Origin of the sequence: Halopseudomonas sp., from assembly GCF_036960865.1 — a bacterium.
Taxonomy (GTDB): domain Bacteria; phylum Pseudomonadota; class Gammaproteobacteria; order Pseudomonadales; family Pseudomonadaceae; genus Halopseudomonas.
In genome coordinates this window covers 114,687-170,966 of record NZ_JBALWE010000008.1, presented here as the reverse complement: position 1 = coordinate 170,966, position 56,280 = coordinate 114,687, and the positions used below count along the sequence as shown (strand labels likewise).

The window sequence follows — 56,280 nt, the reverse complement described above, 5'->3', positions numbered from 1 at the left end:
AGCCATACCAGCAGAAAGCCGCCACCCAGACCGCACAGTGCGCCGATGCCGAACTGTTCAATCAGCAGCAGGGCGAAGTTCCAGCTAAAGCTGGTTTGCCCGCTTGAGAGCATCTCGACCAAGGTGATGGTCAGGAAAATGGCCATGGGATCGTTCGAGCCGGACTCGATTTCCAGCGTCGCGCCAACCCGCTGCTTGAGGTTCAGCCCCTTGCCCTGCAGCAGCGAAAAGACCGCGGCGGCATCGGTAGATCCCACAATAGCCCCAAGCAACAGGCCCTGCAGCCAGTGCAGATCAAGCAGCCAGGCGGTCAACCCGCCGGTCAGCGCGGCGCTGATCAATACACCGCCACTGGCCAGCGACATGGCCGGCCAGAGGCCGACCCGAAAATTCTCCACCCGGGTGCGCATGCCACCATCCAGCAGAATGATCGCCAAGGCCAGGCTGCCGATTAGAAAGGCGCTGCTGGTGTCTTCAAAGGCGATACCGCCCAGGCCGTCTTCGCCCGCGAGCATGCCGATGACCAGGAAGATCAGCAACAGCGGGATGCCCAGCCGCGAAGAGAGAGAGCTGGCAAGCACGCTGAAGCAAAGCAGCAGCGCGCCGATCATGAACAGGGTATTGATGTAATCCATTAAGCGCTGGCCTGAGAACCGGGTGGTAGACAGGTCTACTATATCTTCTCCGACCCGGCTGGGTGAAAAAATTACTGTATAGTCAAGCGATTGCACTAGCGGAGGTGGAGATGGACGCAGCATTTTGGCAAGCCCGCTGGCAGCGAGGTGAAACCGGTTTTCACAAGGCGGCGGTAAATCCGCTATTGAGCCGCTGGTGGCCGCGCCTGCAGGTGCCGGTCGGCGCGGTGGTCTGGGTGCCGCTGTGCGGCAAAAGCCTGGATATGCTGTGGCTGCGCGAGCAGGGTCAGCGGGTGCAGGGCGTTGAGCTGGCACGCAGTGCACTCGAGGCCTTTGTCAGTGAACACCAGCTGGCGCTCGACTGGCAGCAGCAGGGCGAGTTCAGTACGGCTACAGGTGATGGTTTTGAACTGTTTTGCGGTGATTTTTTTGCGCTGACGCCGGCCATGCTGCAGGGAGTCTGCGCCGTTTATGACCGCGCGGCCCTGATAGCCCTACCGGAGCCCATGCGCGTGGCTTACGTGGCGCATACGCGCCAGCTGCTGCCGGCCGGCTGGAAAATGCTGCTGGTAACCCTGGACTATCCGCAGGAACAGCGCCCCGGCCCGCCTTTCAGTGTTCCCGATGCAGAGGTCAAACGCCTCTACGCCGGTTGCCAAATAGAAGTGTTGGACGAGCAGGATGTACTGGCCGATCATGCGGTATTTGCAGCCCAGGGTATGCGCGAGCTGACCGAGCGGGTCTATCTGATTTCCGATGGGGATGCTGCAGCCTAACGCTGCGGCCTTTGCTGTGAGATAAGCCATGCTGGCGTCCCTTGCCTTGTTGTACAAGCTGTTGCCGCTTTACGTCACGGTAGGCCTTGGCTGGGTGGCAGGGCGCTATTTGGATGCCAGCGGGCGTCATATTGCCGGCATCATGATGTACATAGTGACTCCTTCGGTGGTGTTTGCCGGGGTGATGAACGCGCCGCTGTCGCCTGAGGTGGTGTTGCTGCCGTTTCTGACGTTCAGTCTCTGCTCGCTGCTGGGCTTGCTCCATCTGTGGCTGGCCAGGCGCTGGGTGCACGATGGCAGTGCCAACATGATCCCGCTGTCGGTGGGCACCGGTAATACCGGTTACTTTGGGATCCCGGTCGCCCTGCTGCTGTTCGGTGAACAGGGTCTGAGCATCTACATCGTCTGCATGTTGGGTACGACGCTGTTCGAGAACTCGGTGGGTTTCTATCTGGCGGCACGCGGTCGCTTTGGTGTGCGTGACTGCCTGCGTAAGGTACTGCGCTTGCCGTCGCTGTATGCCTTCTTCCTGGCCGTACTGCTGAACTACAGTGGGCTGAGCATCCCTGACGCTTTCGTGCCGCTGTTCGACAACCTGCGCGGTGCCTACAGTATTCTGGGCATGATGATTATCGGCATGAGCATCCTCAGTTTTCAGGGCCTTGCCGGCAACCTGCGCTTTACCGGCTTGGCGTTCTTCGGCAAGTTTATCAGTTGGCCGCTGGCCGCCTTGCTGTTCTGGTGGCTGGACAGCCAGTTTCTGCATATCTACGACGTGGCGGTGTATCGCGCCATTTTGCTTATCTCCATCACCCCCATCGCAGCCAACACGGTAGTGATCGCAACGCTGCTCGATACCAGCCCGCAACAGGTGGCAGGCACAGCCCTGCTGAGTACTCTGGTAGCGCTGGTCTATATCCCTCTGATGATCGCCTGGTTGCTGCCAGTGGTTGGCTAGCGGCCAAGCGCCATTATTTTGTAACAATGGATTTTCATTGGGCCTGAATGCCTTAAATCCGTTAATGCTTTGCCAGATTTGGTCGATACTGTGGTTAGGAGTCAATAGCGCTGAGAAGTGCTATTGCGCCACTGCGGGGCTGCCTGGTGATCTTGCTCCCGTTGAGGTCGTCATAACTATCTGGGCAGGGAGTCCGGGGTCGACGGACAAATGGACTGCATGTCAAAGGACTTGAAACGCCGCGTGCTACGGCGTTTGCCAACGTCGCCGACAACTATAGCCAACGCCGCTAATTAAAAAGAGTGCAGACAATGATCAGCCTATTTCGTGATATGAGCTTCCGTTGGAAGCTGACACTGCCAATATTGGTCCTCGCCATCTTGTTTGGCATCCTTGGGTTTTCAGCTTTCTGGGCTGTCAATAAGGTTGAAAGTCGGTTGGAGCGGGTTTCTCAAGAATTGCTGCCGCAAAGCTCAATTATCCTTGAAGCCGACCGCGACATGTACCAGGCGTTACAGGCCGAGCGGGCCTTGCTGGCCGGTGTTCCGGCATCTGAGGTAGGGGATGAGCAAACCGCTAACATGCAGCAGGCGCGTGATCGGATTGCGAAATACGGTGCGTCTACGGTTTCTGCGCAGGGCAAGGCGCTGGCGGCGGATTTTGCACGGGCCTTTGAAGTCTGGCAGCGCACCTCGCTGGACAACGTGCGGATGGCGGCGGGCGGCAATGCCGATCAGGCCAACGACATCAGTTATGGTCGCGGCTATGAGGAATTCAGCAAGGCGCGTGATCTTATTGATCAAATGACTGAGTTGGTCAACGCCGGAGCGGAGCAGGAAGGTCTCGACGCCGCGGCCGATGCTGACGCCAGTCATTTCCGGGTCGGAGTTGTGCTGGTGATCGGTGCGCTGGTGTGCCTGTTGATGATTGCTTTCTTTCCCGGTCTGATTGTCACCCCCCTGCAGGACTTGCTGCAGCGCATTCGCGACATCGCTGACGGCGAGGGCGACCTGACCAAACGTGTGACGGTACATTCGAAGGATGAGCTGGGCAAACTCAGTGTTGCGGTCAACGACTTTCTTGAGCAGCTGCAGACGCTGATACGCCAGGTCGCAGAGTCGACTCTGCAGGTGGCTTCTGCCGCCGAAGAGATGAGTGCCATCGCCACGGGACAGGAGCGTCTGGTCAACGAGCAATACATGGCAATTGATCAGGTCAGTACTGCGGCTACCGAAATGAGCGCGGCCATTCACGAGGTGGCGGACAACGCGCACAGCACCGCCGATGCTGCCAGCACTGCCGACAAACAGGGGCACCAGGCCTCTGAGGTGGTCGGGCACACCATGAACGATCTGCGCCGCCTGGCTGCTGACGTCGAAGAGGCCGCCGGCGTAATCGACAACCTGGAGCAGGACACCGACAAGATCGGCGGGGTACTCAGCGTGATTGAAGGCATCGCCGAGCAGACCAACCTGCTGGCCCTGAACGCAGCGATTGAAGCAGCGCGTGCGGGTGAGCAGGGCCGCGGCTTTGCGGTGGTCGCAGATGAAGTACGGGCATTGGCGGCGCGTACCCAGGACTCGACCCGCGATATTCAACAGATGATCCAGAAACTGCAGGCCGGTGCCGGCCAGGCGGTATCGGTGATGCAACGCGGCGCCGAGCTGGCCGCGCAGAGCGTCGAGAAGGCCACAACCACTGAAACCTCTCTCTCGGAAACATCGGCCTCGGTGATGCGCATCAACGACATGGCGGCGCAGATCGCTGCTGCTTGCGAAGAACAGAGCCAGACCACCGAAGACATTGCCCGCAATATCAGTGGTATCCGTGACCTGTCCAACCAGGCGGCGCAGTCCTCTCAGGAGAGTCGTGATGCCAGTAACGCCTTGGCGCGTCTGGCCTCGACCCTGCAACAGCAGGTTGGTCGCTTTAAAACCTGATATTCGGGTTGTAACTTGTGGGCAAGCCGTTACAATAGCGCGGCCTGACATCAGCTCAGGCTGCTATGGTGACCCTGCCGGTCCCCTCGCAATGATCAGCCGTGAACCCGGTCAGGCCCGGAAGGGAGCAGCCGCAGCGGTCATATCGTGTGCCGGGGTGTGGCTGGTAGGGTTGCCACCCATATTTATTTTCGTTTCTCTCTCCCCCCCTTTTTTTTAAGTCAGCTCATGCATTCAAACGGATAATCCCATTTACTGGTCGGGAAAGCTTCGCGTGCCTGCGTGATTTTACAACCACGCAGGCCCGTCTTGGTTATACCCGGAAGTGGCTGATCAGTTGTTGCAGCTCGTTGGCTAGTCGCGCCAGTTCTTCGCTGGTGGCAGCGCTTTGCTCTGATGCCGTACTGGTTTGTTGCGCGATGTCGTTGACGTTACTGATGTTGCGGTTGATTTCTTCAGCAACGGACGACTGCTCTTCCGCCGCCGAGGCGATCTGAATGTTGATGTCGTTTATGCGTGTTACCGCGTCAGTGATAGCCATCAGGCGGTTACTCGCCAGCCCAACGGCCTCTACTCCACGCCCTGCCTTTTCTGTGCTGCTTTGCATTACGCTGACAGCTTGCTCAGCGCCCTCTTGCAGGCGGGTAATCATGCTGTGGATTTCGGTAGTGGACTGTTGCGTGCGCGAAGCAAGTGCACGCACCTCATCAGCTACCACAGCAAAGCCACGGCCTTGTTCGCCAGCGCGCGCAGCCTCAATTGCGGCGTTCAACGCCAGTAGATTGGTCTGTTCGGCTATGCCTTGAATGACGGTCAGTACTGATGTGATGTTGCCGCTTTCCTTTTCCAGGCTCTGGATGACTTCGGCAGCGCGTTCAACTTCTTCGGCCAGGGTTTGAATGGCGTCGATTGTCTGGGTAGCCAGTTTGCGCCCTTGCTGAGCCTCAAGTTCTGCTTCGTGTGATGCTTCTGCTGCTTCTGCGGCGTTGCGAGCCACATCCTGAACGGTAGCCGTCATCTCGTGCATGGCAGTGGCTACCTGCGCTACCTCATGGGTTTGCTGGCGCACTCCGCTGCCGGTCTGCACGCTGATAGCGGATGTTTCCTCGGCTGCAGCCGCCAGTTGGCTGCTGGACGCGGCGACTTGATTGATGGTGCGCTGGAAACGTTCGGCCATGCGATCAAAGGCTTGGCTAATGCGACCAAGCTCGTCCCGGCTGGAGTCATTGGTGCGGGCAGTAAGGTTGCCTTCGGCTAGCTGCGTGCTGGCTTTTTCGAGGCGCGCAACAGCTGCGCTGATACCGGCAATAATGCCCCAGGACAGCAGAGCGAGCACAATGATCGCGAGCAGGGTAGTCACCGCAGAAAATACCAGCGTGTGTTGATAAGCCGCCTGAGCCGATTGGAACTCCTGCTCGGCTACCCGTAGCTGCAGGTCGAGCATCTTGTCCAGAGTGCTGTAAAGTGCGTGGTTACCGGGTTGCAATTGGTTGAGCACGATTCGGTTGGCTTCAGCAAAGCGTTGCAGTTGCAGTTGGGAGGCAGTGGGATCAATGCCTCGTGTCAGTACGTCGTTCAGCTGTGGTTTTGCGGTGTCGGAAAGCTGCTTTTCTTCAGGGGTGAGGTAGGTTGCCAGATAAGCTTCCCAATCATCGGTTACGCGCTTTCTGGCAGCAGTAACCGCATTTATGTGTTGATCTATCGCGTGCTTATGGCTAGCACTTTCTGCGTGTGAAGGGTCGTGCTGTAGCGCGTACAAAAGCTCAGCTTCTATATATTGCAGCTCATATTTGATTCGACTGAGTTGCCCTGTAGGCACCAGGCGATCCACATAGACAGTTTCCAGCGAGTCTGCAGAATTGCTGATAGCTCTTACTGCAGCAACGCTCAGTAGAACCAAAAGCAGCACTGCGAAGATAATCAGACCAATCAGTCGTGTTCTGATGGTCAGGTTATTGAGTTTGTTCATTGATATAGCAATCCGAAGGTAGGAGGTCACGGTTTGGCAGGCACTGAGATTTCCTTATACGCTGCGTGGCGTTGTCGCTAATGCCATCGCTCGTTTAAGTAGAAAGTCACTGCCATGTGCCAGACCGGTATAGGCCTCTTTCCCTCGCATTCACGCCCCTGCTTGCGATACATTATCGGCCGGCATCGACAATAATGGAATCAAGCAGACCTAATGAGTTATCAGGTATTAGCCCGCAAGTGGCGTCCTCGTCTATTCCGTGAAATGGTTGGGCAGACGCATGTGCTGCAGGCGCTGATCAACGCGCTGGACAATAACCGGCTGCATCACGCTTACCTGTTTACCGGTACCCGTGGCGTAGGTAAAACCACCATTGCGCGCATCCTCGCCAAATGCCTGAACTGTGAAGTGGGCGTTAACTCCGAACCCTGCGGCGTCTGTTCTGCCTGCCGTGAAATCGATGAAGGCCGCTTTGTTGATCTGATTGAAGTGGACGCGGCCAGCCGTACCAAGGTTGAGGACACCCGCGAGCTGCTCGACAACGTGCAGTACGCGCCGTCACGCGGGCGCTTCAAGGTCTACCTGATCGACGAAGTGCACATGCTTTCCAGTCACAGTTTCAACGCTTTGCTTAAGACGCTGGAAGAGCCGCCGGAGCACGTAAAATTCCTGCTTGCGACGACCGACCCGCAGAAGCTGCCGGTCACCATTCTGTCGCGTTGTTTACAGTTCTCGCTGAAAAACATGCCGCCGGAAAAGGTGGTAGAGCATTTGCGGCATGTGCTGAGCGAAGAATCCATCGCTTATGACGACGAGTCGCTGTGGCTGCTCGGTCGTGCCGCAGATGGTTCGATGCGCGATGCGCTCAGTCTGACCGATCAGGCGATTGCCTTTGGCAATGGCGCACTGCAGGTGGCTGAGGTGCGTAGCATGCTGGGCACCATTGATCATGGCCAGGTATTCGGTTTGCTGGATGCGCTGGTGGCCAACGATGCTCGCGCGCTGATGCAGGCGGTTGCCGAGTTGGCAGAGCAGGGGGCCGATTTTGCCGGCGTGATGGCCGAGCTGATTTCGACCTTGCAGCGCCTGGCCATGGCGCAAGTGGTGCCGGAAGCGGCTGATAACAGCCTGGGTGATCAGGCACGGGTACTGGAGTTGGCCGGGCGCATCAGCGCCGAGGATATACAGCTCTTCTATCAACTGGGTCTGCATGGGCGGCGTGACCTGCCCCTGGCGCCGGAACCCCGCGGTGGCTTTGAAATGGCACTGTTGCGCATGCTGGCGTTCCGGCCGGGCACCCTGGGTGACGGCCCGGTGGTCAGTGCGCCAACGCACCCGCCGGCGGCGCCGGAACCTGAGCCGGAAAAGCCGGCAGGACTCAGCCCGGCCAAGGCTGAGTCTGCAAGCGACCGGCCTGATGACGCGGCGCCGCCGCGTCCGCAAGCGCCGACTGTCGAGCCTGAGCAGACTGCTCCCGTCGTGCCCGCTGTGCAGCCGGCGACCAGTGCCCAGGCTGCGGTGGAGGCTTCGCCGCTTGCCGCGCCGCCGCCAGTCAGCCAGCAGCCAATCAACCCCAACACGCCGGTCAAGCCGCCGCAGCATGAGCCGCCCGCCGAGTGGCTGGAGTCACCGCCACCGCAAGACGACGTGCCGGACCGTGATGATGACGACGAGTCGTTGGACGCTGCGCAGTATCTCGGCGACTGGGCGGACGAAAGCAGCGTCGCTGCGGATAACATCCAGCAAAGCGAAGCTGACGATATCAGTGACCTGCCCCCCGCCACGGGGCTTGCGGCAGAGTGGCTGGAGCTGTTCGAGCAGCTCGGCTTGAGTGGGTTGACGCAGAGCATTGCTGCACACTGTCAGCTGGTGGCCCGTGATGCCAGCGTTTGGTCGCTGCATCTTGATCCGGGCCACAGCGCGTTATACAACGAGAATCATCGGCAACGGCTGCAACAGGCGCTGGTTACTCAGCAGGGCGCTGAGCTGCGGCTTGAGGTAACGGTGCAGGCGCCAACCCAGGAAACGCCGGCGGTGGCGGCTGCGCGACGCAAGGCGGCCCGACAGAAGGCGGCAGAAGCGAGCATTCAGGCGGACCCCATGGTCCAACGGCTGTGCAGCGAGTTTTCCGCTGAAATATGTGAGGGCAGTATCCGTCCACTGGATGCGCCCGCTCCCTAACTACAGAGGATACAAATCATGATGAAAGGTGGCATGGCAGGCCTGATGAAGCAGGCACAGCAGATGCAAGAAAAAATGGCCAAGATGCAAGAAGAGTTGGCCAACGCCGAAGTAACCGGCCAATCCGGCGCCGGTTTGGTGTCGGTGGTGATGACCGGCCGCCATGATGTGCGCCGGGTCAGTATCGATGACAGCCTGATGCAGGAAGACAAGGAAGTGCTGGAAGACCTGATCGCAGCAGCTTTCAACGACGCCGTGCGCAAGCTGGAAAACGAGAGCAAGGAGAAGATGTCCGGCATGACCGCAGGCATGAACCTGCCTGACGGCTTCAAGATGCCGTTCTGAACAGCCCACAGGCGACGCATAAATGAGTTTCAGCCCACTGATTCGGCAGATGATTGATGCCCTGCGCGGCCTGCCCGGCGTGGGGCCCAAAACCGCGCAACGCATGGCCTTGCATCTGCTTGAGCGTGATCGTGCCGCCGCCGCACATTTGTCCAGCGCACTGGACAAGGCGATTGCCGGTGTCGGTTATTGCCGGCGTTGTCGTACCCTGAGTGAAACCGCGCTCTGTGCTATCTGTACCGATTCACGGCGTGACGCCAGTCTGCTGTGTATTTTGCAAAGTCCGGCGGATGTCTGGGCGGTAGAGCAAGCCGGTGGTTTTAACGGCCGCTATTTCGTACTCAAGGGTCACCTGTCGCCGATTGATGGTATGGGGCCCGATGAAATAGGTATTCCTGCCCTGCTCGATTGCCTTGATGGGAGTGAGGTGGCGGAGGTCATTCTCGCCACCAATCCGACGGTAGAGGGGGAGGCGACAGCGCATTACATTGCCGGCATGCTGCGCCCGCGCGGCATTAAGGTATCGCGTATCGCCCACGGTGTACCGCTGGGTGGTGAGCTGGAGTACATTGACGGCGGTACGCTCGCACACGCACTGGCAGGCCGCACCCAGATACTCTGAGTGCGGTGTGTTTGCTAGCCGGCCAATTGGCCCAATTGATAATCGCGCACGGCTTGGTGAATCTCGGCTTCGCTGTTCATCACGAAGGGACCGTATTGCACCACCGGCTCGCCAATAGGCTTACCCGCAATCACCAGTAGGCGTGCGCCTGCTGGCCCGGCCTTAAGCGCCAGTGCGTCCCCATGATCAAACCGGCCAAGTTGGCCCGCTTTCAGCTCTGCGTTGCGCTGCTGCCCCTGCGCCTCAACCCCACCTTCATAGATGTAGCTCAACAACGTATGTGCTGTGGGTACGGGCAGCTCCAGCCGCTCGTTCGGTTGCAGCAGTAGGTCGAGATACAGCGGCTGGGTGGATTTCCCGGTAATCGCGCCGCGCAGCGTGCGATCTTCCAGCGTCAGCTCTCCGGCAATCAGCTTGAGCAAGCCACCACCGGGGAGCCTGTGCTGCGTGACCGCGTCAGCGGGCAAATCCTGATAGTGGGCAGGCTGCATTTTCTCGGTAGCCGGCAAGTTCAGCCAAAGCTGAAAACCGCGCATGGTACCGTGATCCTGCTGTGGCATTTCCGAGTGGATAATGCCGCGTCCAGCGGTCATCCATTGCACGCCACCAGGCTCAAGCAGGCCGCGATTACCTAGGTGGTCTTCATGCAGCATGCGACCTTCAAGCATGTAGGTCACCGTTTCAAAGCCTCGGTGCGGATGCGAGGGGAAGCCGCCGATATAGTCATCGGCGCTGTCGGAGCCAAACTCGTCGAGCATCAGGAAGGGGTCGAAGCGCGCCGCATCACGGCCGCCGAAGACGCGGGTCAGCTTGACGCCGTCGCCATCGGAGGCGGGTTGTCCCACGATGGCTTCAAGCAGATCACGTTTTTTGAACTGGTTCATGACGCACCTCCGTTAGTGGTTATGCGTCATTGTAGTAATTGTAAATTCGATTTAATAACGCAATTTTTGCGCTAAAACTATCGATTTTACTGATCTTTTTTGGCTTGTTCGGCGTCGGCCGCTTTCTGCTGGGTCGCTTCGCCGTCCAGGGCGTCGATCAGGCGCTGATAAGCCTGACAGGCATCAAAGCTGCTGTCTGCCGGATTTTCTTCCTGCAGCTGGTTCATGCGATCACGCAGCTCATCAGCCTTGCCGGGGTTGTTCTTGGTCATGTCGTAGATCAGCTGTGCCACGACCTCTGCCTTGGCGATAGCCGCTTCGGGGGTACATGCCTCTTCGGCTGCTTGGGTTTGAGCAGAGGCGGGCAGGCTGGCCAGGCAGACCAGGCCAGCAAACAACAGCGCTGAATAGTGTTTCATCATTACCTCATGTGTGGGTATGTAGTGGTTCATGTTATCCCGATCACCGCAAAGCTCCAAGCAAGGCCTTTGGCGTTGCCAGCTGCGGCAAACTACCGGACACTCCATACAGGCATAGGGGAGGCCGCGAATGAAGGGCTGTGGAGCTATTGCAAGTATAGTGGCGATGGGCAGCTGCGCGTTTGTGTCGCACCTGCAGGCAGAACCTTTGCTGGTGGGCTTTGGCATCAACAAGCCGCCCTACGTTTTCGAATTTGAGGGACGTGGGCTGGAGTTTGATCTGGTGACCGCCGCGTTTCGTGAGGCTGGTGAAGAGGTGGAGCCCTACTACGCACCCGCGGAGCGTTTGCATCTGATGCTCAAACGCGGTGACCTGGATGCGGTGACGACCACCAACAAGGCCAGCGGCATCAGCGCCTTCTATTCAGACAGTTACATTGAATATCGCAATGTGGCGATTAGCCTGACGCGTAACCAGGTCAGTCTGCATCGCATTGCCGACCTGGATGATTACTCGGTCAGTGCCTTCCAGCGCGCGCGCTACCTGCTGGGCAACGAGTTTGGTGCCATGGCTGGGCGCAATCCGGAGTATCGCGAAGAGCCGCGACAGATTACTCGCAATCTGCTGCTCTACGCGGGGCGTATCGATGTGGTGGTTGCCGACGAGCGTATCTTCAATACCTTCAATCAACTGGTCGCAAAGCAGGTCGATGTGCAGCAGCCGGTCACCTTGCATCGCTTGTTCCCGGCAACGCCTTATAGTCTGGGGTTTGTCGACAAGGCTTCACGTGACCGCTTCAATAGCGGCCTGGCGGCACTGCGTGCCAGCGGCGAGTACGCGCGCATCATGGCGGCCTACGCGGACCAATGATGCGCGCGACTTTCAGTTGTGACTCTTCTGCCAATCCTTCTTGAGGCTGGTCCAGAAGGTTTTCAGGCTCAATACCTTGTGATCGACAGCGTCGATAAACTCGTCGAGATGTTCGATCAAATCGTGCTGGCTGGCGTCATCCCGGCGGTGCGTCGCCAATTGGCTTTCCAGTTGATTGAGCGATTCGCGCAGTTCCTTGATGCGCTCTTCGGTTTCTTCCCGGCTGTACTGGTTCATTGTGTTGTGCTCCTTGCAGTTAAAGTTGGCTGGCGCCGATCAATACCAATGGCAGCGCAAAGAAGACGCCGCCGATATAACCCGCGACATAAAGCTTGTTCTGTTGGGCGAGCGTTGCCAGCCACTCGGCAATGCGTGGTGGGACCTGCCGCAGGAAGGGCAAACCGTAGATCAGCACTATGCCCAGAATATTGAAGAACAGGTGGACCAAGGCAATCTGCAGCGCCAGCACGGCGTTGTCGCCCACAATGGCGGTGGCCGCCAGCAGCGCGGTGACGCAGGTGCCGATGTTGCTCCCCAGCGTGAACGGATACACCTGGCGCATCGAAAATACACCGGTACCGGCCAGCGGCACGATCAGCGACGTGGTGGTGGACGAGGATTGCACCAGCACGGTGATGAGTGTGCCACTGGCCATGCCCGATAGCGGGCCACGGCCAACGCTGGCGTGCATGATGTCTTTGGCGCGGCCGACCATGACCTTGCGCAGCACGCGGCCAATGGCCGAGACCACAAAGAGAATCATGCCCACCCCGATGAGGATCAGCGCAATCCCCTGCCACATTGATCCTGGCAACCAGGACACCAGAAATTTGAGCAGGTCGGTGGCTGGGGTCAGTAAGGTTTTCATGATGTTGACGCTGCCCATGTCCAGGCTGGCATCGCTGACCAGCAGGCCGGCAATCATTTGCGAGCTGATCTGCAGGGGGTGAAACAGCAGTTCGATCGGTAACAGCAAGAGCACGGCCAGAATATTGAAGGCATCGTGTACGGTGGCGGCGGAAAAGGCGCGGCGGAATTCCTCACCGTTGCGCACGTGACCAAGGCTGACGATGGTGCTGGTCAGTGAGGTGCCAATATTGGCGCCCATGATCAAGGGAATGGCGATCTGCACCGGCAGGCCACCGGCCACCAGGCCAACGATGATCGAGGTAACGGTGCTGGAGCTCTGAATGAGCGCGGTCGCGACCAGGCCAATCATCAAGCCCACAAAGGGGTTGGTGGCGAACGCAAACAGCTCCTTGGCGTTAGCGCCCGCAGCGGCTTTGAAGCCGCCGCCAATCGCACCGACGGCGGCCAGCAACAGATAGACCAGTACCACCACGGTCAGCCAGGCCAGCCATGGGCGGGCGACTGGTTGGGTGGGTTCTTGAGAAAGCGGTTCCTGCGGGACAGATTGGGCGTGGCTGCTCATCCCTGGCGATCCTGTATGAGTAAGGGTTAGGTACCCTCAGACTCTCTATGGCGACTGTGGCCGACAGGTGACAGCAGGATGAACATCTGATGACGCAGGATGGCTGGTCTTAATGTTGGGCCAGGAAGTCGCGCAGCATCTCCGGCGGTACGTCGCGTCGATGGCTCAGGCTGGCATCCCCGGTATCGGGGTGAAAGACGATCAATAACTCCTTGCGCTCAAGCAGCCTGCGCACCTGGGCAACGCGCTCGGCGAGGCTGTCGTCATAACCGTTGTCGGTACCGTCGCGGGTGACGAAGTCTTCCAGCAGGCGTTGTAGAGTCTCGGCTTCCAGCAGTTCGTAGGGTATGAGCATGGGTCTACTTCTCGGATGACAGGGTGAGCAGTGCTACACTCGCAGGCCCTCGAAATACACTTGGCCTGTAATGATTACTGACCCGCTATTCTACCTGTGCGCGATTCCTGCCGTCCTGCTTTACGGTATTGCCAAGGGCGGCTTTGGCGGCAACATCGCCATTTTGTCTGTGCCGCTGATGGCCATGGTAGTGGTGCCACAACAGGCGGCGGCGATTCTGCTACCGATTCTCTGTGCCATGGATCTGGTAGCCCTGCGTACCTTTCGCGGGCGCTGGGACAAAACCAATCTGCGCATTATTCTGCCCGCTGCCCTGGTGGGCATCGCCCTCGGCGCTCTGACCTTTCGCTATCTGAACGACGCGCACATCAAGCTGCTGATTGGCGGAATCGCGCTGGCGTTCACGCTGAATATGGCCCTGCGCCGCGGCAATCCGGAGCCGCGTCCGGCGAGCCTGTGGCGCGGGCGTTTCTGGGGTATGGTCTCGGGCTTTACCAGTTTCGGTATTCACGCTGGTGGGCCGCCAATCAACGTCTACATGCTGCCTCAGCGGCTGGAAAAGACGCTGCTGATGGGCACCATCGCGGTGTTCTTTACCGTGGTCAATTGGGTCAAGGTGCCTGCTTACGTTTACTTGGGACAGTTTTCCAGTGAGAACCTGCTTACCTCGCTAGTGCTACTGCCCTTGGCCCCGATTGGCGTGAAGCTGGGTTTCTGGATGTTGCAGCGCAGCAACGAAAAACTGATCTACCGGTTGTGCTACCTGTTTCTGTTCGTGACCGGCAGCAAACTCTTTGTTGAGGGTGTCATGGGGCTGGTTTCGGCCTGATCAGGCGCTTCAGGCTGCTGTATAGAGTAGCGCTCTGTACCGGTTTGGCCAGGTAGTCATCCATGCCGGCTGTCATGCCTTCCAGCCGATGGCTGTCAAGAATGTGCGCCGTCAGCGCTACTATGGGGGTGCGGGGCAGGTGTTCGCGCTGCTCGTGCGCGCGAATGCGGCGCGTGGCCTCGAAGCCATCCATGACTGGCATTTCGCAGTCCATCAAGATCAGATCATAGCGTTCCGGCGCAGCGCGATAGGCGGCGAGCGCTTCAACGCCGTTGGCCGTCATATCCAGACTGTACCCGGCTTTTTCCAGCAAGGTTTTCACCACCAACTGGTTGACGCTGTTGTCTTCAGCAATCAGCAGATGACCGCTGGCCTGTTCAGCAGCAACGGCAGTGTCTGGCGTGGCCTCGTTGCTGCGGTTGCCCAGCTTCCGCAGCTGCTGCAAGAGCTCGCGAATCTGGCTAGGCAGCAGTGGCGTGTCGTGAATCAGCAGGCCGGGCAGGCCATGGTTGGCGGCAATGCGGTGATCACGCTGGTCGCGTATCAGCAGGGTAGCTGTCCCGTTCTGCTCGGCGCTGCGCAGCAAGTGCTCAAGGGATTCATCGGATAAGCCCTGGGCGGCGATGACCAGCAGATCCGGCTCGGTTGCAGACTGCCGTGGGTCGTCAGTTGCGCCTGATTGGCACGTGACAAGATAGCCCAAGCGCTGCAGTTGCAGGCGATAGGTCAACTGTGCCCTAGGCTGTTGGGCAATCAGCAGAGCGCGTCCGGCGTTTTCTGCTCGGACAGTGTCGGCGGGACTCTCCTGGGGGGCGAGCGGCAGCTCCAAGGTAAAGCGAAAACTTGCGCCCTCGTCTGGCGCACTGGAAACGCTGATTTGCCCGCCCATCATGCTGATCAGCTCTTGGCTGATGGTCAGCCCCAGCCCGCTGCCACCATAACGGCGGGTGGTGCTGCTGTCAGCCTGGGTGAAAGAGCGGAACAGGTTCTGGCGGGCTTCTGGCGCGATGCCAATACCGGTATCGGTGACGCTAAAACTCAGCTGCCAGCGCGGCTGTGTTCCCTTAATAGGCAGGCCGCTGACGTCCAGTGCGATGTAGCCATGTTCGGTAAACTTGAAGGCATTGCCAAGCAGGTTGAGCAGTACCTGTTTGAGGCGTGTCGGATCGCCTATCAGCTGCCGGGGAATGTCGGGTGCAATGCTGCAGTAGAGGTTGAGCCCCTTGTCGAGTGCTTGCGCGGTGAACAGGCTGCCGGTATCGGAGAGCAGCTCCTCCGGATCGAAAGCGATGGCTTCCAGCTCCACACGTCCTGATTCCAGGCGGGCAAAATCCAGAATGTCATTGATGACGGTAAGCAAGGTATTGCCGGACTTGCTGATGGTGTCCAGATAATAGCGTTGGGTCGGGTCCAGGCGGGTGTCTCGCAGCAATTGCAGCATGCCCAGTACACCGTTCAGCGGGGTGCGTATTTCGTGGCTCATGCGGGCCAGAAAGCGGCCCTGCGCGCGCGATTCCAGCCGCGCCTGGCGTGCGTCTTCGTCCGCCCGGTAACGCGCCTCCTGCAACGCGTTGATGCGGTCGGCCAGGCCGAGGGAAAGAATGAACATCTCGACACAGATGCCGAGCTTGACCCAGGTCGTACCGTAGGACGAGCCGAAAAACTCATAGCCCAGCGAGCCCGCAGTCGACAGCATCAGTGAGCACAGCAGCAGCACCCAGGCGCCGGTGTAGTATGAGCCGTAGCGAAAGCCCTGGCGCCACACGCGGAGCCCGCTGAACAGCAGGATCGCCGAGCTGCCGAGCACAAACAGGCTGGCGGCGCGGTTGTATAAGTCATAACTGATCATCGGCAGCACGACCAGGCTGGCCAGCACCACTATGATTTTGCTGCGCAGCAGGCGATCAAGCTTCGGGAAATGCACAGCAGTATGCAAAAAGTGCCGGCTGAACTGGGTAGCAACGGCACAGTGCAGAAACATCAATGTGTACACCGACAGTGATTGTATGGTGTTGCCGGGCGCCAGCCATTTCCACAACACGCCGTCGAATACGAGCATGAACAACATCATGTTGAAGGCGTAGATCAGGTACCAGAAGTAGGTGACCTCGCGCAGCGAAACCAGCAAGAACAGGTTGTAGGCAAACAGCCCCAGCATGATGCCGTAGAACAGGCCGGCCGCGAGGCTGCTGTTTTCCTGTGCCACGGCATTGGCTGGCCAGGTAGAGGCATAGAGCGGCACGAATACGGTACTGGTCGTTTCCACCCGCAGATAAAACAGGTTGTCGCCGGGCGCCAGCGTAACCGGCAGCCAATGGTTGCGCACTTCGATGGGCCGCTGGGTGGCTTCGATATGGTCGCCGCTCTGCTGGTGGCTGATGTCGTCGCCGGCGATCCGATACAGGTCCAGTTGGTCGAGCAGGTTGTAATTGACTTCGATCACCGCGTCCTGCCGCTGCTGATCTGGGTTGCGCAGGGTGAACCGTAGCCACCAGACCGAGTGGTTCTTGCCTTGATTGACGTGACGGCTGCGGGGGATGTGCCACTCATCGGGCGTGGTCTTTGAGCGCACCTCAGCCAGCGTCTGGTGAGCGCTGGGATCCTCGTAAATCTGCAGATGGGAAACCAGATTGATCCTGGGGTTGCGCTCATCAAGTGTTACGGCGGCTGGCGCTGCACTCGCGCGGATAAATTCTTCTGGCGTGTTGGCGGCATGCGTGGCGGCTTGCCAGAGCATGAGTGACATCAGCAACAGGACTAGGCGGCACGCGTGCATTCAGTTTCTTACCCGATCGACCCATCAACTGATTGTAGTGTTATTGAGCGTGATGGTATTGGCCAAAGGCTAGCACAGAGGTTTCATTCGGGTGGTGTCGCCGAGGGTGCTTTCGGACGGTCGGCGCGGTTGCCGCGAATCAGCGTGCGCAGCAGGAAACGATTGGGATGCACCGCCTCGCTCAGATCACGCGGCAACGGCAGTGGCTCCCCGGTAATCCAGGCGGCCACCAGCTCGGCGCCCAACGGGCAACTGATCAGTCCGCGTGAGCCATGCGCAGTGTTGATAAACAGATCGCTATGCCAGGGCGCGGGCGCTGTCGGTTGCTGCGAAGCGTCCTTGTTAAGTACCGCGTAGCGCTCTGCAAAGCTGCTGGCCTCCGCCAGAGGGCCGATCAGTGGCAGGTAGTCTGGCGAGGTGCAGCGCAGAGCGGCACGCGCCTCAAGCTCGGTGGCCCGCTCACGGCAAGCGGCAAAGCTGTCTTGAAGCTGCTTTGATAACGCGGGCAGCAGGTCTAGGTTGCTCAAGTTCTCTTCGTTGCTGGGGTGGTTATCAAGCCGGTCAAAACGGAAGCTGGCGCCCAGATGATGTTGGCCCTGGCGAGCCGGCGAGATATAGCCATCTGCGCACAATACGGTACGCAAGCCCTGGCTCTGTGCGGTGACCGGTAAATGGGTGATCTGGCCGCGGATGGCCTTCAGTGGCAAGTGGGCGCTTTGCTGGAAGCGAGCGCTTTCATGTGCACAGCAGATGACCGCAACCGGTGCGGCAGCGATGATCTCGCCACTGGCTGAACGCACCTGCCAGACGCCTCCTGTGCGCTCCAGTTGCTCGGCCTGAGCCAGCGGCTGAATGCGGATCAAGGGGTGCTCTGCCAGACGACGGCAGAGCGTCGGTGGATTCACCCAGCCCGCGCCGGGGAAGAACAGCCCGCTGTGCTCAACGGTAACACCGGCCACGGCGCTGGCCTGGTCTGCGTCAAGCGCTTGCAGAAAGTCGCCGGGGTAACCCTGCGCCGCCAATTGCGCCTGACGCGCCGCGTCCTTGGCGCTGCCGGCCAGTTGCAGTACGCCACAGGGCTGCCAGTTGTCTGCGGTAGGGGGCAGTTCGCGGGCCAGCAGGCGCAGACTGTACTGGTAGCTGCTTTGAATAAAACGGGAGAGTGGCGGATGATGCGGCGACAGTTTGGCGTAGAGAATGCCTTGCGGGTTGCCGGAGGCTTCCTGCGCCAGTTGGTTATGCCGCTCAAGCAGGGTGACGCGCCAGCCGCGCCGAGCCAGGGCGTGGGCCGTGCTGCAGCCAGCGAGGCCGCCGCCGATAACCAGCGCATGGCGTTCCGCACGTGCAGGTTGTTCGGGTCTGGCATACCAGGGGGCGTGCCAGCGGTCAGCGGGCCGGCTGTCCAGGCTACCGCACAGCATCTCCCGTTTACGGCCAAAGCCTTTCACCTTGCGCATGCTGAATCCTGCCGCCTGGAGGCCACGGCGCACGTTGCCCACGCTGGTGAAGGTGGCGACCGTGGCTTGGGCGGTCGAGAGCTCCGCCATGCGCTGAAACAGCGCCGGTTGCCACATATCCGGATTCTTGGCAGGCGCGAAGCCGTCCAGAAACCAGGCGTCCACCTGGGCATCCAAGTGCGGGAGGGTGTCGAACAGATCGCCGATCAACAGGGTGAGGGTTACGCGGCCCTCCGCGAAGCTGAAGTGCTGCCAGCCGGGCGTAAGCCCGCGGTATTGTTGCAGTAGCTGCTGTGTCCAGGTGGCGAGTTCAGGCCACAGGGCGAGCGCTTTGCAGAGGTCCTGGGGGGTAAGCGGGTATTTCTCGGTACTGACGACATGCAGTTGCGCGTCAATGGGCGCGACCTGGTCCCACAGTTGCCAGGCAGCGAGAAAGTTCAGGCCGGTGCCGAAGCCGGTCTCGGCGATACAGAAGCGCGAGCCAGTGGTTAGCTGGGCCCAGCGCTCGGGCAGCCTGTTGTGCTGTAAAAACACATGGCGAGTTTCATCCAGGCCGGCGTCACGGGAAAAGTAGACGTCGGAAAACCGGGTTGAAAAGGGTTGACCACCGTCAATCCAGTCCAACTCTGCAGCAGGAGATTTTGACTCTGACAAGGGGGCTCCGAAATCGGCGATTTCGGGCTATTGTAACGCCGCCTTGAGCGCCTTGCTGCCGTCAAATTACCCAGCGTCTCAACTCATGTTGGGCAATATCAGTAGCAGCCAGGTGGCAAGGAATACCAGGCCGACAGTCGACCATTTGGCTTTGATCAGGTCTTTCATGGCGTACGCCTTTTATTTTTATTGGCTATGGGCTCCTTGTGGGGGCCTTGCGGGCGCCTACCGCGGGTAGCGGCTGGGCGCAGGGCGCGATACTGATACGTACCCCAGAGGGGAACAAGTCTCGCGCCACGGGCTATTTATATCATGGCTTAAGGTTCAGTTTAGTGACTTGAATCGCTTCTCTTAGACCAATTGGCTACAAGATTTCGCCGACATGTTGCCAACGACTATGAAACCGTCATCAAGGTGTCATAAGTGCGCTGTTTGGTGCGGGCAGCTGGCTGCTCAAGTCAACTGATCTGTTCTGGCTGCCATGATTAGGTCGTTGCGATGCAGCCCGCCGAGCGAGTGGCTCCACCAACTGACGGTAACTTGCCCCCATTCCGTCAGCAGCGCCGGGTGGTGGTCTTCCTGTTCTGCCAGTGCGCCTACCTGGTTGGTAAAGGCCAGCGCTTGGCTGAAATCCTTGAACGCATAAACTTTTTCGATGCGGTCCATGCCATCGACTTTTTTCAGTACCCAGCCGGGCAGTCCGCGCAGCAATGCGCTTGCATGCTCGGTGGGTAGCTGGCTGGCAGCGTTTTGACGGGTGTCGAGGGCTTCGCTGGCGAGGTCGGTCATGGTGGACTCCGTTGGTTGTGTGCAGCATGTAAGCCGGGCTACGGCTTCGACGGGCAGATATCCCAAGGGGTATCATGGCGCCATATACATGTTCTGAGTGATATTGCGTGAGTAAGTTTCGGGCGCTATTTCTGAATGCCAGACGCGCGGTGAGACGCGGACTGCGTTTCGTCGGCTGGCGTGCGGACAGCACGAGCCACCGTGAAAAGGCGATCTCCGCATTGGGTACCACGGTGTCGTTGTTGCTGGTGTACTGGACCACGCACCTCGGCTTTGGCGCTGAAGGTGCGCTCTGGGTGACCGGTTCAATGGGCGCGACAGCGATTCTGGTCTTCGCCATGCCGCACGGGGCACTGTCGCAACCCTGGCCGGTGATTGGCGGGCATGTGCTCTCGGCCACCTTCGCCGTGGCCTGCATCCAGTGGTTACCTAGCACCCCGCTGATGGCTGCCCTGGTGGTGGGGGGCAGTGTTCTGGTGATGATGTATGCGCGCTGCCTGCACCCCCCCGGCGGCGCAACGGCGATGATAGTGGTGCTGGGTGGGCCGACAGTGGCCGAAGCCGGTTATGGCTTTGTGCTGTATCCGATCCTGCTCGACTGCGTGATCATCGTCTGCGCCGCCATGTGCTTCAACAGTCTGTTTGAAAGTCGCCGTTATCCGCTGGCGCTGGTCAAGCATGAGGTGACGCGGGCACCCGGCATCGCTCCTGAGGATTTCGAACACGCACTCAAGCAGATGAATTCGTTCATGGATATCCAGTTTGATGACCTGCTGCGTCTGGTTGAGTTGGCCAATGCCAACGCCCAGAGCAAGGGGGTCAGTGTGGAGGACCTGGCCGAGGGCCGTTTCTACAGCAACGGCCTGCCCGGCGATAACTGGTCGGTGCGTGAAGTCATTCAGGTGGTAAATCGTCCGGGCCGGGCGGGACGGGTGCGCTACCGTATCGTCAAGGGCCGAGGAGAGGGGGGCAATGGTATCTGTCGGTCCAGCGAATTTGTGCGCTGGGCGCGCTACCGGGTTGAGGCTGATCCCGACAGCGAGGCCTGGCACCGCGTAATGCCGACCTGAGCCGGCGGGTCGGACCATAACAGTTTGTACCGCAATGCTGACGTAACTGTTTCTGTTTGGCTCGCTTGCGGCGCTCTACAATGTGCTTTCTCCCTTCTGTCCTTTCGAGTTCCCCCTCATGCACGTTGCGTCCGGTCGCTGGTTGTACGGATTCCTGTTGGCGTTGACTACCACCATTCTGTGGGGCGTCTTGCCAATTATGCTCAAGGAAGTGCTCAAGGCCATGGACCCCTACACCGTGACCTGGTATCGCCTGCTCAGCGCAGGACTTGTGCTGTTCTGCTGGCTGGCGGCCAAACGCCGACTGCCATCGATTCGCGCGTTGTCGCTGCGTAACCGTGGCCTGTTGCTGGTGGCCATTCTGGGCCTGGCGTTCAATTACGTGCTGTACCTGATGGCGCTCGACCGGCTGACGCCGGGCACCATGCAGCTGATCATTCAGGTTGCCCCGATCATGCTGATGCTGGGCAGCATGCTGGTATTCCGCGAGCGCTTCGGTATCGGCCAGGTAATCGGGCTGGCAGTACTGATTCCCGGCTTTGCGCTGTTCTTCAATCAGCGGCTGATGGAGCTGCTGACGCAGATGAGCGGTTATACCCTGGGGATTCTGATTGCCATTGCCTCGGCGTTCAGCTGGGCGCTCTATGGTCTGGCGCAAAAGCAGCTGCTGACCATCTGGTCGTCAGTCACCGTGATGATGGTGATCTACCTGGCTTGTGCGCTACTGCTCTGGCCGCTTGCCTCGCCGCTGGAGGTGATGCAGCTAAGTGTGTTGCAGCGCTGGTTATTGCTGGGCTGCTGTCTCAATACACTGGTGGCCTATGGCGCCTTTGCCGAGGCGCTGGCGCACTGGGAGGCCTCAAGGGTAAGCGCCACGGTGGCCACCACGCCGCTGTTTACCTTCTCCATGGTGGCATTGGGCTCGATGCTCTGGCCTGGCCTAATCGAGCCAGAGCTGCTTAATTCGTTGGCCTACCTGGGCGCGCTCATGGTGGTGGGCGGTTCGGCGCTGATCGCGCTGGCGCCTAGCCTCATCCAGAACCTGCGTAACCGTCGGCTGCGCAGGTTGAGCATCACGCCGCCGCCCGCGCCCTGATTAGCTGGTGGGGCTGTGGTCGCCGAGCATTAGCTCGGGCCTGACTGCCGCATCAAAGCCAGCCTCGTCCAGATAGCCCAGCGCCAGCGCCGCCTGTTTCAGTGTGGTGCCTTCGCTGTAGGCTTTCTTGGCGATGTCAGCGGCCTTGTCGTAACCAATTACCGGATTGAGCGCCGTCACTAGCATCAGGCTGTTGTCCAGATGCTCACGCATACGCGTGGCGTCTGGCTGCATACCTTCTACGCAATGTTCACGGAAGCTGTTGCAGGCATCGCTCAACAGGCGGATGGACTGCAGCAGGGTATGAATGATCACTGGTTTGAACACGTTCAACTGCAACTGGCCATTGCTGGCAGCAATGCTCAGCGTGGTGTCGTTGCCGAGTACCTGACAGGCCACCATCGAGAGCGCTTCGCACTGTGTCGGGTTGACCTTGCCAGGCATGATCGAGCTGCCTGGCTCATTGGCTGGCAGCCGCACCTCGGCAAAGCCGGCGCGCGGGCCGCTGCCAAGCAGGCGCAGATCATTGGCCAGTTTCATCAGGGTCACCGCCAGCTGCTTGCAGGCGCCGTGCAATTGCACCAGCGGTTCGTGTCCGGCCAGCGCGGCAAATTTGTTGTCGGCGCTGGTGAAGGGCAGGCCGGTCAACTCGGCCACCTCGCGTGCGAACTCGGTAGCAAAGCGTGGGGGAGTATTCAGTCCGGTGCCGACGGCAGTGCCGCCCTGGGCCAAGGCCAATACGCCGGGCATGGCCTGTTCCACGGCTTGCATGCCCATATCCAGTTGCGCGACAAAGGCTGACAGCTCCTGCCCGAAGGTGACCGGCGTAGCATCCATCATGTGGGTACGGCCTATCTTGATCAGCTCGGCGTGACGCTCGGCCTGCGTGTGCAGCGCGTTACGCAGCGCCTGCACGGCGGGCAGCAGATGGTCGTGGGTCTGCCTGGCGGCGGCGATATGCATGGCACTCGGGAAGGTGTCGTTCGAGCTTTGTGACTGGTTGACCTGATCATTGGGGTGGACTGGTTGCTTGCTGCCCAGTGGCTGGCCGGCCAGTTCGTTGGCGCGGTTGGCGATCACCTCGTTGGCGTTCATGTTGCTTTGTGTGCCGCTGCCGGTTTGCCAGACCGAGAGTGGAAAGTGCTCATCCAGCGCGCCGCTGATGACTTCGTCGGCGGCACGTTCGATCAGGCTGGCCAGCTCCGGCGACAGTTTTTCGAGTTGTCTGTTGGTGCGCGCGGCGGCTTTTTTAATGATGCCCAGAGCGTGTACCACGGGGAGCGGGATGCGCTCCTCGCCAATCGCAAAATGCGCCAGCGAACGCTGGGTTTGCGCGCCCCAATAACGCCCGGAGGCGACGTCGATGGGGCCCATGCTGTCGGTTTCGGTGCGGGTGGTCATAATGGCTCCCAGTTAGTGCGGTGGATGGGCAGCGCTGGCGCTTGGCTGGCGCATGCTGGTAGCGCTGCACAGTATGGCAGGTCAGCGCCGCGCTGCTATGCAGGTTCGACTGCAGTTAGCCACCGTGGTTCGCCTGCCGGCAAGGCAGCTTTGGGCTACAATGGCGACCGCACTTATTCGGAGGTAAGCATGGGCACTATTCAACAGGCACTGGAGCAGGCGTTACAGGCGCTGGCGCCGAGCCATCTGGAACTGGTCAACGAAAGTTACATGCACAGTGTGCCGCCGGGCTCGGAATCGCACTTCAAGGCGGTACTGGTGAGTGAGGAGTTCGCCGGCCTGAACGCAGTCAAGCGACACCAGGCGGTGTATCGCGTACTGGGTCCGCTGATGCAGCAGATCCATGCGCTGGCGCTGCATACCTATACCGCAGAAGAATGGCAGGCACGCCAGCAGGCGCCGGCTTCGCCCAATTGCCTGGGTGGCAGCAAGGCCGACGGCTGAGCCCGGCGACAGACTGCGGTTTTGCACCGCGCGGTGCTTTGTTAGAATGCCGCCTCCCAAGGTACGCCCTTTACGTGGGCGCCAACTGAAGAAGAGGTATGCATGTCTGCAATCGTTGTTGTGGCACTCTACAAGTTCGTCTCGCTGGAAGATTACCAGGCCCTGCGCCAACCCCTGCTTGATACCCTGCTGGCCAATGGCGTCAAGGGTACCTTGCTGCTGGCGCGTGAAGGCATCAACGGCACCGTGGCCGGCCCGCGAGAGGGCATGGATGCGGTACTGACCTGGCTGCGCAGCGACCCGCGCCTGAGCGATCTGGATTACAAGGAATCGCTGTGCGACGAAATGCCGTTCTACCGCACCAAGGTCAAGCTGAAGAAAGAAATCGTCACCCTGGGCGTAGAAGGTGTGTCGCCCACCAAACGCGTCGGTACCTACGTTGAGCCGCAGGATTGGAATGCACTGATCAGCGACCCCGAAGTGCTGTTGATCGATACCCGCAATGACTACGAGGTATCGATCGGCAGCTTTGAGGGTGCTATAGACCCCAAGACCAAGACCTTTCGAGAATTCCCCGACTACGTCAAAGCGCATTACGACCCGGCCAAGCACAAGAAGGTCGCCATGTTCTGCACCGGCGGCATCCGCTGTGAAAAAGCGTCCAGTTATATGCTGGAAGAGGGCTTCGATGAGGTCTTTCACCTCAAGGGTGGCATTCTCAAATATTTTGAAGAGGTGCCAGCCGAGCAGTCGTTGTGGAATGGGGAGTGCTTCGTATTCGATAACCGGGTCACGGTGCGTCACGATCTGGCGCCCGGCTCCTTCGACCAGTGCCACGCCTGCCGTCATCCCGTCTCGGCTGAAGACATGGCCTCGGTACTCTACGAGGAAGGCATCAGTTGCCCGCGCTGTTACGACAGTCTGCCGGAAAAGACTCGCCAACGTGCGATAGAGCGGCAGCGGCAGATTACACTGGCCAAAGTGCGCAATCAGCCGCATCCTATCGGCCAACCACAGCATCTGGCTTCGCCCAACGCCAAGCCGGAGTGACCCGCCGATCTGCGAGGTAAGCGATGAGCCAGCGCCTGATCTACGTGATGGACCCCATGTGTTCCTGGTGCTGGGGCTTCGCCCCGGTGATTGACGCTATTGTTGCGACATACCCGCAACTACCCTTGCATCTAGTCGCCGGCGGCCTGCGCGCCAATCACGGCGCCCCGCTGGATGAACACACTCGCGCGGTTCTGGCTGAGCATTGGCAGGCAGTGGCGCAGGACAGTGGTCAGCCAGTGGGCGATCCGCAGGACCTGCCTGCCACCTTCGTCTACAACACTGAGCCTGTCTGTCGTGCCTTGGTGGTCGCCCGTGAGCTGGACGCCGCCAAAGCCTGGGGTTATGTGCGGTCGGTGCAGCAGGCCTTTTACGTGGAAACCAAAGAGGTCACCCATGCTGCGGTGTTGACGCAGCTGGCTGAGACCGCCGGATATGCGCTCGCGGGGTTCAGTGAGCTGTTCGATCAACCGGCAATGCACGAAGCTACGGTGGCGGATGTGCGCTGGGTCGCGGATCTGGGGATGGCAGGATTGCCCATACTGCTCGCTGAGCGCGAGGGTCAGCTGGCGTTGTTGGCCAACGGCTACCAAAGCTCCGAGCAGGTACTGCCTTTGCTGGCGCGCTGGGTTGCGGCGGGAGAAAAGTTTGCGCAGGTGACGACCTGAGCGCAGGCGCAGCGGGCAAGCCCGGCGCCGCACTCGGAGGGTAGGGCGAGTTACTTGCGGGGCGAGGTCAGCGCGGGTTTCTGTTTCTCTTCCGGCGCGTGAAACAGCAGGAACAGTTGGGTCAGGACCCCCGGAATGTGTTCCATCATGTCTTCTACCATGTCCTGATCTTTGTCGATTTCAGCGAACTCCGGCTCCTCGGCAAACAATCCGGAGCCGACCATGACGGGCAGCAGCAGCTCGCTGACCAGCTCTTCGTCGCTCTCGAACCAGGCCTCCTCGCGCAGGAAGACCCCTTCCATAAAGCCGATGCACCAGCTGCGCAGGTCTGAGTAGTCGGGTTCATCACCCAAGCTCAGCTCGCAGGGCAGCTCCAGATCTTCATCGCTGGCCAGCTCGCGGGCGATGCGTGACTTCAACTCTTTCAGGGTGCCGACGATGTCGGCCTGCTGCTGGTCGTCCGCGTAGTTGGGGGTTTCGGCAAACAATTCAGCCAGCCACTCTTCGCTCGACACCTCTTCCGGACTGACGGACAGTGCCGCGAGATAGCCGCAGGCGGCCATGTAGTCCAGCGCTTCATCGTGCAGGTCATCGGCGTCCAGGAATTGCTCTAGGCGCTGGAGTTGATCATTGAATGACATGGGACACCTCTCATTGGTTATGCCGGCATTTTACGCATGCCCCCGGACAATTGCCAAAGACGTTATACTCGGCGGCCGATAAGGTGGTCCCGCCACTGGCCCAACCTGCAAAGGAGTCCCATGCGCGAGCAAGCCCTGCAACAACTGCGTGACGTTTTTGGCTACGGTGAATTCCGTGGTCAACAGGCCGATATCATCGATCAGGTGGCCACCGGTGGTGATGCGCTGGTACTGATGCCCACTGGCGGCGGTAAGTCGCTGTGCTATCAGGTGCCGGGGTTGCTGCGGGCGGGGCTCACCGTGGTGGTGTCGCCACTGATCGCGCTGATGGAAGATCAGGTCGCGACCCTGACCGAACTGGGCCTGAACGCGGCGGCGCTGAATTCCACCCTGAGCGACGACCAGCAGCGCGAAATTGCCCGCCAGATGCGCAGTGGCGAGTTGGAGTTTCTTTATATGGCGCCCGAGCGGCTGCTCAAGCCGCGCACCCTGAACTTTCTGCAGTCGCTGGATATTGCCCTGTTTGCCATCGATGAGGCGCACTGTGTATCGCAGTGGGGCCATGACTTCCGGCCGGAGTATCTGCAGTTGGGGCAGCTCGCAGAGCTGTTCCCCGGCGTGCCGCGTATGGCGCTGACGGCCACCGCTGATGAGCGTACCCAAAGCGAGATCGTCCAGCGTCTGAAGCTGGAGTCGGCGGCTTGCTTCATCTCCGGCTTTGATCGGCCGAACATTTTCTACCGTATTGTGCCCAAAGATAAACCGCGCCAGCAGTTGCAGCAGTTTCTACGTGGCCACAAGGGTAATGCCGGCATTGTCTATTGCCTGTCGCGCAAGAAAGTCGAAGACACCGCCGCCTGGCTAAGTGACCAAGGCTGGCCGGCGTTGCCGTACCACGCGGGTCTGCCGCCTGAGTTGCGGGCCACGCATCAGCGGCGCTTTCTCAACGAGGAAGGCCTGATCATGGTAGCGACCATCGCCTTCGGCATGGGCATCGACAAATCCAACGTACGTTTTGTCGCCCACCTGGACTTGCCGAAAAGCATCGAGGCCTATTACCAGGAAACCGGGCGGGGCGGCCGTGATGGGCTGCCGGCGGATGCCTGGATGGCCTACGGTCTGCAGGACGTACTGATGCTCAACCAGATCATGGCTAACTCCGAGGGCGACGAGCGTCACAAGCGCATCGAGCGACACAAGCTGGATGCCATGCTGGCGCTCTGTGAGATGACCAGCTGTCGGCGCCAGGCGCTGCTGGGGTATTTCGGTGAGGAGCTGGCCGAGCCCTGCGGCCATTGCGACAACTGCCAGGAACCGGTCGAGACCTGGGATGGCAGCGAGCCGGCGCGGATGGCCTTGTCGACTGTGTACCGTAGCGGTCAGCGTTATGGCGTGGGCCATCTGGTTGATATTCTGCTGGGGCGTGACAACGAGAAGATTCGTACCGCCGGTCATCAGCATCTGTCTACCTACGGCATCGGCAAGTCGCTGGCGGAAAATGAGTGGCGCTCGGTGTTTCGTCAGTTGATTGCCCGCGCCCTGGTCGAGATCGACCTCGACGGCTTCGGCAGCCTGCGACTGTCTGATAGTTGCCGGCCGCTATTGCGCGGCGAAGAAACCCTGTTGCTGCGCAAGGACATTACGCGCAGCAGCGCGCCTATGGGCAAAACCGGTAATAAGGCGGTTATCGCCGATGCCGACCGCGAGCTGTGGGAAGCGCTGCGCGCACGGCGCAAGCAGCTGGCGGATGCGCACGGTGTGCCGCCTTACGTGATTTTCCCCGACAGCACCCTGGTCGACATGCTGCGCCAGCGCCCGGCAAACCTGCAAGATATGGGGCTGGTCAGCGGTATCGGCGCGCACAAGCTGGAACGCTACGGCGCAGACTTCCTGCAGGTGCTGCAGCAGTCTGGCGGCGCCGACGCGGCGGTCGAGCAGGATCAGCAGGCGCAGGCCCACGAGGTCAACGCGCTAGTGCTCTCGGGTATGAGCGCGGAGCAGGTTGCGCTGCAGTTGGGCAAGCCATTGCGCCAGGTCTATGGACAGTTGGCGCAGGCCATCGCCACCGGCAGCCTGACGCTGGAGCAGGCAATTGATATTGGTCCGGCGCAACTGGAACGTATCCAGGATGCCTTTCTCAATCACGACGGTGAGGACCTGCCAGGGGTACGCACCCTGGCGCGTGAACTCGATGAGAACGTGGATGAAGGTATTCTGCACTGCATCCGTGCCGCGCTGGTGGCCGAGATCAGTGGTTGATTCGGCGTTAACGGGCCTGGTGCCTGGCAAAACGCGCGGCTGTAGCGTCCCTCAGAACGTCTGTCCTAGCTTCATATAAAGCGCTTCTTGGCCTTCCTCGTTAGCTCCCAGACCAAAGAATAGCGGGCCAAGGAAAGTGTCCAGCCCGAGCAGCAGACTGCCGGCGGCGAAATAGCCGGTATCAAAGGCATCCTCACCGCGGTTATAGACCCGGCCATATTCCAGACTGGTGCCCAGATACAGCGGCATGCTGAGGATGTCGAAGTAACTGGGGTTCAGGCGGCGGTAGTAAACCAGTCGGCCCAGATCATAGTTCTGCCCGGCCAGACCATCCTGGCGATAACCGGAGAACAGCCCGGGGCCGCCAAGAATAAAGCTGCTTTGCGCTACATTGACGTCGCTGTCGGTGCGCCCCATGAAGGCGCCGACCTGCATGCTGTTGAGGCCGAAACCAAAGGCCTTATTGGCCTTGATTTCCAGTTGCCGGTAGCGCTCGTCGGCGCCCAGGTCGGGCTCGGACTGCCGCCACTTGACCTGCGCTTCGTCGCCGGAGTGTGGAAAGTTGACGTTATCCAGTGTGTCGCGGTTGAACTCGATCCCGTAAAAGGCTTCTTCGAAACTGATGCTCGGTGTCTCGGGGTCACCTACGCGTACCTTGGATTCGCCCCAGTAGCGCGAAACGCCGAAACGCACTTCGCCGGTATTGGCGATCTGGCGGCCCAGGTTTATGCCGGTGCCATAGCGCTGCTGGCGGTAATCCACCACCGGTTCGTTGTCTTGCAGGACCTCGACGTTGACCGCTTCGCCATCAATAAAGGGGGCGATGAAGTAGCGCGAGCCATAGTCCAGCGGCTGGTAGAACTCGGAGTAGAGGATCTGGTGCGAGCCGATCTGCGCGCGGGTCAGCCACTCAGCGCCGAGCGGGTTGAGGCCGTTCACACGGAAGCTGGCGCCAATGTTGTATTGGCTGCCGCCTTCGAAGTCATCGACCAGATTCAGCCCAAGCCGCAGGTAGTCGGTGCCGGTGCGTCGCCCGGCTGTATGGATCAGCAGCGTGTTGCGACCGTCTTCATGCACTACCTCGTAGGTGACGCGGCTGAAGTAGTCGGTACCATAAACGGTGCCCATATCGGTCTGCAGGCGTTCCAGATTCAGTGGTTCGCCGATGGGCTGACGAATCATGCCCAACACCACTTCGTCGGCCACCTTGCCGCTGTTGTCTACCTCGATGGCGTCGATCACCGCCTGGCGTTGCGGGCGGGCAGAGGCGAGGTTGCCGCCGGTTGGTTGCTGCGCTGGATTGACGAAGGACAAGGCCGCATTCGAGGTGCGCAGGGCGGCTGCGCCGGCATCAATGGCTGCGGCAATCTCGTCGAAACTGTTGAAGCCCATGTCGCCCAATTGTGGTTGCAGCAGCAGATCATGCGGCCCCAGAGTGGCCAGCTGCTTCTCGGAGTTAACGCGGGTCAGCAGGGTAGTGGTCTGGTCCATGATGTCGAGAACGGTTTTCAGCTCACCAGTGGATTTCAGTGGTGTACCGATGTCGACCACAATGACGCGATCTACGCCCATGGCGCGGGCTACGTCGATGGGTAGGTTCTTCGACAGCACGCCGTCGACCAGCAGGCGGCCGTCGACCTCGACCGGGGCGAAGAAGCCCGGCAGCGCCAGGCTGGCCCGAATGGCCAGCGGCAGGTGGCCGTGATCGAACACTACGGCCTCGCCGGTGGCGATGTCTGTGGCGACAGCGCGAAACGGAATCGGCAGTTTGTTGAAGTCGTCTATTTCATTGGTGTGTACCAGCAGGCTTTCCAGCTGCAAGCCCAGATTCTGACCTTGCAGCAGGCCTAGTGGGAAGCTGAGTTTGCCATGGTCGAAGCTCAGCCTTTGTTTGACCAGGAAGTCGCGATCATCCTGTTTGCGCCGAAAGGGAATGTCTTCGCGCAGCGGTGCATCGGCCAGGGTGTTTTCCCAATCCAGCTCCCTGGCGATTTTCTCCAGTTCCTCTGCACTGTAGCCGGCGGCATACAAGCCGCCAATCACGGCTCCCATACTGGTACCGGCGATCGCATCAATAGGGATATTCATCTCTTCCAGCTGTTTGAGTACGCCGATGTGCGCCAGCCCGCGGGCGCCGCCGCCGGAAAGCACCAGGCCCGTGCGCAAGGGTTCGGCGCAGGACCAGCCAGAGAGGGTGAGCAACAGCAGCACAAGAGCTCGTTTCAGCATGCGTGGCATCCAGACGACAGAGAGCAATGATCAAAAGCCGACATTGTATACGAACGCCGCCTTGGCTGCGGTGCGCAAACTGGTGGGTGGCTGTCATCTCAGAGACATCTTTTTGCCACATGGGGGTCATGGGGGCCACGTAGCCTGACTGCATCTTCCAGAGGAGACAGGCGTATGAACACAGCAGTGTCGTTGCCAGTGGAAAAAAAGCAGCGGGTCAAAACCCTGTGGATTTCAGACCTGCATCTCGGAACGCGGGGCTGTCAGGCCGATAAACTCGCCACCTTTCTCAAGTCCTACGAGTGCGAGCACCTGTACCTGGTCGGTGACATTATTGACGGCTGGCGCCTGCGCAAAGGCATTTATTGGCCCCAGGCCCATACCAATGTGGTGCGTAGAGTGCTCACCATGAGCAAGCGCGGCACCCGGGTGACCTACGTTACCGGTAACCATGACGAGTTTCTACGGCGCTACTCGACGCTGCAGTTGGGCAATATCGAACTGGTTGACGAGGCGGTACACACCACCGCAGACGGGCGCAAGCTGCTGGTCATTCACGGTGACCAGTTTGATGTGATTACCCGCTGTCACCGCTGGCTGGCCTTTCTGGGCGACCATGCCTACGAGTTCAGCCTGGTGCTCAATCGCTGGTACAACCATTGGCGCAGCCGGTTTGGCTACGGCTACTGGTCGTTGTCGGCTTACCTCAAGCAGCGGGTGAAGAAAGCAGTCAACTTTATCAGCGATTTTGAGGACGGGATTGCCCATGAATGCATCAAGCGTGGTTACGACGGGGTGGTATGCGGGCATATCCATCACGCCGAGATCCGCGATGTGAAGGGCATCGAGTACCACAATTGCGGTGATTGGGTGGAGTCGTGCACGGCGCTGATCGAGCATCAGGACGGCCGCATTGAACTCTATCGCTGGAACGATGCAGCGGTGCCGGACATCGTGGCTGAGGCGGTGGCCATGAAAGGGCAGGCGGCGACAGGGTAAGCGCTGTCTCCGCGTTACACGCCGGCAGTCAGACGATGACCTTGTCTTTCAGGCGGCGTGCAGCCTGCTCCAGGGCTTTGATGATTTCGTCCTTGTCGTAATTGCGAATGGTGTTGGTGTCCAAGTACATCGAGAAGCCCGACAGCTCATGCTCGACAAAAGTCGGTGCGATCCCCAGTTCACGGCGTAGACCCACCACCTGATAGATCTGTACCGGCCGGGCAAAGCCCTTGACGCTGATCTGGCCCTTGTCGCGGCACATGATGATGTCCTTGATCAGCGAGTAGGTTTCGTGGGAGATGAGGATTTCCCCCGCATCAGCCGCGCTTTCCAGCCGGCTGGCCAGGTTTACTTCGCGGCCAATGATGGTGTAATCCATCCGGGTAGCCGCGCCGAAGTTGCCTACGGTGCAATAGCCGGTACTCAGCCCCATGCGAATTTCCAGCGGCTTGGTTATACCGCGGCTACGCCATTGCTGACGCAGAACCTTCATGTGTTTGCGCATGGCGATGGCCATGGAGACCGCCGCTTCAGCATCCTGCTTGGCGCCGCTGCTTTTCGGATCGCCAAAGAACACCATGACGCAATCGCCGATGAACTTGTCGATGGTGCCGCCGTACTGCAGCGCAATGCGCGACATCTCCGTCAGATAACTGTTCAGCAGATCGGTCAGCGCTTCGGCTTCCAGCTCCTCGGCCAGCTCGGTGAATCCGCGAATGTCGGAGAAAAACACGGTCAGCTTCTTGCGGCGGGTTTCTAGCTTGACCGTGCGCTTGCCTGAAAATATCGACTCCCAGACCTGTGGTGAGAGGTACTTGGAGAGATTGGCAGCCAACCTGGCGGTTTTCTCCTGCTCTGCACTGATCAGCGATTGTGCCGCCTCTAGGTTGCGGCCCTGGCGATGAACGAAGGCCGCGGTGATAAGGATACACAGGCCGCCGCTGACCAGGCTCACCACGCTGACCAGTACGGAGCTGTGCAGGCTGACCTCGGGCGTGAAGGCAGCGGCGCCGAGCAAAATGCCTGCAATGGCCAGCAGCCAGCCTGCCATTAGATAGGTGGGGCCGCCGGCGATCAGGCAGGAGAAGCCGAGCAACAGGAGAAAAATCAGGCTGGGCACGTAATTGAAGCCCAGCAGTGCGACAAATACACCGGTATGCACGGCGTCCAGCGCAAGCAGAATCAGGCGGCGGGGAATCTGTTTATGGTTGAGCAGCCACTTGGGCAGGTGCTGCGCCAATTGGGGGTAGGCCAAGGCGTAGAGGATGGTGCCCAGTGCGGTGGCGGTGTGTCCATTTTCAACTAATAAGGCCGCAAAAGTCACCGCCACACACAGGTACGCTATCACCCTGGAGTAGTAGCCTTCCAGTGGCGGTCTGACGGGCTTTATGCGGCTTTTTACGGTCATGATCAGTCAGTTTCCAGAGCCTGGTAAGGCGCCTGGCTGGCGAACGCCAGCCAGATCATCTCGCTGTCTGATCATAATATGAGTATGCATCCGGGGGGAACACCAAGCTTGCCCGAATGCGGGGCGGGCTGATTACTCGGTTTTGTACACCGTGTTGCGCGGCCTGGCGAAAACCCGTCGCAGCATAGGCTCAAAAAATGCCAGTGGTTCGGTCTCATAGTCAGCATCAAAGGCGGGCGCGTCATACTTGGCGCAGAACTCGGCTGTGTACTGATATAGCGGGTGATCCTTGAACTGGTCGCGCAAGTGGCGATCCATGCCCAGGTGATGGAAAAAGTAATAGCCCTGGAAGATACCGTGCTTTTCAACCATCCACAGATTTTCTTCGCTGACAAAGGGCTTGAGGATAGCTGCGGCTACGTCGGGGTGGTTATAGCTGCCCAAGGTGTCACCGATGTCATGCAATAGCGCGCAGACAACGTATTCTTCATCGCGGCCATCGCGGTGCGCGCGCGTCGCGGTTTGCAGCGAATGTTGCAGGCGGTCGATCGGAAAACCGCCAAAATCGCCATCCAGCAGCAACAGGTGGGCGATGATACGATCAGGCAGTTCCTTGGCGAAGGGCCGGTAGTGATCGGCGATGATGCCCCAATCCTCGGCGGTACCTTCTTGCATGGCGCGAAACTGTGCACGTTGCTCACCCATGATTGATCTCCTCTTGTTTTGGTTTTGGGTCAGGCTGTAGGCGCATCATAGTCTTGCGCTGGGCAGCTGACTGTCGCGTTGCTGACAGTCGGCCCGACGCAACTTTTAGAAGCGGATGCGTCCAGTTAGCGCATCGCGCAGCATGACCCAGTCACCGAGCAGGCTATAAAAAGGGTAGGTAAAGGTAGCCGGCTTGTTGTGTTCGAAAAAGAAGTGGCCGACCCAGGCAAAGCCATAACCGGCCAGCGGAACGGCGAGCAGCCACCACCAGGCTTGGTTGAACAACGCGTAGGCCACGATCAGCAGAACCAGCGTGCTGCCGATGTAATGCAGACGGCGGCAACGGTCGTCGCGATGTTCGCTCAGGTAATAGGGATAGAATTCGGCGAAGTTGTTGAAGCGAGGCGCCGCTGTGTCTTGCGAGGGGGTCGGCATGGGGCCTCCTTGGGATTGGGAGTAACGATTCAGCAGGGGAATGGTGCTTTTCGCCCTCTCACTATAGTGAAGGCTGCGCAGTCGGCCATGGCCGTGCGCGCCAGATAGCTATCTGTTGGCGGCGATTTTATCTTGGAGGTCACTTTGTTCTATGATCGGCCTCCGAAACACCCTCTGACCCATAGGTCGAATAGACAAACCTGTTGCGAGAAAACATGGAGCACGCTGAACGGACTACATCTGCTGGCTGGGCCAGAGCCATCGCGCAGGCGCTGGAGGGTCGCGGCGTGAACGCCGCCGCCCTGTTCGATGAACTGGGTATCGATCCGGCTGTGATTGCGGATCCCGATGGTCGTATTCCACAGGATAATATGACCCGGTTGTGGCAACGTGCAGTGGCAGTGTCAAACAACTCGGCGATTGGTTTGAGCATGGCGCAGACCTTGCGTCCTGGCCATTTCAGCGTGGTGGGCTATGCGATGATGTCGAGTCGCACGCTGCTCGAGGGCTTTGGTCGCGTGATTCGCTACCAGCGGATTCTGGCCGAAGCCGCCGATCTGGCGTTGAGCGTGGAGCCGGGGTGCTACCGCATTACCTTTTCTATCCATGGGGACCGGCTACCCGCGCCACCGCAGAGCCATGAGGCCGCTATGGCCTACGCCCTGGCTTTCTGTCGCTGGATGACGGCAGAGCATATCCGACCTCTGCATGCCAGTTTTGCCATCCCCGAGCCGAGCGATATCAGCCCTTATGCCGAGCTGTTTGACTGCCCGCTGAGTTTTGCTGCGCCTACCTACAATCTGGCGTTGTCGCGTGAGGTAATGGAGGCGCCGCTGGCTTCGGCCAATGATATGTTGGCGCAGCTGCATGATCGGTTTGCTGGCGACTACCTGGCTCGTTTCGAATCCGACCCGGTTACCCATCAGGCGCGGCAGGTGCTGTGTCGCTTGCTGCCGCAGGGTGAGCCCAAGCGGCAAGCGGTGGCCAACGCCATGAAAGTCAGCACCCGGACCTTGCAGCGTCGTCTGCAGGAAGAGGGCATCAGCTTTCAACAGTTGCTAGAAAAGACCCGGCGGGAACTGGCGTTGCAGTATCTTGGTCAACCGCAACTCACGCTCTTTGAGATTGCCTGCATGCTCGGCTTTGCCGACCCCAGCAACTTTTTCCGGGCGTTCAAGCGCTGGTTTGGTCTCCCTCCGGGCCAGTATCGTGAGCAGGTGCTGCAGAACGCGCAGCCCGGTGAGCAATCGAGCACAGCGGAGGAATAATGCCAGTAGACGCCATCAGCGTGTTGCATCAACGGGTGTCGGTCCCGCGCCTGACCGGCCCGGCACCCACACTGGAACAACAAGAGACCATTTTCCAGGCGGCGCTACGGGCTCCGGATCATGCCTATCTGCGGCCTTGGCGTTTTCTCGTCATGCAGGGCGAGCAGCTTGAAGCCCTTGGTGAACTCTTCGGCCGGGCGGCATTGGCTGATACGCCGGATCTGTCAGCAGATACCTTGGCACGGTTTCAGGGCTTGCCGCTGCGCGCACCGCTATTGATCGTCGCCATCAGTTGTCATCAGGAGCATCCCAAGGTCCCGACCATTGAGCAGGATCTGGCCTGTGGCGCGGCGGTCAGCAATATGCTGTTGGCCGCTCACGCACTGGGCTTGGGCGCTGTATGGCGCACCGGTGCCTTGGCTTACCATCCCTTGGTCAAGCGCGGGTTGGGTATGGCCGATAACGAGCAGATCATCGCGTTCCTGTATATCGGACACCCCGCCGGTGAGCGCAAGCAGGTGCCGCAGTTGAATGTCGACGATTTTTTTCAGCCTTGGCCGCCGCAAGCCTAAGGCTGAAAGATTAACGGCGCACGTTCCCGCGCTTCAGTCCTGTTTCCTGGGCAGTTGGATGACTGCGCGCAAGCCGCCCTGCGGTGCGCGGCTGAATCGCAGACTACCGTTGTGCCGTGCAATGGCGCGGGCGGCAATGGTCAGCCCCAGTCCGTAGCCACTGTCGGCTGGCTGCCCTGGAACGCGCACGAAGGGCTCGCTCAGTCTGCCGAGCCAAGGCTCCGCTACGCCGGGCCCTTCATCTTCGATGCTGATTTCCCAGTGGGTGCCGGCAGGCTCTACGTTCAGTCGAATGTGCCCCGCTGGCGGGCTGAACCGCTGCGCGTTACGCAGCAGGTTGTCGAAGGCGCTGGCCAGTTGTTCCGGCCATCCGCGCAGCTCCAGATCGCTGGTGCCCTGCAGCTTTATGGTCAGCTCTGGCGTGGCAAACTGCGCGTCTTCGACCACTCGGGCCAATAGCGGGTCGAGGGCAAAGGTCTGCGCCGGGTCGGCCTCGCTGTCCAGACGGCTGAGGGTGAGAATGGCATCAATCAGACGGTCCAGTCGGTCGCACTCACGGTCCAGGCGTTGCCAGAGTGCAGCGTCTGCCGCCATATCACGCTGACTGCCCAGCGCCAGGCCGATGCGTAGTCTGGCCAATGGCGAGCGCAGTTCATGGGAAATGTCGCGCATCAGTTGCTGCTGGCTATCCAGCAGGTTCTGTACCTGCTCGGCCATCAGCCCGAACTGGCGAGAGAGAGCGCCGATTTCGTCACGCCGCTGGTTGATGCGAGCCAGTGCCGCACCTTCAAAGCGGCCGTGCCCCAGCGATTGCGCTGCCAGCCCCAGTTGGCGCAGGGGCGCAGTCAGGTAACGGCTGAGCAGCAGGCTGAGCAAGGCCAGTAATCCCATGCCCAGGGCAATGTTGAGCACCAGGCCGATGGGCGCCTGCTCGGCGTCCCACAAGTTGGGCCGAGCTATATGCAGAGTTATCAGGTAGTCCTGCTGGTCGGTTTGCCAGCTGAGTTGCAACAGGCGCCCGCGCGGTGGTGGGGGCGGATGGCGTGAAGCAGAGTCGGGTGGCGGGCCGAACCGTGGCAATCGCGGCAGTGTGCCGGGTAGCAGGCTGGTTGCGTTGGAGTCGAATAGCCGCGCACGGATGCGGTACTGGCGCCGCTGTTGTTCAAGCCAGGCCTGGGCGGCTGCGGCACCTTCGGTCTCATACCGGCTGGTCAACTGCGCGGCAAAATCACGCAACTGTGGGTTCAGCTGTAGCAGCAGCCAGTCCTGTTGCAATGCGCGACTGACCAGAAAGCCCGAGCCGCCCACCAGCAAGGTGGCAAGCCAGAGTACGGCGAAGACTTTCCAGAACAGACGCATCAATTTATACCCTCAGCGCGTGATTATTTCTTTTCGCAGGGCGGGCCGTCACGATGTTCGCGACGGTCACCCATGCGTTCGCGACGCTCCTCGCGCAGGCTTTCAGCCTTCTCGCGCTGCTCGGCGGTGAGTATGGCGTCCATGCGTGCCTTGCCTTCTTCACGCAATGCTCGCAGTTTAGCGCCTTGTTCTTCGTGGATCTGACGCAGCTGCGCTTGCTGCTCGGTAGTCAGCGACAGCTCTTTGGCCATGCGCTCCATGCCGCGTTCGTGGCGGTCACCCGGGCCGACTTCGGCCAGCAAGGCGCCAGACAGGGTGGTGGCGATAAGCAGGGTAGTCGCGAGTAGGATCTTTTTCATGATGATTCTCCGGTTTCGATCTGGCCGGCTTATCCGGTCATTGGCTACAGAGTTTAGGGAGTGCTGTGTCAGGGGTAGCCGTGGGAGAGTAAAGATTGTGTAAAGACCGAACTGGGCTTTGTCAGGCGGGGGCGTGTGGACTCAAGGGCTGAACAGATAGCCCCTGCCGCGAATTGACTGAATACGCGGATGGCCCTCGGGATGCGGGCCGAGTTTGCGCCGTAGATTACTGATGTGCATGTCCAGGCTGCGATCATAGCTGCCGAGCGCTTTGCCCAGCGCAACGCGCGACAGGGTCTGGCGGTCGACCAGTTGCCCCGGTTGCTCCATCAGGGTACGCAGAATCAGCGCCTCGCTTTGTGTCAGTTGCAATGGCTGGTCGTTGAGCCAAGTCAGTAGGCTGTCGACGTTGAGTCTCAAGCTGCCGGCCTGCAGCTGGTTGCTATCGGGGGCGACAGGCTGACTGCGACGTAGCAAGGCGCGCAGACGCGCGACCAGTTCGCGTGGATCACAAGGTTTTGCGAGGTAATCATCCGCACCCAGTTCCAGCCCCAGAATGCGATCTACCGGCTCGCCGCGGGCGCTGAGCATCAATAGTGGCGTCTGACAGCTCTGGCGCAGTTGGCGCAGGATTTCCAGCCCGTTCATGCCCGGCAGCATGACGTCGAGGATGATGGCCACGAAGTCGCCCTCGGTGGCAGTTTGCAGGCCACTGGGGCCGTCGTGTGCTGCGGTCAGGCTGAAGCCTTCAACCGCCAGCCAGTCGCTCAGGAGCTCGCAGAGTTCCTGATCATCATCGATGATCAGGACCGGGTGCGGCATCAGTTCAGCCATTCGTTACGCTTGCGTCGACCACCCTTGGCCAGCATGAAGCCCAATAGCAGGCTTACCGCGACGGTCAGGCCGCCGATCAGAAACCATTGCTGGCGCTGCTGCACCAGCTTGCTCTGCGCGCTGAGGCGCTCAGCCTGATTGGCATTGCGCAATTGCTGGTTTTCGTCCTGCAGTGCTTGCAGCTCTTCGCTTTGTCCGCTGCCGGCCAACTGGTCGGCAAGGCGCTGGCGTTCGGCTTCAACCTTGGCCAGTTCCGCCTGCAGGGTGCCCAGGTCATGCTGCTGGGTGGCGGTTGCCGGGTCGGCCGCGGGCTGGGCTGTGGCAGGTGTCTCCTGCGCCACGGCAGTGCCGGCAAGCAGGGCCGCGCTGAGCAGCAGGGCAGGGTAGGCGGCATGTCTGAACATGAAAAACATCCTTGATTAGGCCGGAAATACGCGTTTGAAAGGTTTTACCGTGACTTGCTGATACACACCGGCGGCGACGTAGGGGTCTGCGTCAGCCCAGGCCTGCGCCTGCTCCAGGGAGGCAAACTCGGCGACCACCAGGCTCCCGGTAAAGCCAGCACTGCCCGGATCGGCGGCATCGATGGCCGGGTGTGGCCCCGCCAGCAGCAGACGGCCCGCGTCCTGCAGGGTCTGCAGTCGAGCCAAGTGGTCTGGGCGGGCGGCCAGGCGATTGCTCAGGCTGTCGGCTTTATCGGTAGCCATGATGGCGTAGAACATCGCACTTCCTTGGGTCGGTGGTTATGTGTAGGGTGCCGGCATGCCCGAATCAGGTATTCGGGCAGCATCACAGCCGTTTAGGTGCTGGACAGGCTTAGGCGGCATAATAGGCGAAACACGCGCTGTCCCGTCAAGCGCTGCACTGGAAGGAGAGCCATTTGTTAGCCGATCTGCACATGCACAGTACCGCCTCTGACGGCGCGCTGGACCCCGCCGAATTGATGCGTCGCGCCAGTGCCGCCGGGGTAGAGTTGATTGCGCTGACCGACCATGACTGCGTTGACGGCCTGGCAGCGGCGTCGGAGACCGCACGCGACTTGGCTATGCGCTGGGTCAGTGGCGTAGAGATGTCGGCGCAGTGGCACGGCCATACGTTGCATATTCTTGGCTACGGCTTTGATCCGCACCACCAGGTTATGGTCCGGGCGCTGGCCGATGTTCGCGATGGTCGTTGGCGGCGCGCAGAGCAGATCAGTAAACGCCTGGAAGGTAAGCGGATGCCCGGGGCCTACGACGGCGCGGTAGCGGCTCAGCAGGCCGCCGGCGGTGATGTGGGTCAGCCACCGGGGCGGCCGCACTTCGCTGACTGGATGGTCAGTGCCGGTTACGTTGCCGACCGTGGCGAAGCGTTTCGCAAATGGCTGGGTGCAGGCAAGTTGGGTGACATCAAGCAGCATTGGCCTACCTTGCCGGAGGTGGTGCAGCAGATCCGCAGTGCCGGTGGCATGGCGGTGGTGGCGCATCCCTGGCACTACGGTCTGACCCGCAGCAAGCTTCGTGCACTGCTGCGTGAGTTCGCCGCGGCGGGTGGGCGCGGCATTGAAGTGGCCAATGGCAAACAGCCGGTGGATCAGGTGGCCTATCTGGGCAAGTTGTGTGTCGAGTTCGGCTTTCTGGCCAGCTCTGGCAGCGATTTTCATACGCCTGACTCGCCCTGGACCGGGCTCGGTGTGATGACGGCCATGCCGCCCGACTGTCAGCCGGTCTGGGAGGATCGGTTGTTCACCGGCTAGACTGACACTAACTAGCAGCATTTCCCCAAGCACCACGACAGAGGGTAGCGTTTTTCCATGAGCCAGTTTTTTCAAGTACATCCGGCCAATCCCCAGGCGCGTTTGGTGCGTCAGGCCGCCGACATCATTTTGCAGGGCGGCGTGGTTGCCTACCCGACTGACTCGGCCTATGCATTGGGCTGTCGGTTGGGTAACAAGGACGGGTTAGAGCGGATTCGCCGTCTGCGTCAGCTGGACGATAAGCACAACTTTACTCTGGTGTGCCGCGATCTCTCGGAGCTGGCGCTGTATGCCAAAGTCGACAACAGCATGTTCCGCCTGCTCAAGGCTAATACGCCTGGCGCCTATACCTTTATTCTCAATGCCACGACTGAGGTGCCGCGGCTGATGCTGCATCCCAAGCGGCGCACTGTCGGGCTGCGCATTCCCGATCACCAGATCACCCTGGACCTGCTGGAGGCATTGGGTGAGCCGCTGATGAGCGTGACCCTGATGCTGCCCAGCGATAACCTGCCGCTGACCGACCCTGAGCGCATTCGCGATCTGCTCGGCAAGCAGCTTGATCTGATCATCGACGGTGGCGCCTGCACGGTGGAGCCGACCACGGTGATCAGCCTGCTCAATGGCGAGGTGGAGGTGATGCGTGAAGGTCTGGGCGATCCCGAACCTTTTGGCGTCTCGCGCCGCGAGCTGCACGAAGGCTGAGCGCGAACGCTGACGTAGCCGGCAATATCGGTATAATCGCCGACAGATTACACATCACAGCCATATTACTGTTCAGGAGTTCCCCTTGAGTTCTGTTGATTCGCAGCGCCGGGTTTTGTCAGGCATGCGCCCCACCGGGCGTTTGCATCTGGGTCATTATCACGGCGTGCTGAAAAATTGGGTCAAGCTGCAGCACGAGTTCGAATGCTTCTTCTTCGCCGCCGACTGGCACGCGCTGACCACCCACTACGAGAATCCGCAGGACATCGAACAGAGCGTCTGGGACATGTTGATCGACTGGCTGGCCGCCGGCGTCAGTGGTAATTCGTCCACCCTGTTTATCCAGTCGCAGGTGCCCGAGCATGCCGAGTTGCACCTGTTGCTGTCGATGATGACCCCGGTCAGTTGGCTGGAGCGTGTACCCACCTACAAGGATCAGCAGGAAAAGCTCAAGGACAGAGACCTCGCCACTTATGGCTTTCTCGGCTATCCGCTGCTGCAAAGTGCCGACATCCTGATTTACCGTGCCGGCCAGGTACCGGTTGGTGCCGACCAGGTGGCGCACGTCGAAATCACCCGCGAAGTGGCCCGCCGCTTCAACCATCTGTACGGCAAGGAGCCGGGCTTTGAAGAAAAGGCCGAGGCCGCCGTGCACAAGATGGGCAAGAAGGCCGCCAAGCTCTACAACAACCTGCGCAAGGCGTATCAGGAGCAGGGCGACGCCGATGCGCTGGAAACCGCGCGGGCGCTGCTGAAAGAACAACAGAACATTACCCTGGGCGACAAGGAGCGGTTGTTCGGTTATCTGGAAGGCGGCGGCAAGGTGATCCTGCCCGAGCCCCAGGCGCTGCTGACGCCGGACTCCAAGATGCCGGGCCTGGACGGCCAGAAGATGTCCAAGTCTTACGGCAACACCATTACTCTGCGCGACACCACTGATGAAGTGTCGGAGAAGGTTCGCCGCATGCCGACCGACCCGGCCCGCGTACGCCGTACCGATCCCGGCAATCCCGACAAGTGCCCGGTGTATCAGCTGCATCAGGTGTATACCGATAAAGCCACCCACGATTGGGTACAGGAAGGCTGCCGCAGCGCCGGCATTGGTTGTATCGACTGCAAGAAGCCCATTATCGATGCCATCAGCAGCGAGCTGGCGCCCATGCAGCAGCGTGCGCGCGAATATGAAGCCAATCCCGATGCGGTCCGCCTGATTCTCAATGAAGGTACCGAGCGAGCCCGCGAAGCGGCGCGCGACACCCTGATCGAAGTGCGCCAGGCCATGGGCCTGCACTACCGGCAATGATGCATGGCTGACCAGCCGCAGGACGCAGCGGTCGGCCCAGAGGCTGAATCCGCCATTCGCCCCGCCAAACCCCTGGCGCTGGGTGGCGGCGGCCAGCAGGAACTGCCCTTTGCCATGGTCTACGGGCAGAAATACACGGAGATGCCCCAGGACCTTTACATTCCGCCCGAAGCGCTCGAGGTCTTTCTCGAAGCCTTTGAAGGTCCGCTTGACCTGTTGCTTTACCTTATTCGCAAACAGAACATCGATATTCTGGATATCCCGGTCGCGGAAATTACCCGCCAGTACATGGGCTATGTCGAACTGATGAAGGTCGTACGACTCGAGTTGGCGGCGGAGTATCTGGTGATGGCGGCCATGCTGGCAGAGATCAAGTCACGGCTGCTGCTGCCACGCCCAGAACTGGAAGAGGACGAAGAGCACGATCCGCGGGCTGAGTTGATTCGCCGTCTGCAGGAGTACGAACGCTTCAAGAAAGCTGCGGAAGATATCGATGGCCTGCCGCGTGAAGGCAGAGACTTCCAGCAGGCGCAGGTCGAGGTGCCGGAATACCCGTCGCGTAAGCCGCACCCCGAGGTCGACATGCAGGAGATGCTGCTCGCACTGTCTGAGGTGCTGCGCCGGGCCGACATGTTTGAAAGTCATCAGGTAACTCGTGAGGCGCTCTCCACCCGCGAACGCATGGCTGAGGTACTGGATCGCCTCAAGGCCGGCCACTTTGTGCCCTTTGTCAGCCTGTTCAGTGCCAGCGAGGGCAAACTGGGCGTGGTAGTAACCTTCATGGCGGTGCTCGAGCTGATCAAGGAACAACTGGTTGAACTGGTGCAGAGCGAGCCCTTTGCGCCCATTCACGTCAAGGCGAGAGGTGAGGATGAGTCAGCCACCGATTGAACACATTCTGGAAGCGGCCTTGCTGGCGGCCGGGCGTCCCTTGTCGCTCGACAGGCTGCGTGAGCTCTTTGATGAGGACAAGCTGCCGGGCAATGAGGACTTGCGCAAGGCGCTGGCCAAGCTCGAAAAGCACTATGCCAAACGGGCGATTGAGCTGAAGGAGATTGCCAGCGGGTGGCGCCTGCAGGTTCGTGAGGCCTACACGCCCTGGGTCAGCCGTCTGTGGGAGGAGCGCCCGCAGCGCTACTCGCGCGCGTTGCTGGAGACCCTGGCGCTGGTGGCCTACCGGCAGCCGATCACGCGCGGCGAAATCGAGGATATTCGCGGCGTGGCGGTCAGCAGCCAGATTGTGAAAACACTACTTGAGCGCGAGTGGGTACGCATCGTCGGCCACCGTGATGTGCCGGGTCGCCCGGCGATGTACGCCACTACCCGGCAGTTTCTCGACTATTTCAACCTGCGCAGCCTCAATGAGCTGCCGCCGCTGGCCGCTATTCGCGATCTTGATGACCTGGAGCCACAGCTCCAGCTGCACGACGAAGGTGTGGATGCGGCGGAAGACGTGGATACCCCTTGGATGCCTGTTGAACCGCTCAAGCCGCTTGAGGCCGCGCAGGGGGAAGGCGGCTTCCGGCATTTACTGGATGAGCTGAACGCGATGGAAGCCAACCTGAAGAGCGATTTTGATGACCTGCCGGTCTCGGACCTGTCGGTCCGCTCAGTAGGCGATGCTGGTGACGAGACAGACTCTTCGGACGAGTGAACTGGCTGGCGAGCCGCGCTGGTGCTATTCTTCGCGGCCTTGATACATTCCTACACCGGGAGGTGCCCGCATGACAGAGTCAAACGAATCCCCAACCATCCCCGCCGCTGGCGAAAAACTGCAGAAAGTCTTGGCCCGCATGGGCTTGGGTTCGCGCCGCGAGGTCGAAGGCTGGATTTCCGCCGGCCGTGTCAGCGTCAACGGCAATGTTGCAGAACTCGGCTGCCGGGTCGACAGTCTCGACCAGATCAGCGTCGACGGCCGTCCTCTCAAGCGCGACCTGAATACCGAAGTCGTGCGTCGCGTCATGCTCTACAACAAGCCCGAAGGCGAAGTCTGCACCCGCGATGACCCGGAAGGCCGTCCCACCGTCTTTGATCGCCTGCCGCGCCTCAAACAGGGTCGCTGGATCAACGTCGGCCGTCTCGATATCAACACCACCGGGCTGCTGCTGTTCACCACCGACGGTGAGCTGGCCAACCGCCTGATGCATCCTTCCTATCAGATGGACCGCGAATACGCGGTGCGCGTGATGGGCGAGGTTGAGGATGAAATGATCGAGCGCCTGAAAGAAGGCGTCATGCTGGAAGACGGCCCGGCCAAGTTTACCGATGTGGTTGCCTCGGGTGGCGAGGGCATCAATCGCTGGTTCCATGTTTGCCTGCTGGAAGGTCGTAACCGCGAGGTACGCCGCCTGTGGGAATCCCAGGGGCTGCGCGTAAACCGTCTCAAGCGCGTGCGTTTCGGACCGGTGTTCCTTGGTCCCGAGTTGCCGGTTGGCCGCTGGCGCGAACTCAAGCAGAACGAGCTGGACGCCCTGAGTCAGGAAGTTGGCCTTGAACCCATTGCGCTGCCGGCGATGAAAGCCAGCGAGAAGGAAAAGCAGCAGCGTCTGGCGCGCAAGCCGTCGATGCACCAGGCACGTCAGCCGCGCCGAACCAAGGTGCCCAAGGGGCGCTGAGCGATTGCTGCAACAGGTATGAGAAAGGGCCCTGCGGTGTTTAACCGCAGGGCCCTTTTTTCGCTTATTGCGCGGCTTCGATACAAACCCGATTACGGCCCTGGCGCTTGGCATCGTACATAAGCTGGTCGCCGCGGTTAATCAGGCTGCTGGCGTTATCTTCGGCGCGCAGAGTGGCGAGCCCAAGGCTGACGGTGAGGGGGATCGGTTGGCCGTCCAGCTCGAATTGCATATTTTCGACCGACTTGCGAATACGCTCGGCCACCATGCGACCGGCGCCAAGCGATGTACTGTTCAGCAGCACAACAAACTCCTCTCCGCCCAGACGATAAAGCCCGTCCACTGATCGCAGCGACTCCGTAACGCAGTTGGCCACGGCCTTGAGAGCCGCGTCGCCATAGGCATGACCATAGCGATCATTGACCTGCTTGAAATGATCGATGTCCAGTACCAGCAAGGAGAGTGGCTGCTGACTGCGATGGCTTTGCCGGATGTCGCGCTCCAGATTCTGGTTCAGTGCCAAGCGGTTGCTGGTACCGGTCAGGCTGTCGTTCAGTGCGTCGCGCAGCGCCTCGCGGTACATGAGCGCATTGCGCAGCGGAAACAGCAGGGTGCCCAGCAGGGTTTCGATTGCCAGCAGTTCGTTTTCGGCGAAGCGTTGCTGGCGGCTGAATTGCAGCTCTCCCAGATAGTTACCAGCGTGTGAGATGCGATAGCTACAGCGGTGCAGGGCAGGTTGGCCTACCTGAATGGGGCTAGGGTCGGCGTTGTTCTTGTATTCCAGAGCATCAACCTGCAACAGCTCCTGCAGCCCTTTGTGGAACAGGCTCAGTACCTGACCCACTTCAAGCGTGGTTTGCAGATTGTGCAGCAGCTGCCGTTGTACAGTCTCGAACTGACTGCCTTGCTTGGCCAGTTTGCGGCGCGTGCTGGCGCTTTTTGTGCTCTGATCAAGCTTCAGGCGGGCGGTATCGAAGTCGATGGTGTTTCCCTGCACATGCATCATGGCGAATCCTGATATAGGGTCTTATGCAGGATACGAAGCAAGCAATGTGCCAGTATTTAAAATGTATTTATTTCAATGGCTTGTGAAGTTCTTGTGAGAGGTGGTGGCAGCGAGGCGGCAAAAAATTGCCGCCCCGGCAGTAGGTGTTGCCGCTCCTGGGGGCTGAGTGACAAAAAACCGACTATTGCGCGTCCAGCGCCTGGCCGTTGGTGCCTCGGCTGTCAGAACCGAGCAGGTAGAGAAAGGCCGGCATGATGGCGCTGGGTTCCGGGTTGTTCTCTGCGGGCTCGTTGGGATAAGCCTTGGCCCGCATCTTGGTGCGGGTAGCGCCGGGGTTCAAACTGTTGACGCGAATCTCGCTGGTGCCGTCCTGCTCGTCTGCCAGCGTCTGCATCAGACCTTCCACGGCAAACTTGCTGACCGCGTAGGGCCCCCAGTAGGCGCGGCCCTTGCGCCCGACGCTGGATGAGAGCAATACCACCGAGGCATCGGGGGCAGCTCGCAGCAGTGGCATCATGGTCTTGGTCAGCAGAAAGGGGGCGTTTACGTTGACCTGCATGACCTTCAGCCAGGCGTCGGCCTTGACCGTGTCCATCAGCGTGCGTGGGCCGAGTTCCGCCGCGTTGTGGACCAGACCATCCAGCTTGCCGAAGGTGTCAAATAACTGGTCGGCGAGATCCTCGTAGTCTTTCTCGAGTGCTGTTTCCAGGTTCAAGGGGCACAGCGCGGGGCGCGGGTGGCCGGCAGCTTCGATTTCGTCGTAAACCGCTTCCAGCTTGCTCAGGGTGCGGCCGACCAGCACGACGGTCGCGCCGTGGGCGGCACAGCTCAGAGCGCAGGCACGGCCGATGCCATCGCCGGCGCCGGTAATCAAAATGACGCGATCCTTGAGCAGGTTGGCGGGGGCTGTGTAGTCAAACATGTGATCTCTCCTCGGCGCGCCGCGCTTCCAGCCAGGGGCGAAGTGCGGCGGCATTCTTGATGCTGTGGGTGGCGTTCCAAGTGGCGGGATCGTCGCCGGCCGGTATATAGCCATACAACGCGGCGACGGTGGCGGTGCCTGCGGCTTTGCCGGCCTGAATGTCGCGCAGGTGGTCGCCGACAAAGACGCAGCCCCGTGGGTCCACGCCCAGTTCGGCACACGCCTTGAGTACGGGCTCGGCATGCGGTTTGCCGTGGGTGACCTGATCAGGGCAAACCAATGTGCGGCAGCGCTCGCCCAAACCCATGGCGTCAATCAGCGGAATGCTGAAACGACTCATCTTGTTGGTCACCACACCCCAGGGCAGACCTTCGTCGTCCAGCCAGTCGAGCAGCTCGCTGATGCCCGGGAAGGGCCGGGTCTGGCCGCCCAGCTGGCGGGCGTAGCGCTGCAGAAAATCGTCACGCAAGGCGTCAAAACCGTCTTCATCAGGGCGCATGGCAAAGGCGGTGCACAGCATGCCAACGGAGCCGTCGGATACCTGGCTGCGCACCAGACTGGTATCGATCTCCGGGCGGCCGTGCTCGCGCAGCATGGCTTCTATGATGCCCATGAAGTCGTCGACAGTATCCAGCAGAGTGCCGTCCAGATCGAACAGGACACTGTTCAGCATCAGGCATCGGCTCCGCGCTGGCAGTGAATCATGTAGTTGACGTCGACGTTGGCTTCCAGCTTGTAGGTTTTGGTGATCGGGTTGAAGGTCAGGCCGATCATGTCGAGCAGGTTCAAGCCAGCTTCGCGAGACCAGCCCCCCAGCTCGGCGGGACGGATGAACTTGGCGAATTCGTGGGTGCCGCGCGGCAACATGCGCAGCACGTATTCGGCACCAACGATGGCGAACAGGAAGGACTTGGGATTGCGATTGATGGTTGAAAAGAACACATGGCCACCGGGCTTGACCAATTTGGCGCAGGCGCGAATTACTGAGCTTGGGTCGGGTACGTGTTCGAGCATTTCCAGGCAGGTAACGACGTCAAAGCGGCCGGCATGCTGCTCGGCAAACTCCTCTGCGGTGCTTTGCTCGTAGGTTACGGCTACGCCGGATTCCAACTGGTGCAATCGCGCCACAGACAGCGGCGCTTCGCCCATGTCTATGCCGGTGACTGTTGCGCCGCGCTGTGCCATGGCTTCGGCCAGGATGCCGCCGCCACAACCCACATCAAGTACCTCCTTGCCTGCCAGTGACGCACGCTCGTCGATCCAGTTAGTACGCAGCGGATTGATTTCATGCAACGGCTTGAACTCACTGTTGCGATCCCACCAACGGCTGGCGAGTGCTTCGAACTTGGCGATTTCTGCCCGATCGACGTTAAGACTCATGTGTATCCCCTTTGCGAATGCGTGTGGCCAGTTCAGTGGCCTGCTGCAACATCGGACCGGTATCCAGAGAGCAGAGTTTCCCTGCGCGGAGTTTCGGTTTGCCGGCAACCCAGACGTCGGACACCTGGGCTGCATTGCAGGCGTAAAGTAGTTGTGAAACCGGGTGGTAGATCGGTTGTTGAGCCAGACCTGATAGATCGATAGCGGTCAGGTCGGCCGCTTTACCCACTTCCAGGGAGCCGATCTCATCGCTTAACCCCAATGCCTGCGCCCCCCCCAGGGTGGCCATGTGCAGTGCCGCGTGGGCGTCCAGCGCGGTTGGCTCGCCGGCTGTCAGCTTGGCCAGCAGGGCTGCGGTACGCATCTCGCCGAGCATATCCAGATCGTTGTTGCTGGCAGCGCCGTCGGTGCCCAAGGCAACGTTGACTTGCTGATTGAGTAGCTGTTGTACCGGCGTGGCGCCGCTGGCCAGTTTCATGTTGGATTCGGGGCAGTGAATAACCTGCACGCCGTATTCGCTCAGCAGCTTGAGATCGTCGTCGTTTATCTGGGTGACATGCACGGCCTGCAGTCGTGGGCTGAGCAGGCCGAGTTGTTGCAGGCGCTGCAGCGGGCGTTGGCCGGTCAGACGCTCCGCCTCTTCGACTTCAAAGGCGGTTTCATGAATATGCATGTGGATCGGCAGATCGAGTTCATCGGCCAGAGTACGCACCCGGGTCAGGGTTTCATCGCTCACGGTGTAAGGTGCGTGGGGGCCGAAAGCAACGCTGATCAGCGGGTTGTGGCGGGTTTCATCATGCAGTTTCAGACCCTTGGCGATGGCTTCTGCGCTGTCCTTTGCGCCAGGTATCGGGTTATCGATCACCGGGAACGCCAGTTGCGCGCGGATGCCGGCCTCTGTTGCGGCGGTGGCAGCCACTTCCGGGTAGAAATACATGTCGGAAAAACAGGTGGTGCCGCCGCGCAGCATCTCGGCAATCGCCAGCTCTGTTCCCAGGCGCACAAAATCGGCATTGACCCAGCGGCCTTCGGCTGGCCATATATGATCAGTAAGCCAGGTCATCAGTGGCAGATCGTCGGCCAAGCCGCGGAACAGGCTCATCGCGGCATGACCATGGGCGTTGACCAGTCCGGGGATCAGCAGGTGATCCGGCAATTCTCGGCGTTCGCGAACCTTTAGGTCGGCGGTCTGCTCGGCCGGCAGGAGAGCGACAATGCGGCCTTGGTGCACTGCCAGCGCGTGGTGTTCCAGTACCAGCCCGCGCGGCACGACCGGCACTATCCAGCGCGGGACCAGCAGCAGGTCGAGTTCGTCGGGTAGGGTAGTCATATCGAGTTCGCCTTGTTTCATGGTCGCGAGTATAACCTTAGGTGGGAGGGGCGTGCAGGGGATTAAATGCGGCAAACGCGCCGCAGCGCAGCGGCGGGAGAAGGTCCAGGCAGTCAGATCAAAATAAGGAGAGCTCGCTATGTTGCAGTCCAAAACACTGAGTGGTGAGCAAGTTTCGCTTGAATCCATTGAATGGTTGAGTAACCGCCGCCTGCGCCTGCTGGACCAACGCAGGCTGCCGGATCGAATAGCCTACTGCGAATGTAGCTCGGCGCCGGAAGTAGCAGAGGCTATCGCCAGTATGACGGTGCGCGGTGGTCCGGCGATCGGGATTGCTGCAGCCTATGGCATCGTCCTGGCGGCGCAGGCCATAGGGACGAGTGAAGATTGGGGCGCCGCGCTGGCGGCAGATTTCGAGTTGTTGGAGGGCGCGCAGTCAACGGCCATTAGCCTGACTTGGGCGCTGGGCATTATGCGTGAAACCCTGCGTAAGCCGAGCCTGCAACAGGACGTGCCGGCGCGCTTGCTGCAAGCGGCCATTGCAGTGCACGAAAGTGATCGCGAAGGCAATCGCAGTATGGCGCGGCTTGGCGTGCAGGTGATCGGGCGGCGGCACAAGAAGCCGCAACGGATCATGCTGCACTCCAATGATGGTGCTTTGGCCAGTGGTGGCTGCGGCACTGCGCTTGGCGTAGTAATCGCCGCGCATGAGGCGGGCCTGGTGGAACGGGTGTACATCAGCGAAACCCGGCCGTTGTTGCAGGGCTCGCGCTTGACGGCGTGGGAGCTGGCACAGGCCGGCGTGCCGGCACAATTACATATCGACAGCGCCGCCGCGCACCTGATGAAAAGTGAAGACATCAATTGGGTGGTGGTCGCGGCTGATCGCATCGCGGCCAACGGTGATGCGATTTGCAAGATTGGCACCTATGCCTTGGCGGTACTGGCCATGCACCATGGTCTGCGGTTTATGGTGGTGGCTTCCAGCTCCTGCCTCGACGTGGAGCTGGAGGTAGGTGACGATCTGCCGCTGGAGGAGCGCTCCAGTCGTGAGTTGTTGCAGTTGGGTGAGCGCAACATCGATACCGGTACGCCAGTCAGTAATCCGGTGTTTGATGTCACGCCGGCCGACCTGATTGATGTGATCGTCACCGAGAAGGGTGTGGTCGAGCGACCGGACGAGAAAAAATTGGCAGACCTGGTCAGTCGCCGACGACTGCACTGAGATAACCCAAATGCCTCTGCTGGCCCCTGAGCGCCTCTCAGGGGCCTTTTCGCCCTCTGCTTAATGCTCCCTCCCATGTCCTGTCTGTGGTATCCTGTGCGGCTTTGATCGGGCGGATAGCGCGGTGTCGTAGACAAATCGCTGCCGCCTTCGCGGGCGGGCGCTGCCTTCCACCTTGTGCGCTTGAATAATGCTATTGGCATCAATGAGTTGCCGACAATAAAAGGAATGCCGTTTCATGGGTGAACTGGCCAAAGAAATCCTTCCAGTCAGTATTGAAGACGAGTTGAAGCAGTCCTACCTCGATTACGCGATGAGCGTGATTGTCGGGCGGGCACTGCCGGACGTGCGCGATGGCCTCAAGCCGGTACACCGCCGCGTGCTGTTCGCTATGAGCGAACTGAACAACGATTGGAACAAGCCCTACAAGAAGTCGGCGCGTGTCGTTGGTGACGTGATCGGTAAATATCACCCGCACGGTGACTCCGCGGTATATGACACTATCGTTCGCATGGCGCAGCCGTTCTCGCTGCGTTACCTGCTGGTCGATGGTCAGGGCAACTTCGGTTCGGTCGATGGCGACAACGCCGCTGCCATGCGATACACCGAAATCCGGATGACCAAGCTGGCCCACGAGTTGCTGGCTGACCTGGACAAGGAAACCGTCGACTGGGTGCCCAACTACGATGGCACCGAACAGATTCCAGCCGTCTTGCCTACCAAGGTGCCGAACCTGCTGATCAACGGCTCCAGCGGTATTGCCGTGGGTATGGCGACCAACATCCCGCCACACAACCTGACCGAAGTGGTCAACGGCTGTCTGGCGCTGATTGCCAACCCGGATATGACCATCGACGATCTGATGGAGTACATCCCGGGCCCCGATTTCCCCACCGCCGGCATCATCAATGGCCGCGCCGGTATCGTTGAAGCCTACAAGACCGGCCGTGGCCGTATCTACGTGCGGGCACGCTGCGAAATCGAGGACATCGACAAGGTTGGCGGACGTCAGCAGATCATCATTCATGAGTTGCCGTATCAATTGAACAAGGCACGGCTGATCGAGAAAATCGCCGAGCTGGTAAAAGAGAAGAAGATCGAAGGTATTTCCGAGCTGCGCGACGAATCGGACAAGGACGGTATGCGCGTGGTGATTGAGCTGCGTCGCGGCGAAGTTGCCGAAGTCGTGCTCAACAACCTCTATCAGCAAACCCAGATGCAGGGTGTGTTCGGTATCAATATCGTTGGTCTGCTCGACGGTCAGCCGCGCATTCTCAACCTGAAAGAGCTGCTGGATGCCTTTGTGCGTCACCGCCGCGAGGTGGTTACCCGCCGGACTGTATACGAATTGCGCAAGGCACGTGAGCGTGGCCACATTCTGGAAGGTCAGGCGGTTGCGCTATCGAATATCGATCCGGTGATCGAGCTGATCAAGAAGTCGCCGACCCCGGCTGACGCCAAGGTGGCGCTGATCGCCAAGGCCTGGGAGCCGGGCGCAGTGGTCGAGATGGTCGAGCGCGCCGGTGCCGAATCCTGCCGCCCGGATGGTCTGGACGAGCAGTATGGTCTGCGTGAAGGCAAGTACTACCTGTCGCCCGAGCAGGCCCAGGCGATTCTTGAGCTGCGCCTGCACCGCTTGACCGGTCTGGAGCACGAGAAGCTGCTCAGCGAGTATCAGGAAATCCTCAAGCAGATCGGCGAGCTGCTGCGCATCCTCAATAGTGAACAGCGCCTGATGGAAGTGATCGTCGAAGAGCTGGAACAGATTCGCGACAACTACGGCGATGCCCGTCGTACCGAGATCGTGGCTTCGCGCATGGACCTGACCATCGCCGACCTGATCACCGAAGAAGACCGCGTCGTGACTATCTCGCACGGCGGCTACGCCAAGAGCCAGCCGCTGGCCGATTACCAGGCGCAGCGCCGGGGTGGTCGTGGCAAGGCGGCAACGGGCGTGAAAGACGAAGATTACGTCTCGCACCTGCTGGTTGCGCACAGTCATACCACGCTGCTGCTGTTCTCCAGCCGCGGCAAGGTTTACTGGCTCAAGACCTACGAGATACCCGAGGCGTCGCGTACAGCGCGTGGCCGTCCGCTGGTGAATTTGCTGCCGTTGGAAGAGGGTGAGTTTATCTCCACCATGCTGCCGGTGGATGAGTACACCGAAGGCTGGTTCATCTTCATGGCCACCGCTAACGGTACCGTTAAGAAGACACCGCTGGAGCAGTTCAGTCGTCAGCGCAGCGTCGGTTTGATCGCGCTGGATCTCGACGAAGGCGACACCCTGATTTCCGCTGCGCTGACCAATGGCGAACGCGAGATCATGCTGTTCTCCGATGGTGGCAAGGTTACCCGCTTCAAGGAAACCGACGTGCGCGCCATGGGTCGTACCGCCCGTGGTGTTCGCGGTATGCGCCTGGCCGAAGGTCAGCGCCTGGTGTCCATGCTGATCGCCGAAGCCGGCACACAGATCCTGACCGCCTCGGAGCGCGGCTTCGGCAAGCGCACGGCAGTTGAAGACTTCCCGCAGTACAAGCGCGGCGGCCAGGGCGTCATCGCCATGGTCTCCAACGAGCGCAATGGGCCGCTGGTCGGCGCAGTGCAGGTGGTGGACGGCGAAGAGATCATGCTGATTTCTGACCAAGGCACCCTAGTGCGTACCCGGGTCAGTGAAGTCTCATGCCTGTCGCGTAATACCCAGGGCGTGATGCTGATTCGACTCGCGTCAGACGAGAAGTTGGTGGGCCTGGAGCGCGTACAGGAGCCCTCGGAAGAGGAGCTGGAAGCGGCGGTCGAGCTGGATGAAGAGGGCAACCCTCTGCCGGTCGAGCCCGCAGCTAATGACGACGTGCAGGATGATGAAGAGCAGCAACCCTTGGATGATCAGGAGTAATCGTGAGTAAGCGTCTGTTCAATTTCTGCGCGGGCCCGGCGGCGTTGCCGGAAGCAGTACTTCAGCAGGCCCAGGCCGAACTGCTTGATTGGCAGGGCAAGGGACTGTCGGTGATGGAGATGAGCCATCGCAGCGACGAGTTTGTCAGTGTCGCCCAAAGGGCCGAACAGGATCTGCGCGACTTGCTGCTGATCCCTGACAACTACAAAGTGTTGTTTCTGCAAGGTGGTGCCAGTCAGCAGTTCGCCCAGATTCCGCTCAATCTGATGCCTGAGGGTAGTAGCGCTGACTACATCGATACCGGTATCTGGTCGCGCAAGGCCATCGATGAAGCCTCGCGATTCGGCGCCGTGAACGTGGCCGGCAGCGCCAAGGCCTACGATTACTTCGCTATCCCCGGCCAGAACGAATGGCAGCTGTCGGCGGACGCCGCCTACGTGCATTACTGCCCGAACGAAACCATCGGCGGGTTGGAGTTCAACTGGGTGCCGCAGACCGGTGACGTTCCGCTCGTGGCGGATATGTCCTCGACCATTCTGTCGCGCCCGGTCGATGTGTCGCAGTTCGGCATGATCTACGCAGGCGCGCAGAAGAACATCGGCCCTAGCGGTCTGGTTGTGGTGATCGTGCGTGAAGACCTGCTCGGCAAGGCGCGCTCAAGCTGCCCGACCATGCTCGACTATGCCGTGGCTGCGCAGAACGACTCCATGTACAACACCCCGCCGACCTTTGCCTGGTACCTGTCGGGTCTGATTTTCAGCTGGCTGAAAGAGCAGGGCGGTCTGGATGCGATGAAACGCATCAATGACGCCAAGCAGCGCAAGCTGTACGCCGCCATTGATGCCAGCGAACTGTACAGCAACCCGATTAACCTGGCTGACCGCTCGTGGATGAATATCCCGTTCCGTCTTGCGGATGATCGTCTCGACAAGCCTTTCCTGGCCGGCGCCGAAGAGCGCGGTTTGCTGAATCTCAAAGGGCACCGGTCGGTTGGCGGTATGCGCGCGTCCATTTACAACGCGGTGCCTGAGGTCGCGGTGGATGCACTGGTGGCCTACATGGCCGAGTTTGAACAGCAGCACGGTTGATTTCCATGTCAGATGAAGACCAGTTGAAGGCGCTGCGCAAGCGTATCGATACCATCGACGAGAAAATTCTCGTCCTGATCAGCGAGCGCGCCGCCTGTGCGCAGACAGTGGCTCAGGTGAAGCAGAAGTCGTTGCCGGCGGACGCCAAGCCGGTGTTTTACCGCCCGGAGCGCGAAGCCTGGGTGCTCAAGCACATCATGGAGCTGAATCAGGGGCCGCTCGACAACGAAGAAGTGGCACGCCTGTTCCGCGAGATCATGTCGGCCTGTCTGGCGCTGGAAGAACCGCTGCGCGTAGCTTACCTGGGGCCGGAAGGCACCTTTACCCAGGCCGCCGCGCTCAAGCACTTCGGGCATTCAGTCATCAGCGTGCCGATGGCGGCGATTGACGAGATCTTCCGCGAAGTGGCGGCGGGCGCTGTGCAGTTTGGTGTGGTGCCGGTGGAAAACTCGACCGAAGGTGCCATCAACCACACGCTCGACAGTTTTCTTGAGCATGACATGGTCATCTGCGGTGAGGTGGAACTGCGTATTCACCACCACTTGCTGGTGGGCGAGAATACCCGCGCTGACAAGATCTCCCGCGTATATTCGCACTCTCAGTCACTAGCGCAATGTCGCAAATGGTTGGACGCACACTATCCGAATGTGGAGCGGGTTGCTGTGGCCAGTAACGCCGAGGCAGCCAAGCGGGTCAAGGGCGAGTGGAACTCCGCGGCCATTGCCGGTGATATGGCGGCTGAACTTTATGGGCTGACCAAGCTGGCAGAAAAGATCGAGGATCGTCCCGACAACTCCACACGTTTTCTGATTATTGGTAATCAGGCCGTGCCGCCCACCGGCGACGACAAGACCTCGGTCATCGTCTCCATGCGCAACAAGCCGGGTGCGTTGCATCAGTTGCTGCAACCGTTTCACTCCAACGGCATTGATCTGAGCCGGATTGAAACCCGGCCGTCGCGCAGCGGTAAGTGGACATACGTGTTCTTCATCGACTTCTTTGGCCATCAGCATGACCCGCTGATCCGCGATGTGTTGGAGAAGATCAATGATGACTCGGTGGCGCTGAAGGTGCTGGGTTCCTACCCGAAAGCGGTACTTTGAATCGTCAACGACGAGCTGCAAACCGCGCGCTGCGAGTCTCGGCAGACGGGTGTGGTTTCAGCTTGTCGCTCGCAGCTTGAGGCTTGTTTATGACTTGTGACTTCCTCGCTCTGGCTCGCCCAGGCGTACAAAAGCTATCCCCCTACGTTCCCGGCAAGCCGGTAGAAGAGCTGGCCCGCGAGTTCGGCCTGCAGGCCGAACACATCGTCAAGCTGGCCAGCAATGA

Annotated in this window: 53 protein-coding genes, 1 other RNA gene and 1 pseudogene (2 of these 55 running past the window's edge); 29 read left to right on the top strand and 26 right to left on the bottom strand. The window is 60.1% G+C overall.

All coding sequences use genetic code 11. The features are described 5' to 3' along the window. Positions 1–635, bottom strand: partial view of a potassium/proton antiporter gene (locus V7747_RS13020; protein ID WP_335616452.1) — the start only. It extends 1,111 nt beyond the left edge of the window; 635 of the gene's 1,746 nt are visible here — the first part of the coding sequence; the start codon lies at positions 633–635; its stop codon lies beyond the left edge, outside the window. A gap of 110 nt (positions 636–745) precedes the next feature. Between V7747_RS13020 and V7747_RS13015 the strand changes: the two genes are divergently transcribed. The 4 genes from V7747_RS13015 (at position 746) to ffs (ending at position 4,481) form a co-directional block, all read left to right on the top strand. Beyond that, the gene (locus V7747_RS13015) at positions 746–1,411 is read left to right on the top strand and encodes a thiopurine S-methyltransferase (RefSeq protein ID WP_335616451.1); all 666 of its coding nucleotides are present in this window, start codon (positions 746–748) and stop codon (positions 1,409–1,411) included. Positions 1,412–1,439: 28 nt separating this feature from the next. Further along, the gene (locus V7747_RS13010; protein ID WP_335616450.1) at positions 1,440–2,369 is read left to right on the top strand and encodes an AEC family transporter; all 930 of its coding nucleotides are present in this window, start codon (positions 1,440–1,442) and stop codon (positions 2,367–2,369) included. 311 nt (positions 2,370–2,680) lie between these two features. Beyond that, positions 2,681–4,309 carry a methyl-accepting chemotaxis protein gene (locus tag V7747_RS13005; RefSeq protein WP_335616449.1) on the top strand — a complete coding sequence of 543 codons (1,629 nt, stop codon included), beginning with the start codon at positions 2,681–2,683 and terminating at the stop codon, positions 4,307–4,309. 75 nt (positions 4,310–4,384) lie between these two features. Continuing rightward, positions 4,385–4,481, top strand: an RNA gene (ffs, locus tag V7747_RS13000) — signal recognition particle sRNA small type. Positions 4,482–4,622: 141 nt separating this feature from the next. Here ffs and V7747_RS12995 read toward each other — a convergent pair. After that, the gene (locus V7747_RS12995; RefSeq protein WP_335616448.1) at positions 4,623–6,278 is read right to left on the bottom strand and encodes a methyl-accepting chemotaxis protein; all 1,656 of its coding nucleotides are present in this window, start codon (positions 6,276–6,278) and stop codon (positions 4,623–4,625) included. 213 nt (positions 6,279–6,491) lie between these two features. Between V7747_RS12995 and dnaX the strand changes: the two genes are divergently transcribed. From dnaX to recR, 3 genes are read left to right on the top strand one after another with little or no spacing between them, the layout of a single operon-like run. Next, positions 6,492–8,459, top strand: coding sequence for a DNA polymerase III subunit gamma/tau (gene dnaX / locus V7747_RS12990; protein WP_335616447.1), 1,968 nt, complete (start codon positions 6,492–6,494; stop codon positions 8,457–8,459). Positions 8,460–8,477: 18 nt separating this feature from the next. Further along, the gene (locus V7747_RS12985) at positions 8,478–8,804 is read left to right on the top strand and encodes a YbaB/EbfC family nucleoid-associated protein (RefSeq protein ID WP_092282931.1); all 327 of its coding nucleotides are present in this window, start codon (positions 8,478–8,480) and stop codon (positions 8,802–8,804) included. A gap of 22 nt (positions 8,805–8,826) precedes the next feature. Next, entirely contained in the window at positions 8,827–9,426 is a 600-nt protein-coding gene (gene recR, locus V7747_RS12980) for a recombination mediator RecR (RefSeq protein ID WP_335616446.1), read from the top strand. Between the two features lie 14 nt (positions 9,427–9,440). Here the strand turns inward: recR and V7747_RS12975 are convergent, their stop codons facing one another. Then, positions 9,441–10,310 (bottom strand): pirin family protein, encoded by an 870-nt coding sequence (locus V7747_RS12975; RefSeq protein WP_335616445.1) that lies wholly within the window; start codon positions 10,308–10,310, stop codon positions 9,441–9,443. Between the two features lie 86 nt (positions 10,311–10,396). Continuing rightward, positions 10,397–10,729, bottom strand: a complete 333-nt coding sequence (locus tag V7747_RS12970; RefSeq protein WP_335616444.1) for a hypothetical protein — start codon at positions 10,727–10,729, stop codon at positions 10,397–10,399. 184 nt (positions 10,730–10,913) lie between these two features. On the opposite strand from V7747_RS12970, the gene V7747_RS12965 reads away from it, so the two are divergent. Continuing rightward, positions 10,914–11,600: a substrate-binding periplasmic protein gene (locus V7747_RS12965; protein WP_335616443.1), complete on the top strand. Its 687-nt coding sequence runs from the start codon at positions 10,914–10,916 to the stop codon at positions 11,598–11,600. 12 nt (positions 11,601–11,612) lie between these two features. Here the strand turns inward: V7747_RS12965 and V7747_RS12960 are convergent, their stop codons facing one another. The 3 genes from V7747_RS12960 to V7747_RS12950 all read right to left on the bottom strand — a co-directional run bounded on the left by V7747_RS12960 (position 11,613) and on the right by V7747_RS12950 (position 13,387). Continuing rightward, positions 11,613–11,837 (bottom strand): hypothetical protein, encoded by a 225-nt coding sequence (locus V7747_RS12960; RefSeq protein ID WP_335616442.1) that lies wholly within the window; start codon positions 11,835–11,837, stop codon positions 11,613–11,615. A gap of 19 nt (positions 11,838–11,856) precedes the next feature. Continuing rightward, positions 11,857–13,032 (bottom strand): Na/Pi symporter, encoded by a 1,176-nt coding sequence (locus tag V7747_RS12955; protein WP_335616441.1) that lies wholly within the window; start codon positions 13,030–13,032, stop codon positions 11,857–11,859. 109 nt (positions 13,033–13,141) lie between these two features. After that, on the bottom strand, positions 13,142–13,387 hold the full coding sequence (locus V7747_RS12950) for a YheU family protein (protein ID WP_335616440.1): 246 nt from the start codon (positions 13,385–13,387) through the stop codon (positions 13,142–13,144). A 70-nt stretch (positions 13,388–13,457) separates the two neighbouring features. Between V7747_RS12950 and V7747_RS12945 the strand changes: the two genes are divergently transcribed. Further along, a complete protein-coding gene (locus V7747_RS12945) occupies positions 13,458–14,216 on the top strand; it encodes a sulfite exporter TauE/SafE family protein (RefSeq protein WP_335616439.1) in 759 nt (252 codons plus the stop codon). On the opposite strand, the gene V7747_RS12940 is transcribed toward V7747_RS12945, so the two are convergent. The 3 genes from V7747_RS12940 to V7747_RS12930 all read right to left on the bottom strand — a co-directional run bounded on the left by V7747_RS12940 (position 14,194) and on the right by V7747_RS12930 (position 19,892). Next, positions 14,194–16,953, bottom strand: a complete 2,760-nt coding sequence (locus tag V7747_RS12940) for a hybrid sensor histidine kinase/response regulator (protein WP_335616438.1) — start codon at positions 16,951–16,953, stop codon at positions 14,194–14,196. The two genes, V7747_RS12945 and V7747_RS12940, sit on opposite strands and share 23 nt — an antisense overlap. 122 nt (positions 16,954–17,075) lie before the next feature. Next, positions 17,076–19,103: a bifunctional tRNA (5-methylaminomethyl-2-thiouridine)(34)-methyltransferase MnmD/FAD-dependent 5-carboxymethylaminomethyl-2-thiouridine(34) oxidoreductase MnmC gene (gene mnmC, locus V7747_RS12935; protein WP_335616437.1), complete on the bottom strand. Its 2,028-nt coding sequence runs from the start codon at positions 19,101–19,103 to the stop codon at positions 17,076–17,078. 453 nt (positions 19,104–19,556) lie between these two features. Further along, positions 19,557–19,892, bottom strand: a complete 336-nt coding sequence (locus V7747_RS12930; protein ID WP_335616436.1) for a 4a-hydroxytetrahydrobiopterin dehydratase — start codon at positions 19,890–19,892, stop codon at positions 19,557–19,559. Positions 19,893–19,999: 107 nt separating this feature from the next. Between V7747_RS12930 and V7747_RS12925 the strand changes: the two genes are divergently transcribed. Together V7747_RS12925 and V7747_RS12920 are read left to right on the top strand one after the other, a co-directional pair. Further along, on the top strand, positions 20,000–20,962 hold the full coding sequence (locus tag V7747_RS12925; RefSeq protein WP_335616435.1) for an HPP family protein: 963 nt from the start codon (positions 20,000–20,002) through the stop codon (positions 20,960–20,962). Positions 20,963–21,080: 118 nt separating this feature from the next. After that, positions 21,081–22,058, top strand: a complete 978-nt coding sequence (locus tag V7747_RS12920; RefSeq protein WP_335616434.1) for a DMT family transporter — start codon at positions 21,081–21,083, stop codon at positions 22,056–22,058. On the opposite strand, the gene fumC is transcribed toward V7747_RS12920, so the two are convergent. Beyond that, positions 22,059–23,459, bottom strand: a complete 1,401-nt coding sequence (fumC, locus tag V7747_RS12915) for a class II fumarate hydratase (protein WP_335616433.1) — start codon at positions 23,457–23,459, stop codon at positions 22,059–22,061. 189 nt (positions 23,460–23,648) lie between these two features. Between fumC and V7747_RS12910 the strand changes: the two genes are divergently transcribed. From V7747_RS12910 to V7747_RS12900, 3 genes are all read left to right on the top strand, one after another. Further along, positions 23,649–23,963: a BolA family protein gene (locus tag V7747_RS12910; RefSeq protein WP_335616432.1), complete on the top strand. Its 315-nt coding sequence runs from the start codon at positions 23,649–23,651 to the stop codon at positions 23,961–23,963. 102 nt (positions 23,964–24,065) lie between these two features. After that, positions 24,066–25,013 carry an oxygen-dependent tRNA uridine(34) hydroxylase TrhO gene (gene trhO, locus V7747_RS12905; RefSeq protein ID WP_335616431.1) on the top strand — a complete coding sequence of 316 codons (948 nt, stop codon included), beginning with the start codon at positions 24,066–24,068 and terminating at the stop codon, positions 25,011–25,013. 23 nt (positions 25,014–25,036) lie between these two features. Further along, a complete protein-coding gene (locus V7747_RS12900) occupies positions 25,037–25,681 on the top strand; it encodes a DsbA family protein (RefSeq protein WP_335616430.1) in 645 nt (214 codons plus the stop codon). 50 nt (positions 25,682–25,731) lie between these two features. Here V7747_RS12900 and V7747_RS12895 read toward each other — a convergent pair whose 3' ends face one another. Beyond that, positions 25,732–26,322 carry a YecA/YgfB family protein gene (locus tag V7747_RS12895; protein ID WP_335616429.1) on the bottom strand — a complete coding sequence of 197 codons (591 nt, stop codon included), beginning with the start codon at positions 26,320–26,322 and terminating at the stop codon, positions 25,732–25,734. Between the two features lie 120 nt (positions 26,323–26,442). Here V7747_RS12895 and recQ point away from each other — a divergent pair, with 120 nt between their 5' ends. After that, positions 26,443–28,581 (top strand): DNA helicase RecQ, encoded by a 2,139-nt coding sequence (gene recQ, locus V7747_RS12890; RefSeq protein ID WP_335616428.1) that lies wholly within the window; start codon positions 26,443–26,445, stop codon positions 28,579–28,581. A gap of 51 nt (positions 28,582–28,632) precedes the next feature. On the opposite strand, the gene V7747_RS12885 is transcribed toward recQ, so the two are convergent. Continuing rightward, positions 28,633–30,819, bottom strand: a complete 2,187-nt coding sequence (locus tag V7747_RS12885; protein WP_335616427.1) for a patatin-like phospholipase family protein — start codon at positions 30,817–30,819, stop codon at positions 28,633–28,635. 165 nt (positions 30,820–30,984) lie between these two features. Here V7747_RS12885 and V7747_RS12880 point away from each other — a divergent pair, with 165 nt between their 5' ends. Beyond that, positions 30,985–31,809: a UDP-2,3-diacylglucosamine diphosphatase gene (locus tag V7747_RS12880; protein WP_335616426.1), complete on the top strand. Its 825-nt coding sequence runs from the start codon at positions 30,985–30,987 to the stop codon at positions 31,807–31,809. Positions 31,810–31,837: 28 nt separating this feature from the next. Here the strand turns inward: V7747_RS12880 and V7747_RS12875 are convergent, their stop codons facing one another. From V7747_RS12875 to V7747_RS12865, 3 genes are all read right to left on the bottom strand, one after another. After that, positions 31,838–33,217: an adenylate/guanylate cyclase domain-containing protein gene (locus V7747_RS12875; RefSeq protein ID WP_335616425.1), complete on the bottom strand. Its 1,380-nt coding sequence runs from the start codon at positions 33,215–33,217 to the stop codon at positions 31,838–31,840. A gap of 132 nt (positions 33,218–33,349) precedes the next feature. Next, complete coding sequence (locus tag V7747_RS12870) at positions 33,350–33,922, bottom strand: HD domain-containing protein (RefSeq protein ID WP_335616424.1); 573 nt, start codon at positions 33,920–33,922, stop codon at positions 33,350–33,352. 105 nt (positions 33,923–34,027) lie between these two features. Next, a complete protein-coding gene (locus V7747_RS12865; protein WP_335616423.1) occupies positions 34,028–34,357 on the bottom strand; it encodes a DUF962 domain-containing protein in 330 nt (109 codons plus the stop codon). Between the two features lie 215 nt (positions 34,358–34,572). Here V7747_RS12865 and V7747_RS12860 point away from each other — a divergent pair, with 215 nt between their 5' ends. Both V7747_RS12860 and V7747_RS12855 read left to right on the top strand, forming a co-directional pair. Continuing rightward, complete coding sequence (locus V7747_RS12860) at positions 34,573–35,625, top strand: AraC family transcriptional regulator (protein WP_335616422.1); 1,053 nt, start codon at positions 34,573–34,575, stop codon at positions 35,623–35,625. Beyond that, positions 35,625–36,197, top strand: coding sequence for a nitroreductase family protein (locus tag V7747_RS12855; RefSeq protein ID WP_335616421.1), 573 nt, complete (start codon positions 35,625–35,627; stop codon positions 36,195–36,197). Before V7747_RS12860 ends, V7747_RS12855 begins: the two co-directional genes overlap by 1 nt. A 33-nt stretch (positions 36,198–36,230) precedes the next feature. On the opposite strand, the gene V7747_RS12850 is transcribed toward V7747_RS12855, so the two are convergent. From V7747_RS12850 to V7747_RS12830, 5 genes are all read right to left on the bottom strand, one after another. Further along, entirely contained in the window at positions 36,231–37,556 is a 1,326-nt protein-coding gene (locus V7747_RS12850; RefSeq protein ID WP_335616420.1) for a HAMP domain-containing sensor histidine kinase, read from the bottom strand. 23 nt (positions 37,557–37,579) lie between these two features. Further along, positions 37,580–37,915 carry a Spy/CpxP family protein refolding chaperone gene (locus tag V7747_RS12845; protein WP_335616419.1) on the bottom strand — a complete coding sequence of 112 codons (336 nt, stop codon included), beginning with the start codon at positions 37,913–37,915 and terminating at the stop codon, positions 37,580–37,582. Between the two features lie 141 nt (positions 37,916–38,056). Then, positions 38,057–38,749 (bottom strand): response regulator transcription factor, encoded by a 693-nt coding sequence (locus V7747_RS12840; protein WP_335616418.1) that lies wholly within the window; start codon positions 38,747–38,749, stop codon positions 38,057–38,059. Continuing rightward, entirely contained in the window at positions 38,737–39,153 is a 417-nt protein-coding gene (locus V7747_RS12835; protein WP_335616417.1) for a hypothetical protein, read from the bottom strand. Before V7747_RS12835 ends, V7747_RS12840 begins: the two co-directional genes overlap by 13 nt. A 15-nt stretch (positions 39,154–39,168) precedes the next feature. Beyond that, a complete protein-coding gene (locus V7747_RS12830; protein ID WP_335616416.1) occupies positions 39,169–39,471 on the bottom strand; it encodes a YciI family protein in 303 nt (100 codons plus the stop codon). Between the two features lie 158 nt (positions 39,472–39,629). On the opposite strand from V7747_RS12830, the gene V7747_RS12825 reads away from it, so the two are divergent. The 6 genes and pseudogenes from V7747_RS12825 to rluB all read left to right on the top strand — a co-directional run. Beyond that, positions 39,630–40,484, top strand: a complete 855-nt coding sequence (locus V7747_RS12825) for a PHP domain-containing protein (protein WP_335616415.1) — start codon at positions 39,630–39,632, stop codon at positions 40,482–40,484. 57 nt (positions 40,485–40,541) lie between these two features. Further along, entirely contained in the window at positions 40,542–41,189 is a 648-nt protein-coding gene (locus V7747_RS12820; RefSeq protein ID WP_335616414.1) for an L-threonylcarbamoyladenylate synthase, read from the top strand. An 85-nt stretch (positions 41,190–41,274) separates the two neighbouring features. Beyond that, complete coding sequence (locus V7747_RS12815; RefSeq protein WP_335609306.1) at positions 41,275–42,492, top strand: tryptophan--tRNA ligase; 1,218 nt, start codon at positions 41,275–41,277, stop codon at positions 42,490–42,492. A gap of 114 nt (positions 42,493–42,606) precedes the next feature. Then, on the top strand, positions 42,607–43,383 hold the full coding sequence (locus V7747_RS12810; RefSeq protein ID WP_335616523.1) for a segregation and condensation protein A: 777 nt from the start codon (positions 42,607–42,609) through the stop codon (positions 43,381–43,383). Next, positions 43,358–44,146 (top strand): SMC-Scp complex subunit ScpB, encoded by a 789-nt coding sequence (gene scpB / locus V7747_RS12805; protein ID WP_442909255.1) that lies wholly within the window; start codon positions 43,358–43,360, stop codon positions 44,144–44,146. The genes V7747_RS12810 and scpB overlap by 26 nt, the downstream gene beginning before the upstream one ends. A 70-nt stretch (positions 44,147–44,216) precedes the next feature. Then, a pseudogene (gene rluB, locus V7747_RS12800) lies at positions 44,217–45,092 on the top strand (23S rRNA pseudouridine(2605) synthase RluB); the annotation flags it as partial. Positions 45,093–45,171: 79 nt separating this feature from the next. On the opposite strand, the gene V7747_RS12795 reads toward rluB, so the two are convergent. The 5 genes from V7747_RS12795 to V7747_RS12775 form a co-directional block, all read right to left on the bottom strand. Beyond that, positions 45,172–46,113: a GGDEF domain-containing protein gene (locus tag V7747_RS12795; RefSeq protein ID WP_335616412.1), complete on the bottom strand. Its 942-nt coding sequence runs from the start codon at positions 46,111–46,113 to the stop codon at positions 45,172–45,174. 181 nt (positions 46,114–46,294) lie between these two features. Beyond that, positions 46,295–47,035, bottom strand: coding sequence for a YciK family oxidoreductase (locus V7747_RS12790; RefSeq protein WP_335616411.1), 741 nt, complete (start codon positions 47,033–47,035; stop codon positions 46,295–46,297). Next, entirely contained in the window at positions 47,028–47,708 is a 681-nt protein-coding gene (locus V7747_RS12785; protein ID WP_335616410.1) for an HAD family hydrolase, read from the bottom strand. Before V7747_RS12785 ends, V7747_RS12790 begins: the two co-directional genes overlap by 8 nt. Continuing rightward, the gene (gene ubiG, locus V7747_RS12780) at positions 47,708–48,415 is read right to left on the bottom strand and encodes a bifunctional 2-polyprenyl-6-hydroxyphenol methylase/3-demethylubiquinol 3-O-methyltransferase UbiG (RefSeq protein ID WP_335616409.1); all 708 of its coding nucleotides are present in this window, start codon (positions 48,413–48,415) and stop codon (positions 47,708–47,710) included. Before ubiG ends, V7747_RS12785 begins: the two co-directional genes overlap by 1 nt. Then, positions 48,405–49,745, bottom strand: a complete 1,341-nt coding sequence (locus V7747_RS12775) for a TRZ/ATZ family hydrolase (protein ID WP_335616408.1) — start codon at positions 49,743–49,745, stop codon at positions 48,405–48,407. The genes ubiG and V7747_RS12775 overlap by 11 nt, the downstream gene beginning before the upstream one ends. A 142-nt stretch (positions 49,746–49,887) precedes the next feature. Here V7747_RS12775 and mtnA point away from each other — a divergent pair, with 142 nt between their 5' ends. From mtnA to hisC, 5 genes are all read left to right on the top strand, one after another. Beyond that, positions 49,888–50,970, top strand: coding sequence for an S-methyl-5-thioribose-1-phosphate isomerase (gene mtnA / locus V7747_RS12770; RefSeq protein ID WP_335616522.1), 1,083 nt, complete (start codon positions 49,888–49,890; stop codon positions 50,968–50,970). 238 nt (positions 50,971–51,208) lie between these two features. Beyond that, positions 51,209–53,863 carry a DNA gyrase subunit A gene (gene gyrA, locus V7747_RS12765; protein ID WP_442909254.1) on the top strand — a complete coding sequence of 885 codons (2,655 nt, stop codon included), beginning with the start codon at positions 51,209–51,211 and terminating at the stop codon, positions 53,861–53,863. A 2-nt stretch (positions 53,864–53,865) separates the two neighbouring features. Further along, on the top strand, positions 53,866–54,951 hold the full coding sequence (gene serC, locus V7747_RS12760) for a 3-phosphoserine/phosphohydroxythreonine transaminase (protein ID WP_335616407.1): 1,086 nt from the start codon (positions 53,866–53,868) through the stop codon (positions 54,949–54,951). Between the two features lie 5 nt (positions 54,952–54,956). Continuing rightward, on the top strand, positions 54,957–56,054 hold the full coding sequence (pheA, locus tag V7747_RS12755) for a prephenate dehydratase (RefSeq protein WP_335616406.1): 1,098 nt from the start codon (positions 54,957–54,959) through the stop codon (positions 56,052–56,054). 89 nt (positions 56,055–56,143) lie between these two features. Continuing rightward, positions 56,144–56,280: the start of a histidinol-phosphate transaminase gene (hisC, locus tag V7747_RS12750; protein ID WP_335616405.1), read on the top strand. Its footprint extends 976 nt past the window's final position; only the first 137 of its 1,113 coding nucleotides appear in the window; its start codon is at positions 56,144–56,146; the stop codon falls past the right edge of the window.

Bases quoted from the DNA above. Each gene is read 5' to 3' on its own strand.
- V7747_RS13015 (WP_335616451.1), top strand. From the start codon at position 746: ATGGACGCAGCATTTTGGCAAGCCCGCTGGCAGCGAGGTGAAACCGGT.
- V7747_RS13010 (WP_335616450.1), top strand. From the start codon at position 1,440: ATGCTGGCGTCCCTTGCCTTGTTGTACAAGCTGTTGCCGCTTTACGTC.
- V7747_RS13005 (WP_335616449.1), top strand. From the start codon at position 2,681: ATGATCAGCCTATTTCGTGATATGAGCTTCCGTTGGAAGCTGACACTG.
- V7747_RS12995 (WP_335616448.1), bottom strand. From the start codon at position 6,278: ATGAACAAACTCAATAACCTGACCATCAGAACACGACTGATTGGTCTG.
- dnaX (WP_335616447.1), top strand. From the start codon at position 6,492: ATGAGTTATCAGGTATTAGCCCGCAAGTGGCGTCCTCGTCTATTCCGT.
- V7747_RS12985 (WP_092282931.1), top strand. From the start codon at position 8,478: ATGATGAAAGGTGGCATGGCAGGCCTGATGAAGCAGGCACAGCAGATG.
- recR (WP_335616446.1), top strand. From the start codon at position 8,827: ATGAGTTTCAGCCCACTGATTCGGCAGATGATTGATGCCCTGCGCGGC.
- V7747_RS12975 (WP_335616445.1), bottom strand. From the start codon at position 10,310: ATGAACCAGTTCAAAAAACGTGATCTGCTTGAAGCCATCGTGGGACAA.
- V7747_RS12970 (WP_335616444.1), bottom strand. From the start codon at position 10,729: ATGAAACACTATTCAGCGCTGTTGTTTGCTGGCCTGGTCTGCCTGGCC.
- V7747_RS12960 (WP_335616442.1), bottom strand. From the start codon at position 11,837: ATGAACCAGTACAGCCGGGAAGAAACCGAAGAGCGCATCAAGGAACTG.
- V7747_RS12955 (WP_335616441.1), bottom strand. From the start codon at position 13,032: ATGAGCAGCCACGCCCAATCTGTCCCGCAGGAACCGCTTTCTCAAGAA.
- V7747_RS12950 (WP_335616440.1), bottom strand. From the start codon at position 13,387: ATGCTCATACCCTACGAACTGCTGGAAGCCGAGACTCTACAACGCCTG.
- V7747_RS12945 (WP_335616439.1), top strand. From the start codon at position 13,458: ATGATTACTGACCCGCTATTCTACCTGTGCGCGATTCCTGCCGTCCTG.
- V7747_RS12940 (WP_335616438.1), bottom strand. From the start codon at position 16,953: ATGCTCTGGCAAGCCGCCACGCATGCCGCCAACACGCCAGAAGAATTT.
- V7747_RS12930 (WP_335616436.1), bottom strand. From the start codon at position 19,892: ATGACCGACCTCGCCAGCGAAGCCCTCGACACCCGTCAAAACGCTGCC.
- V7747_RS12920 (WP_335616434.1), top strand. From the start codon at position 21,081: ATGCACGTTGCGTCCGGTCGCTGGTTGTACGGATTCCTGTTGGCGTTG.
- fumC (WP_335616433.1), bottom strand. From the start codon at position 23,459: ATGACCACCCGCACCGAAACCGACAGCATGGGCCCCATCGACGTCGCC.
- V7747_RS12910 (WP_335616432.1), top strand. From the start codon at position 23,649: ATGGGCACTATTCAACAGGCACTGGAGCAGGCGTTACAGGCGCTGGCG.
- trhO (WP_335616431.1), top strand. From the start codon at position 24,066: ATGTCTGCAATCGTTGTTGTGGCACTCTACAAGTTCGTCTCGCTGGAA.
- V7747_RS12900 (WP_335616430.1), top strand. From the start codon at position 25,037: ATGAGCCAGCGCCTGATCTACGTGATGGACCCCATGTGTTCCTGGTGC.
- V7747_RS12895 (WP_335616429.1), bottom strand. From the start codon at position 26,322: ATGTCATTCAATGATCAACTCCAGCGCCTAGAGCAATTCCTGGACGCC.
- recQ (WP_335616428.1), top strand. From the start codon at position 26,443: ATGCGCGAGCAAGCCCTGCAACAACTGCGTGACGTTTTTGGCTACGGT.
- V7747_RS12885 (WP_335616427.1), bottom strand. From the start codon at position 30,819: ATGCCACGCATGCTGAAACGAGCTCTTGTGCTGCTGTTGCTCACCCTC.
- V7747_RS12880 (WP_335616426.1), top strand. From the start codon at position 30,985: ATGAACACAGCAGTGTCGTTGCCAGTGGAAAAAAAGCAGCGGGTCAAA.
- V7747_RS12875 (WP_335616425.1), bottom strand. From the start codon at position 33,217: ATGACCGTAAAAAGCCGCATAAAGCCCGTCAGACCGCCACTGGAAGGC.
- V7747_RS12870 (WP_335616424.1), bottom strand. From the start codon at position 33,922: ATGGGTGAGCAACGTGCACAGTTTCGCGCCATGCAAGAAGGTACCGCC.
- V7747_RS12865 (WP_335616423.1), bottom strand. From the start codon at position 34,357: ATGCCGACCCCCTCGCAAGACACAGCGGCGCCTCGCTTCAACAACTTC.
- V7747_RS12860 (WP_335616422.1), top strand. From the start codon at position 34,573: ATGGAGCACGCTGAACGGACTACATCTGCTGGCTGGGCCAGAGCCATC.
- V7747_RS12855 (WP_335616421.1), top strand. From the start codon at position 35,625: ATGCCAGTAGACGCCATCAGCGTGTTGCATCAACGGGTGTCGGTCCCG.
- V7747_RS12850 (WP_335616420.1), bottom strand. From the start codon at position 37,556: ATGCGTCTGTTCTGGAAAGTCTTCGCCGTACTCTGGCTTGCCACCTTG.
- V7747_RS12845 (WP_335616419.1), bottom strand. From the start codon at position 37,915: ATGAAAAAGATCCTACTCGCGACTACCCTGCTTATCGCCACCACCCTG.
- V7747_RS12840 (WP_335616418.1), bottom strand. From the start codon at position 38,749: ATGGCTGAACTGATGCCGCACCCGGTCCTGATCATCGATGATGATCAG.
- V7747_RS12835 (WP_335616417.1), bottom strand. From the start codon at position 39,153: ATGTTCAGACATGCCGCCTACCCTGCCCTGCTGCTCAGCGCGGCCCTG.
- V7747_RS12830 (WP_335616416.1), bottom strand. From the start codon at position 39,471: ATGTTCTACGCCATCATGGCTACCGATAAAGCCGACAGCCTGAGCAAT.
- V7747_RS12820 (WP_335616414.1), top strand. From the start codon at position 40,542: ATGAGCCAGTTTTTTCAAGTACATCCGGCCAATCCCCAGGCGCGTTTG.
- V7747_RS12810 (WP_335616523.1), top strand. From the start codon at position 42,607: ATGGTCTACGGGCAGAAATACACGGAGATGCCCCAGGACCTTTACATT.
- V7747_RS12795 (WP_335616412.1), bottom strand. From the start codon at position 46,113: ATGATGCATGTGCAGGGAAACACCATCGACTTCGATACCGCCCGCCTG.
- V7747_RS12790 (WP_335616411.1), bottom strand. From the start codon at position 47,035: ATGTTTGACTACACAGCCCCCGCCAACCTGCTCAAGGATCGCGTCATT.
- V7747_RS12785 (WP_335616410.1), bottom strand. From the start codon at position 47,708: ATGCTGAACAGTGTCCTGTTCGATCTGGACGGCACTCTGCTGGATACT.
- ubiG (WP_335616409.1), bottom strand. From the start codon at position 48,415: ATGAGTCTTAACGTCGATCGGGCAGAAATCGCCAAGTTCGAAGCACTC.
- V7747_RS12775 (WP_335616408.1), bottom strand. From the start codon at position 49,745: ATGACTACCCTACCCGACGAACTCGACCTGCTGCTGGTCCCGCGCTGG.
- gyrA (WP_442909254.1), top strand. From the start codon at position 51,209: ATGGGTGAACTGGCCAAAGAAATCCTTCCAGTCAGTATTGAAGACGAG.
- pheA (WP_335616406.1), top strand. From the start codon at position 54,957: ATGTCAGATGAAGACCAGTTGAAGGCGCTGCGCAAGCGTATCGATACC.